This is a genomic window from Pseudalkalibacillus hwajinpoensis (assembly GCF_015234585.1).
Lineage (GTDB): Bacteria > Bacillota > Bacilli > Bacillales > Guptibacillaceae > Guptibacillus > Guptibacillus hwajinpoensis_B.
Genome location: NZ_JADFCM010000008.1, coordinates 1,611,624 through 1,669,294 on the forward strand (window position 1 = coordinate 1,611,624; position 57,671 = coordinate 1,669,294).

At 39.6% G+C, this 57,671-nt stretch carries 55 protein-coding genes and 1 other RNA gene (2 of these 56 cut by a window edge); 8 read left to right on the forward strand and 48 right to left on the reverse strand.

The window, feature by feature from the left end; genetic code table 11:
• From IQ283_RS19870 to IQ283_RS19950, 17 genes are all read right to left on the reverse strand, one after another.
• On the reverse strand, positions 1-698 hold the 5' portion of the coding sequence (locus tag IQ283_RS19870) for a branched-chain amino acid ABC transporter permease (protein ID WP_194221794.1). Its footprint begins 166 nt before the window's first position; only the first 698 of its 864 coding nucleotides appear in the window; its start codon is at positions 696-698; its stop codon lies off the left edge, out of view.
• 116 nt (positions 699-814) lie between these two features.
• The gene (locus IQ283_RS19875) at positions 815-1,606 is read right to left on the reverse strand and encodes an enoyl-CoA hydratase/isomerase family protein (protein WP_194221795.1); all 792 of its coding nucleotides are present in this window, start codon (positions 1,604-1,606) and stop codon (positions 815-817) included.
• A gap of 22 nt (positions 1,607-1,628) precedes the next feature.
• Positions 1,629-2,399 carry an SDR family NAD(P)-dependent oxidoreductase gene (locus IQ283_RS19880; protein WP_194221796.1) on the reverse strand — a complete coding sequence of 257 codons (771 nt, stop codon included), beginning with the start codon at positions 2,397-2,399 and terminating at the stop codon, positions 1,629-1,631.
• A 15-nt stretch (positions 2,400-2,414) separates the two neighbouring features.
• The gene (locus tag IQ283_RS19885; RefSeq protein WP_194221797.1) at positions 2,415-4,163 is read right to left on the reverse strand and encodes an acyl-CoA dehydrogenase family protein; all 1,749 of its coding nucleotides are present in this window, start codon (positions 4,161-4,163) and stop codon (positions 2,415-2,417) included.
• Positions 4,144-4,896, reverse strand: coding sequence for a 2-phosphosulfolactate phosphatase (locus IQ283_RS19890; RefSeq protein WP_194221798.1), 753 nt, complete (start codon positions 4,894-4,896; stop codon positions 4,144-4,146). Before IQ283_RS19890 ends, IQ283_RS19885 begins: the two co-directional genes overlap by 20 nt.
• An 8-nt stretch (positions 4,897-4,904) precedes the next feature.
• Positions 4,905-5,969: a phosphotransferase family protein gene (locus tag IQ283_RS19895; protein ID WP_194221799.1), complete on the reverse strand. Its 1,065-nt coding sequence runs from the start codon at positions 5,967-5,969 to the stop codon at positions 4,905-4,907.
• Positions 5,970-6,025: 56 nt separating this feature from the next.
• Positions 6,026-6,430 (reverse strand): acyl-CoA thioesterase, encoded by a 405-nt coding sequence (locus tag IQ283_RS19900; protein WP_194221800.1) that lies wholly within the window; start codon positions 6,428-6,430, stop codon positions 6,026-6,028.
• Positions 6,431-6,448: 18 nt separating this feature from the next.
• Positions 6,449-7,225 (reverse strand): enoyl-CoA hydratase, encoded by a 777-nt coding sequence (locus tag IQ283_RS19905; protein WP_194221801.1) that lies wholly within the window; start codon positions 7,223-7,225, stop codon positions 6,449-6,451.
• On the reverse strand, positions 7,225-8,109 hold the full coding sequence (locus IQ283_RS19910; protein ID WP_194221802.1) for a 3-hydroxyacyl-CoA dehydrogenase family protein: 885 nt from the start codon (positions 8,107-8,109) through the stop codon (positions 7,225-7,227). Before IQ283_RS19910 ends, IQ283_RS19905 begins: the two co-directional genes overlap by 1 nt.
• Positions 8,110-8,191: 82 nt before the next feature.
• Positions 8,192-8,761 carry a TetR/AcrR family transcriptional regulator gene (locus IQ283_RS19915; RefSeq protein WP_194221803.1) on the reverse strand — a complete coding sequence of 190 codons (570 nt, stop codon included), beginning with the start codon at positions 8,759-8,761 and terminating at the stop codon, positions 8,192-8,194.
• 76 nt (positions 8,762-8,837) lie between these two features.
• Positions 8,838-10,454: a long-chain-fatty-acid--CoA ligase gene (locus IQ283_RS19920; RefSeq protein ID WP_194221804.1), complete on the reverse strand. Its 1,617-nt coding sequence runs from the start codon at positions 10,452-10,454 to the stop codon at positions 8,838-8,840.
• An 18-nt stretch (positions 10,455-10,472) separates the two neighbouring features.
• Complete coding sequence (locus tag IQ283_RS19925) at positions 10,473-11,225, reverse strand: SDR family NAD(P)-dependent oxidoreductase (protein WP_194221805.1); 753 nt, start codon at positions 11,223-11,225, stop codon at positions 10,473-10,475.
• 12 nt (positions 11,226-11,237) lie between these two features.
• Positions 11,238-12,407 carry a thiolase family protein gene (locus IQ283_RS19930; RefSeq protein ID WP_194221806.1) on the reverse strand — a complete coding sequence of 390 codons (1,170 nt, stop codon included), beginning with the start codon at positions 12,405-12,407 and terminating at the stop codon, positions 11,238-11,240.
• A 17-nt stretch (positions 12,408-12,424) separates the two neighbouring features.
• The gene (locus IQ283_RS19935) at positions 12,425-13,198 is read right to left on the reverse strand and encodes an SDR family oxidoreductase (RefSeq protein WP_194221807.1); all 774 of its coding nucleotides are present in this window, start codon (positions 13,196-13,198) and stop codon (positions 12,425-12,427) included.
• Positions 13,199-13,213: 15 nt separating this feature from the next.
• Positions 13,214-14,422, reverse strand: coding sequence for an acyl-CoA dehydrogenase (locus IQ283_RS19940; RefSeq protein ID WP_194221808.1), 1,209 nt, complete (start codon positions 14,420-14,422; stop codon positions 13,214-13,216).
• Between the two features lie 102 nt (positions 14,423-14,524).
• Positions 14,525-16,063, reverse strand: a complete 1,539-nt coding sequence (locus IQ283_RS19945; RefSeq protein ID WP_194221809.1) for an acyl-CoA carboxylase subunit beta — start codon at positions 16,061-16,063, stop codon at positions 14,525-14,527.
• Positions 16,064-16,076: 13 nt separating this feature from the next.
• The gene (locus IQ283_RS19950) at positions 16,077-17,708 is read right to left on the reverse strand and encodes a class I adenylate-forming enzyme family protein (RefSeq protein WP_194221810.1); all 1,632 of its coding nucleotides are present in this window, start codon (positions 17,706-17,708) and stop codon (positions 16,077-16,079) included.
• 142 nt (positions 17,709-17,850) lie between these two features.
• On the opposite strand from IQ283_RS19950, the gene IQ283_RS19955 reads away from it, so the two are divergent.
• Positions 17,851-18,297 carry a hypothetical protein gene (locus IQ283_RS19955; protein WP_194221811.1) on the forward strand — a complete coding sequence of 149 codons (447 nt, stop codon included), beginning with the start codon at positions 17,851-17,853 and terminating at the stop codon, positions 18,295-18,297.
• Between the two features lie 40 nt (positions 18,298-18,337).
• On the opposite strand, the gene IQ283_RS19960 is transcribed toward IQ283_RS19955, so the two are convergent.
• The gene (locus tag IQ283_RS19960; protein ID WP_194221812.1) at positions 18,338-19,861 is read right to left on the reverse strand and encodes a carboxypeptidase M32; all 1,524 of its coding nucleotides are present in this window, start codon (positions 19,859-19,861) and stop codon (positions 18,338-18,340) included.
• A 164-nt stretch (positions 19,862-20,025) separates the two neighbouring features.
• On the opposite strand from IQ283_RS19960, the gene yppF reads away from it, so the two are divergent.
• On the forward strand, positions 20,026-20,232 hold the full coding sequence (yppF, locus tag IQ283_RS19965) for a YppF family protein (protein WP_194221813.1): 207 nt from the start codon (positions 20,026-20,028) through the stop codon (positions 20,230-20,232).
• A 95-nt stretch (positions 20,233-20,327) separates the two neighbouring features.
• Here yppF and IQ283_RS19970 read toward each other — a convergent pair whose 3' ends face one another.
• Both IQ283_RS19970 and IQ283_RS19975 read right to left on the reverse strand, forming a co-directional pair.
• Positions 20,328-20,603 (reverse strand): hypothetical protein, encoded by a 276-nt coding sequence (locus IQ283_RS19970; RefSeq protein WP_194221814.1) that lies wholly within the window; start codon positions 20,601-20,603, stop codon positions 20,328-20,330.
• A 28-nt stretch (positions 20,604-20,631) separates the two neighbouring features.
• The gene (locus tag IQ283_RS19975; protein WP_206759495.1) at positions 20,632-20,940 is read right to left on the reverse strand and encodes a DUF4359 domain-containing protein; all 309 of its coding nucleotides are present in this window, start codon (positions 20,938-20,940) and stop codon (positions 20,632-20,634) included.
• Positions 20,941-21,062: 122 nt separating this feature from the next.
• Here IQ283_RS19975 and IQ283_RS19980 point away from each other — a divergent pair, with 122 nt between their 5' ends.
• Positions 21,063-21,302 carry a hypothetical protein gene (locus tag IQ283_RS19980; RefSeq protein WP_194221816.1) on the forward strand — a complete coding sequence of 80 codons (240 nt, stop codon included), beginning with the start codon at positions 21,063-21,065 and terminating at the stop codon, positions 21,300-21,302.
• 89 nt (positions 21,303-21,391) lie between these two features.
• On the opposite strand, the gene IQ283_RS19985 is transcribed toward IQ283_RS19980, so the two are convergent.
• The 17 genes from IQ283_RS19985 to hutU all read right to left on the reverse strand — a co-directional run bounded on the left by IQ283_RS19985 (position 21,392) and on the right by hutU (position 41,174).
• Entirely contained in the window at positions 21,392-22,534 is a 1,143-nt protein-coding gene (locus IQ283_RS19985; RefSeq protein ID WP_194221817.1) for a THUMP domain-containing class I SAM-dependent RNA methyltransferase, read from the reverse strand.
• 208 nt (positions 22,535-22,742) lie between these two features.
• An RNA gene (gene rnpB / locus IQ283_RS19990) (RNase P RNA component class B) lies at positions 22,743-23,138 on the reverse strand.
• Between the two features lie 147 nt (positions 23,139-23,285).
• Positions 23,286-23,606 carry a cell division regulator GpsB gene (gene gpsB, locus IQ283_RS19995; RefSeq protein ID WP_048309322.1) on the reverse strand — a complete coding sequence of 107 codons (321 nt, stop codon included), beginning with the start codon at positions 23,604-23,606 and terminating at the stop codon, positions 23,286-23,288.
• Between the two features lie 90 nt (positions 23,607-23,696).
• Positions 23,697-24,272: an SLOG family protein gene (locus IQ283_RS20000; protein WP_194221818.1), complete on the reverse strand. Its 576-nt coding sequence runs from the start codon at positions 24,270-24,272 to the stop codon at positions 23,697-23,699.
• A gap of 55 nt (positions 24,273-24,327) precedes the next feature.
• A complete protein-coding gene (locus tag IQ283_RS20005) occupies positions 24,328-24,858 on the reverse strand; it encodes a CotD family spore coat protein (protein ID WP_194221819.1) in 531 nt (176 codons plus the stop codon).
• 417 nt (positions 24,859-25,275) lie between these two features.
• The gene (locus IQ283_RS20010) at positions 25,276-25,998 is read right to left on the reverse strand and encodes a 3'-5' exonuclease (protein ID WP_194221820.1); all 723 of its coding nucleotides are present in this window, start codon (positions 25,996-25,998) and stop codon (positions 25,276-25,278) included.
• Positions 25,999-26,000: 2 nt separating this feature from the next.
• Positions 26,001-27,905, reverse strand: a complete 1,905-nt coding sequence (locus IQ283_RS20015) for a DUF294 nucleotidyltransferase-like domain-containing protein (protein WP_194221821.1) — start codon at positions 27,903-27,905, stop codon at positions 26,001-26,003.
• A 15-nt stretch (positions 27,906-27,920) separates the two neighbouring features.
• Complete coding sequence (locus tag IQ283_RS20020) at positions 27,921-29,162, reverse strand: ribonuclease H-like domain-containing protein (RefSeq protein ID WP_194221822.1); 1,242 nt, start codon at positions 29,160-29,162, stop codon at positions 27,921-27,923.
• Positions 29,146-31,443 carry a DEAD/DEAH box helicase gene (locus IQ283_RS20025; protein ID WP_194221823.1) on the reverse strand — a complete coding sequence of 766 codons (2,298 nt, stop codon included), beginning with the start codon at positions 31,441-31,443 and terminating at the stop codon, positions 29,146-29,148. Before IQ283_RS20025 ends, IQ283_RS20020 begins: the two co-directional genes overlap by 17 nt.
• A 334-nt stretch (positions 31,444-31,777) precedes the next feature.
• The gene (locus tag IQ283_RS20030) at positions 31,778-33,841 is read right to left on the reverse strand and encodes a thioredoxin domain-containing protein (RefSeq protein WP_194221824.1); all 2,064 of its coding nucleotides are present in this window, start codon (positions 33,839-33,841) and stop codon (positions 31,778-31,780) included.
• Positions 33,842-33,924: 83 nt separating this feature from the next.
• Positions 33,925-34,464 (reverse strand): DUF6241 domain-containing protein, encoded by a 540-nt coding sequence (locus IQ283_RS20035; protein ID WP_194221825.1) that lies wholly within the window; start codon positions 34,462-34,464, stop codon positions 33,925-33,927.
• A 187-nt stretch (positions 34,465-34,651) separates the two neighbouring features.
• Positions 34,652-34,918, reverse strand: coding sequence for a hypothetical protein (locus IQ283_RS20040; protein ID WP_194221826.1), 267 nt, complete (start codon positions 34,916-34,918; stop codon positions 34,652-34,654).
• Positions 34,919-35,069: 151 nt separating this feature from the next.
• Positions 35,070-36,587 carry a histidine ammonia-lyase gene (gene hutH, locus IQ283_RS20045; RefSeq protein ID WP_194221827.1) on the reverse strand — a complete coding sequence of 506 codons (1,518 nt, stop codon included), beginning with the start codon at positions 36,585-36,587 and terminating at the stop codon, positions 35,070-35,072.
• Positions 36,588-36,693: 106 nt separating this feature from the next.
• The gene (gene hutP, locus IQ283_RS20050) at positions 36,694-37,134 is read right to left on the reverse strand and encodes a hut operon transcriptional regulator HutP (protein WP_194221828.1); all 441 of its coding nucleotides are present in this window, start codon (positions 37,132-37,134) and stop codon (positions 36,694-36,696) included.
• Between the two features lie 101 nt (positions 37,135-37,235).
• Entirely contained in the window at positions 37,236-38,222 is a 987-nt protein-coding gene (locus tag IQ283_RS20055; protein WP_194221829.1) for an agmatinase family protein, read from the reverse strand.
• A complete protein-coding gene (gene hutI / locus IQ283_RS20060; RefSeq protein WP_194221830.1) occupies positions 38,219-39,493 on the reverse strand; it encodes an imidazolonepropionase in 1,275 nt (424 codons plus the stop codon). Before hutI ends, IQ283_RS20055 begins: the two co-directional genes overlap by 4 nt.
• A 13-nt stretch (positions 39,494-39,506) precedes the next feature.
• The gene (gene hutU / locus IQ283_RS20065) at positions 39,507-41,174 is read right to left on the reverse strand and encodes a urocanate hydratase (protein ID WP_194221831.1); all 1,668 of its coding nucleotides are present in this window, start codon (positions 41,172-41,174) and stop codon (positions 39,507-39,509) included.
• 387 nt (positions 41,175-41,561) lie between these two features.
• Here hutU and IQ283_RS20070 point away from each other — a divergent pair, with 387 nt between their 5' ends.
• A complete protein-coding gene (locus IQ283_RS20070; RefSeq protein ID WP_194221832.1) occupies positions 41,562-42,452 on the forward strand; it encodes a fructose bisphosphate aldolase in 891 nt (296 codons plus the stop codon).
• 79 nt (positions 42,453-42,531) lie between these two features.
• Here the strand turns inward: IQ283_RS20070 and IQ283_RS20075 are convergent, their stop codons facing one another.
• The 5 genes from IQ283_RS20075 to IQ283_RS20095 all read right to left on the reverse strand — a co-directional run bounded on the left by IQ283_RS20075 (position 42,532) and on the right by IQ283_RS20095 (position 48,961).
• Positions 42,532-44,022 carry a helix-turn-helix domain-containing protein gene (locus tag IQ283_RS20075; protein ID WP_194221833.1) on the reverse strand — a complete coding sequence of 497 codons (1,491 nt, stop codon included), beginning with the start codon at positions 44,020-44,022 and terminating at the stop codon, positions 42,532-42,534.
• 241 nt (positions 44,023-44,263) lie between these two features.
• Positions 44,264-44,800, reverse strand: coding sequence for a hypothetical protein (locus tag IQ283_RS20080; protein WP_194221834.1), 537 nt, complete (start codon positions 44,798-44,800; stop codon positions 44,264-44,266).
• A 114-nt stretch (positions 44,801-44,914) separates the two neighbouring features.
• A complete protein-coding gene (locus IQ283_RS20085; RefSeq protein ID WP_194221835.1) occupies positions 44,915-45,403 on the reverse strand; it encodes a hypothetical protein in 489 nt (162 codons plus the stop codon).
• 45 nt (positions 45,404-45,448) lie between these two features.
• Positions 45,449-46,141, reverse strand: coding sequence for a MerR family transcriptional regulator (locus IQ283_RS20090; protein ID WP_194221836.1), 693 nt, complete (start codon positions 46,139-46,141; stop codon positions 45,449-45,451).
• Positions 46,142-47,467: 1,326 nt separating this feature from the next.
• A complete protein-coding gene (locus IQ283_RS20095) occupies positions 47,468-48,961 on the reverse strand; it encodes a peptide MFS transporter (protein WP_194221837.1) in 1,494 nt (497 codons plus the stop codon).
• 560 nt (positions 48,962-49,521) lie between these two features.
• Between IQ283_RS20095 and istA the strand changes: the two genes are divergently transcribed.
• The 3 genes from istA to istB all read left to right on the forward strand — a co-directional run bounded on the left by istA (position 49,522) and on the right by istB (position 51,853).
• On the forward strand, positions 49,522-50,430 hold the full coding sequence (istA, locus tag IQ283_RS24225; RefSeq protein WP_242057399.1) for an IS21 family transposase: 909 nt from the start codon (positions 49,522-49,524) through the stop codon (positions 50,428-50,430).
• A gap of 110 nt (positions 50,431-50,540) precedes the next feature.
• Complete coding sequence (locus tag IQ283_RS24230) at positions 50,541-51,092, forward strand: hypothetical protein (RefSeq protein ID WP_242057400.1); 552 nt, start codon at positions 50,541-50,543, stop codon at positions 51,090-51,092.
• The gene (gene istB, locus IQ283_RS20105) at positions 51,089-51,853 is read left to right on the forward strand and encodes an IS21-like element helper ATPase IstB (protein WP_194221838.1); all 765 of its coding nucleotides are present in this window, start codon (positions 51,089-51,091) and stop codon (positions 51,851-51,853) included. The genes IQ283_RS24230 and istB overlap by 4 nt, the downstream gene beginning before the upstream one ends.
• Positions 51,854-51,995: 142 nt before the next feature.
• Here the strand turns inward: istB and IQ283_RS20110 are convergent, their stop codons facing one another.
• The 6 genes from IQ283_RS20110 to IQ283_RS20140 form a co-directional block, all read right to left on the reverse strand.
• Positions 51,996-52,433, reverse strand: coding sequence for a GNAT family N-acetyltransferase (locus IQ283_RS20110; RefSeq protein ID WP_194221839.1), 438 nt, complete (start codon positions 52,431-52,433; stop codon positions 51,996-51,998).
• A gap of 142 nt (positions 52,434-52,575) precedes the next feature.
• A complete protein-coding gene (locus IQ283_RS20115; protein WP_194221840.1) occupies positions 52,576-53,295 on the reverse strand; it encodes an alpha/beta fold hydrolase in 720 nt (239 codons plus the stop codon).
• 77 nt (positions 53,296-53,372) lie between these two features.
• Complete coding sequence (locus tag IQ283_RS20120; RefSeq protein ID WP_194221841.1) at positions 53,373-53,651, reverse strand: hypothetical protein; 279 nt, start codon at positions 53,649-53,651, stop codon at positions 53,373-53,375.
• Positions 53,652-54,132: 481 nt separating this feature from the next.
• Positions 54,133-54,315 carry a hypothetical protein gene (locus IQ283_RS20130; RefSeq protein WP_194221843.1) on the reverse strand — a complete coding sequence of 61 codons (183 nt, stop codon included), beginning with the start codon at positions 54,313-54,315 and terminating at the stop codon, positions 54,133-54,135.
• On the reverse strand, positions 54,315-55,943 hold the full coding sequence (locus tag IQ283_RS20135) for an ABC1 kinase family protein (protein WP_194221844.1): 1,629 nt from the start codon (positions 55,941-55,943) through the stop codon (positions 54,315-54,317). Before IQ283_RS20135 ends, IQ283_RS20130 begins: the two co-directional genes overlap by 1 nt.
• Before the next feature lie 29 nt (positions 55,944-55,972).
• Positions 55,973-56,512, reverse strand: coding sequence for a PadR family transcriptional regulator (locus tag IQ283_RS20140; RefSeq protein WP_194221845.1), 540 nt, complete (start codon positions 56,510-56,512; stop codon positions 55,973-55,975).
• 129 nt (positions 56,513-56,641) lie between these two features.
• On the opposite strand from IQ283_RS20140, the gene IQ283_RS20145 reads away from it, so the two are divergent.
• Positions 56,642-57,671: the 5' portion of an MFS transporter gene (locus tag IQ283_RS20145; RefSeq protein WP_194221846.1), read on the forward strand. Its footprint extends 119 nt past the window's final position; the window shows 1,030 of its 1,149 coding nt (coding positions 1-1,030); the start codon lies at positions 56,642-56,644; the stop codon falls past the right edge of the window.

Sequence of the window (57,671 nt, forward strand, 5' to 3'; positions counted from 1 at the left end):
ATTCCGCCAATGATGATGATGACAAATGCTTTCATGATGACGAGGTTTCCCATCGTAGGGAATACGAGATTAATTGGCGAAGCAAGTGAAGCTGCTGCAGCCGCTAAACCACCAGCAATCGCGAACGTGAGCCATGCTACCTGATTTGCATTAATTCCTACTAGAAAGGCCCCTTCTCTATTTTGAGCCATGGCAATAATAGCTGCCCCAATCATTGTTTTGGTTAAGAAAAAATGAAGCGCAAGCATAAGGATCACGGCTGCCACGATAATTAAGAGTCTTTGCAGAGTTACCGTTAAACCGAATAAGTTAACTACAGAACCATATGGGGTGTCCATTCTGTGGTATTCTGTTCCCCACATAAATTGACCAAATGCTTCTAGAAAAAGAAGGATACCAATGGCCGCAACCATCATTCTCATCCCATCAGCGCCTTCTAACTTTTTGAAAATAAGCTGTTGCGTCACTACTCCAAGAAGAGCAACGACAGTAATCGATGCAATGATAGCGATCCAATAGTGAAAACCAAAACCTACCATCATCATTAAGGTAACGTAAGCACCCACCATATAAAAAGCACCATGAGCAAAATTGGGAACATGTAAAATACCGAAAACCAGTGTTAAACCAAGGGCGACAAGCGTGTAAACGCTTCCAATTGTAAGTCCGTTAAAAATCTGCTGGAAAAGGAGCTCCATGTTATTCCTCCTCTATTAGATAGGATCCAGACTAAGGGGACGGCGGACTTATGAAGAGAATTCAAGATGTGGGAATTAATCTGGATTGAAGAAATCATCAATCCAGATTAACAAGTTTATTTACCTTTAAATTGAGGAGCACGTTTTTCTTTAAACGCATTTGCGCCTTCTTTGTGATCTTCTGTCGTTACCATTAAAGCCTGAGTAATACGTTCTTGTTCAAGCACTTCAGATAAAGATGAAGTGAGTGAAGCATCGGCAATCTTTTTAATAAAACCATATGCTTTACCAGGGCCTCTAGAAAGCTTATCAGCATATGCCATTGCTTCTTCCTCTAAGCTAGCTAAAGGATAAGTTTGATTTACAATATTTAATTGTTTCGCTTCTTTTGCAGTAATAGGCTGGGCAGAGAAGAAAAGCTCTTTCGCCTTATAAGGACCGATTAAACGCGGAAGGAAAGATAGTCCCCCACCATCTGAAATTAATCCGACCTGAGAGAAACTTAATACGAAACTACTATCTTCTGCTGCTAGAATAATGTCACTAGCGAGCGCTAGATTAAATCCTGCTCCAGCAGCAAAACCATGAATAACTGAAATAATCGGCTTCTCAAGGTCCCTCATCGTAAGAACCAGTTCATTTAACTTACCAATATGTTCATAAACTTCTGTTGAAGAAGTATCCCCCATCGTTTTTACATCACCACCGGCACTGAAAGAACGGCCGGCACCTGAAAGCATAACAACTCGAATGTCGTCGTTTTCTTTCGCATCTTGAATCGCTTTTGTTAGTCCTAAGATCATTTCGGGACTAAACGCATTTAGCGCTTCAGGTCGATTAAGTGTAAGATGAAGCACAGCACCATGTACATTTACTTTAAGATGATCCGTTTTTACTGTTGTTTCCATTTTTAAACACTCTCCTTATTTTTTATACGATGAGCCAGCCACCGTCGACTAATAGATCAGATCCAGTCATATAACTCGCTTCAGGTGAAGCAGCAAATGAAATAACGTTTGCAATTTCTTCAGCCTGTCCCACTCGATTCAAAGCGGTATTTCGCTTAATTGACGCCTCAAACCTTTCATTCTTCAAACCGTCTTCTGTTAACGGAGTTTCAACAAATCCAGGGGAAACTGAATTCACTCGAATGTATGGGGAAAGTTCTACCGCCAGTGCTCTTGTAAAATTAATAACGGCTGCTTTCGCTGCACTATAATGAGGAATTTGTGCACCAGCCTTATGCCCTGATAACGAGGCTACGTTCACGATAGAGAAATCTACCATTTCTTCCTCTTTCTTTGCGGTTTCTAGCATTAATTTCCCCAGCGCCTTCGAAACGAGAAAAACACTTTTTAAATTCACATTTTGTGCATGATCCCAATTTTCTTCCGTCATTTCAAGAATGGGGGAACCTTGAGACCCTCCAGCATTATTAATTAATACATGAAGAGTTTCAGTACTTTCTTTAACGAATGTTGTTAGGTGATCAATTTGTTCCTGCTTTGTTACGTCAGCTACAAAAGTAAGAACTTTTCCTTCAAGTTCTTTAAGCTCGTTAGCCGTTTGCAACAGCTTAGCCTCTGTACGGCCAACAAGAATAACCGTTCCTCCTTCACTCGCTATCCGCTTTGCAGTCATGGCACCGATTCCGCTGCCACCCCCGGTTATCACTGCCGTTCGTCCTGAAAATCTTCCCATTTCTTTCACCGCTTTCTAAACTTCGTACTTTAATTTATTGTAGCTTTGTTTTGCAATTAGTCGATTTCGTTCTAGCGAACTTCCAAAGTCATATTTCGAAAGTTCTTGAATAATTAATCCTAATGTTTGTTCCTTTTCATCTTGAGAGAGTACGCTCATAACCAGTTTGCGAGCTGACGTTTCTACTTGCAAAAGAGCTTCTTCAAGGAAAGTTCTAGCTAGCATCTGCTTCAAATCACCGGCTGATCCATCCTTCTTAAATGCTCGGAGAACTGCAGCTTCACTTGCATAAAGCATAATCGCTATATTCGCAAGCTTCATAAGGGATTCTTGATGCTCCATCAGTTCTTTACCATGCTCTTTGTAGGCTACACCTGCACATACAAGAAATACATTTCGTATGCTTTGAATAGCCGCTTCTTCATTTAATAAACGATTGTTCGGCTGCATTAATGCCTGCTTCGCTTTTTCAATGTGCTCTTCAAGAAGAATTTCGCCTTTCATCGCTTTCTTAAATAAATTTCCTGGTATTAACAAACGATTTACTTCATTCGTTCCTTCAAAAATTCGGTTGATTCTGGAATCGCGGTACATCTGCTCAATTGGGTATTCCTGAATAAATCCTGCCCCGCCATGAAGTTGTAATGACTCATCAACAACTTGATCGAGCGTTTCAGATCCAAATACTTTACAAATAGCGCACTCCACGGCATACTCCATCATTTGCTTTCCAACAATCCTGTGGTCTTCTTCGTCATATAAACCTTCCATCGCACCTTCAAGTAGAGAGGCTGTCCGATATTGTAGTGATTCTGAAGCATAAATTTTAGCCATCATCATCGCTACTTTTTCTTGAGTAGCTGAAAAACCGGCAATGGTTCGACCAAATTGTTTACGCTCACTTGTATGTTGTAACGCCAGTCCTAGAGCATGTTTTGCTCCTCCAGTACAAGCAGATCCCAGATTAAACCTTCCCAAATTCAAGACATTAAGAGCAATAACGTGACCTTTCCCTTTATCACCAAGAAGGTTATCAATTGGAACTAGGCAATCTTCTAAAATAACCGATCTTGTCGATGATCCTTTTATACCCATCTTCTTTTCTTCTGGCCCAAGAGAAATACCTGGAAAATTCTTTTCTACGATAAATGCCGAGAAGTGCTTTCCGTCTATTTTGGCATAAATAATAAAAGTATCTGAAAAGACCGCATTCGTGATATAAAGCTTTGTCCCATTTAAAATATAATGAGTGCCTTCCTCATTTAAAATAGCCGTGGTTTGGGATGCAAGGGCATCAGAGCCTGCGTTAGGTTCAGTTAAACAGTAAGCACCAATGTATTCGCCTGAAGCGAGTTTCGGTAAATAATGATTCTTTTGTTCCTTCGTTCCAAAATGTGTAATTGGAAGCGTAGCGATGCAAGTGTGGTTGGATTGAGCAACGCCATAACTACCTGTCCGGCCAACCACTTCTCCTACAATCCCTTTTGAAACTTTATCTAGTCCAAGACCACCATATTTCTCAGGAATGCTATGACCGAGAAGACCAAGATCACCAGCTTTTTTTATCAAAGTTACAACCTTGTCAAACTGTTGATTTTCAATCGATTCTCTATGCGGTTCAACCTCTTTAGTAATAAACTGGTGAGCTGTTTTTGCAATCATTTTATGTTCATCGGTAAAATCTTCTGGTGTGAATATTTCTTCTGAACTAGAATGTTGAAACATAAAATCCGCACCAGAACGACTAGACTTGGTTTGTGTCATGATGAACCTCCTCTCGAACCACCATTTTTTGCGCCTTCACATAAGGGACGATTGAGAAAATCCCTTCGGAAGCAACAAAACTTACTTCTTCTTCAAATCCGTACCTCTTAATCATTTCACCGACTCGCGAGGAAAGTAACACGTCCTCACCGCTTTTCGAACTACCTTCATAAAATGAAACAGCAGCACGTGAGGAATCAGTAAGCTCCCAATCGTGAGTAGTAAGCATTTGATGTATAAGATATCCAGCACCGTAGAAGTCCTCCAAGGCAAATTCGCCGGATGAACCCGAGCAAACAATCACAATCGTTTCCTCTCGGTGACTATCATTGAGCTTTTTTGCGATGGCATGACCGTTCAGTAACGAAGCCACATACACTCGTTTAGCTTCTCTCGTTCGTTTAATTGCTACGGTTCCATTTGTAGTTGATAAAATTAACGTTTTTCCTTTAACAGCTTTCTTTAATTGCAATGGATTAGGATCTAGAAACCCTTCAATTGTTCGCCCTTCATACTCACCTGAAAGCAAATAACTTCCTTCAGGTAACGTTTTCGCTTCTTGCAATGCTTCGTGTTGATCTAGAACAGGAATAACCCGTTCTGCACCAAATTCAAGTGCTGAGGTTATGGTTGATGTTGCTAGAAGAATATCAAGCACAACCGCAATTTTTTCTTCACTAATTTTTGCCTGATCAATATCTTCCTTTTTTAAAACGACATGTATTTTTCCCATATGAACTCCTAACGCTTTACTTTGGCATTGTCACGAGCATGTGCAATTAAACTCGCTACAAACTGATTAAGATGACGAAAGCGTTCATCCGATGTTTGACCCATTTTCCAGCGATAATAGATTTGCTGACAAATGACAGCAAGTTTGAAATAAGCAAATGTTAAATAGAAGTTCATTTGCGAGACATCACGCCCTGATTTAGTAGCATAAGACGCAATAAATTCTTCTCTCGTCATAAATCCATTCATAACAGTTACCGGTGCTTTACCCATGCCCTTTTTTAAGATTTCTGGGTCATCTTGTTGCAACCAGTACCCCATTGCGGCACCAAGATCAGCCAGAGGATCACCAACAGTTGTCATTTCCCAATCGAATAAACCTACCATTTTGCTATAGTCTTCCTGATCAAACATCGCATTGTTTAATTTATAGTCGTAGTGAATCACAGTAGGGCTTTGTGATTTAGGGATATTCGAAGCCATCCATGTCGTCAATTCATCAATACCAGGAATATCATCTGTTTTCGAGCGGTTATATCGTTTGATCCAGCCGTGCACCTGACGTTCCATGAAACCATCAGGGTGAGTAACTTTAATTAAATTTGTCTTCTGATAATCAACACTGTGCAAATCAACTAGCGTATCTACCATCGTTTCTGAGATCCTTCTGCACAACTCTTCAGTAGGTTGAACGCCATCAGGAAACGAGGTGTCAAGCACAATTCCCCTTCTTCTTTCCATAAGAAAGAATGGGGCATCAAGTAAAGTTTCATTATAGATGTATGGTTTTGGTGCTAGTGGGAAAACGGGATGTAATTCTCTTAAAATCGTATACTCTCGTTCCATGTCATGCGCTTTTGGAGCAACTGGACCAAGAGGCGGTCTTCTGAGAACTGCTTCCCACTCACCAACCGATAGTTGATACGTCAAATTTGAGTGACCTGTTCCAAACTGTTCAACTATGAGAGGATCATCACTCAGATGTTCAATGTTTTCCTTAATAAACCTCTCTAGTTTATTTAGATCGAGCTGTTCTCCATCTCGGACAGGTATCGTATCGTGTGAATAGGTCATACGCCACTCTCCTGATTACGTAATATTCAGTCATTTACCCTTAAAAAACACCACGCTTATAGCAGTTGATAAGATTCCTCAAGCTTACTTCGCAATTCATCCGGTATAACTTCGCTTACTTGTTTCTTAAAATCATAATAGACGACAGTCGCTTCACCTTCAGCTACTACACCATCACTCTCCGTATCCTTTATATAGTGCATGAGTGTAAAGCTTTTTGTGCCAATTCGCTTAACAGTCGTTTCTACATGAAGTGACTGTTTAAAATAAGCTTGTTTTAGAAAATCACATTTCGTAGAAACGAGAATAAATGGCCAATCATCTGTTCCAGAACGTTTACCTAGATAATCAAAAAATTGTACACGTGCTTCCTCGAGGTATATAAAGTAGCTTGTGTTATTAACATGGCCAAGCGCATCCGTTTCACAAAATCTTACTCTCACACTTGTATGAACGCTCATATCGATTCCTCTTTTCTATTACTTATGAGTAAAAGCAGGCTTTCTCTTTTCGATAAATGCTTGAACGCCTTCTTTAATGTCATCTGTTTGGAAAACTTCCTCGAACAATTCCGCCTCAAGCTCAACAGCTGATTCAATTGGAAGATGAGCTCCTTTATTCACAGCGTGCTTAATTCGTGATAAAGCCTGTAGAGATTGTCCGGTTATTTTGGCAGCTAGGCCCTGCGCATAAGCCATTCCCTGGCCCGACGGTACAACGTGATTTACTAGGCCATATCGATCGGCTTCTTCTGCAGAAATCGGTTCTCCTGTAAACATCATTTCTTTTGCTTTTGCTTCTCCAATCAGTCTAGGGAGCCGCTGAGTTCCCCCACCACCTGGGAAAAGACCTAGCTTTATTTCAGGAAGTCCGAGTTGAGCATGCTCTTCAGCAATACGCATATCGCATGTCATCGCAAGTTCACATCCACCGCCGAATGTTAAACCATTAAGAACCGCAATTGTTGGCTTAGGAAAGTGATCAAGATAGTTTAATACCTGATGAGTTTCCATCACGATATCTTTAAACCCTGTATGTCCAATCCACTCAGGAAATTCCTTAATATCTGCACCAGCCATGAATGCTTTATTACCAGCACCTGTTAAAATCACTGCAACAGCATCTTGATTGGCTTCTAACTCTGTAAATACTTCAAAAAGTTCTGTAGATACTTGCTTACTCATCACATTTAAAGGGGGATTATTAATCGTCACAACCGCTGTTTTCTCATGAATTTCATACGTTACCATTTTCATTAATTCTTCACTCCTTCTTTTGTATAGTCATACCAGCCTTTACCTGTTTTTCTTCCTAATGTTCCAGCTTTCACTTTATCTTCTATCGCCTTTGAAGGTTTATCCTCTGGATTACCTGTTTCATTATAGCGTTGCTGCATCACGTAATAACCTACATCAATTCCTGATAAATCCATCAATTCAAACGGACCGATCGGATGATTTAAGGCTTTTCTACAGATGAGGTCAATATCTTCAAAATCAGCGATGCCTTCCTCATATAAATACATCGCTTCTTTTTGTAAGGCACCAAGAATGCGATTCGCAACAAAACCGGAAATCTCTTTCTTTAACAATAAACCTGTTCGATTAATTTGCTCACAAACAGCCATTGTAAGCTTAGCTGTTTCTTCCGACGTTGCATCGCTCATAACAACTTCCACACAATCCATCACTAGTGGTGGGAAGAAAAAGTGCATATTGACAACTTTATCTTTACGATTCGTTGCGGACGCAATTAACGAGTTCACAATCGTTGAACTATTCGTAGCAAGAATTGTATTCGGATCAGCTAGTTGATCGAGCTTTTCAAATACCTCTCGTTTCACGTCTAACTTCTCTACAATTGCTTCAATGATAAAATCAGCTCGAACAGTAGCTTCTTCAAGACTAGTCGTGAATTGCAGGCGTTCAAATGCTGCTGATTTTTGTTCTTCGCTTATCTTCCCTTTTGAAACCCACTTTGACATAATTCCTTCAAGCTTTTCTCCAGCTTCTTTTAGTGCTTTTTCATTGATATCTTGAATGGTTGTTTCATAGCCACCAAGTGCGCAAAGCATCCCAATTTGGTGACCCATTGAACCTGCTCCCAATACTGTAATGTTCTTGACTTCATCGATTTTCATACCTTTTCCTCCTTAATTAACTAACCGGTTAGAATGTTTTGATCGAAAGCGTTTACATTATAGTGAAATGAGAAAGGAAAGCTTATTCGCTTTCCTCTATTCCGTTTAGTACCATATCCACAAAAATGCTAGCTACTTCCTTATCTGAAACTGGACCGTTTGGTTTATACCACTGATACGTCCAGTTTGTAATGCCAAGAATGGCAAACGTCACAATCCCAATATTGAGATCACTTTTGAATTCTCCGTTTTCAACACCTTGTTTTAATAGATCCTGAAAGTAATAGCGAATTTGATCACGCTTTGGAAGAATTTCGGCTAAGTTTTCTTCTTTCAAGTTTTTCATCTCACGGAAGAAAACTCGTGCACTATGACCTTCTAATTCGACGTTGTGAATTAACATGTACACCATATCGTATAGCTTAGTTTTACAATCTTTCGACACATCTTCTAAAATTTCCTTTTGTTGCTTAATCATTCCGTCGATATAAGAAGAGTGAATATCCATCAGCAGTTCTTCTTTACTCTTAAAATAGTAATAAAATGTGCCCTTCGTTACGCCAATGGCATCGACAATATCTTGAATTGACGTTTCACTAAAGCCTTGCTTCTCAAAAAGCTCAATACTTTTGACAGTCAGTTTGTGTTTCATGCTAGTACCCTCTCAATCTATCAATGTTCATTGATTAAGATTATATCATATGGAGGCTACTCAGAAGCATCCTTAGCTATACTTGACGTGCTTCATCGCGAATGGATCTTCTTAAAATTTTCCCTACGCTAGTTTTAGGGAGCTCGCTACGGAATTCGACGATCTTTGGCACTTTGTATGGAGCCATTTCATCCTGACAATAAGAAACAACTTCTTGCTCTGTTAATTCAGCTCCTGGCTTCTTAACGATAACCGCTTTGACAGTTTCACCACGATAAGGATCCGGAACACCTACTATGACAGCTTCCATAACAGCAGGATGTTCATATAGAACCTCCTCAATATCACGCGGATAAATATTATACCCACTAGCAATAATAAGGTCCTTTTTGCGATCAATAATGGAAATATACCCATCGCTGTCCATCTTTGCAATATCGCCTGTATATAGCCAACCATCTCGCAATGTATTAGCCGTTTCTTCTGGCATGTTCCAGTACCCTTTCATAATTTGTGGTCCTTTAATCACCAGCTCCCCTGACTCACCAAACGGAAGCTCTGTTTTCCCTTCACCTAGATCGACAACCTTATAATCCGTTGAAGGAAAACCAATTCCAACACTACCAGGCTTACGTTCACCGAATGGGGGATTTACATGAGTCGTCGGTGAAGCTTCACTCAATCCATATCCTTCGAGTATTTTGGCCCCAGTTTTCCTCTCAAATTCCTTCATTAATCCAACGGGCATTGGGGCGCTTCCGCTATTACAGGTCCGAATGCTACCGAGATTATACTTTTCTGCATCAGGATGATTTGTAAGTCCTTCATACATCGTTGGGACGCCTGGAAACATTGTTGGTTTTTCGGTTTCGATCGTCTTCAATACTTCATCAACATCGAATCTTGGTAAAATCACGCTCTCTGCACCAATTCGAATTGATAAATTCATACAAGACGTCATTCCAAAAACGTGAAATAACGGAATGACCGTTAGGCACTTCTCTTCACCAAAGATAAACTCTCCTTTAAAGAATTCAAGGCTTTGCTCTACATTTGCAATTAGATTACGATGAGTGAGCATTGCTCCTTTTGATCTCCCAGTTGTCCCGCCAGTATATTGAAGAACGGCGATTTCTTCCTTTGGATCGACAGAAATTTCGTTTAGTTGCTGAGTTGAGCTTTGAATAAATTGGTCGAAGGTCATATCTGGAGCGAAAGATGCCTCAGTAGGCTGAAGGGAAACAACAATAACGTTTTTCACATTCGTTTCATTCTGTATCGCTTTTAATCTTGGATAAAGGGCATCATAGATCACAATCGTTTCCGCACCTGAATCCGCTAATATGTACTGAAGTTCGCGTTCAACGAGCATTGGATTAATTTGTGTAATGGTTCCTCCTGCTCTTAATACACCATAGTAGCTAATAGCAAACTGTGGACAGTTAGGCAGCATGAGGGCGACACGATCTTTTGGTTTCATTTGTGAGGTATTCTGAAGCGCAGAACCAAATGCTGAAGAAAAGTGCCCAAGCTCACGGTACGTTATTTTTTTCTGATAGAAAGATAGCGCAACATGATCTGGATAATCGTTCACTGTTTTCATTAACATATCTTGAAGTGAAATGTTCGGGATATCAATCGTACTGGAAATCGATTCAGGGTAATGCTTAAACCAACTCTTTTGCTCGTTCATGCTTACACCTCCGAATAATTAAAACGTTAATCCTCCTCCGTCAACAAGAAGGCTAGTTCCTGTTACGTATGAAGCCTCATCCGAGACTAGAAACAGCACGGCGTTTGCAATTTCTTCTGGTTGTCCTACCCTTTTTAGCGCATTGGCTTTTGAGATAATGGGCCATTTACGATCGTCTTCCTTCCATGGTGTAACAATATTCGTATCGATAACACCTGGACACACAGCATTCACTCGAATATTCTTACCTCCGTATTCAAGTGCAGCATTTTTCGTTAATGTAATCACCCCACCTTTAGAGGCATTGTAAGGGGCCATGAATTTTTTCCCCTTTAGTCCTAGAAGGCTAGATGTATTAACAATGGAACCACCATTTCTTTTTTCCATTAACGGAATACTGAATTTCATTCCTAGAAAAACGCCTCGTAAATTAATCGACACGACACGGTCCCATTCATCAACGGACATATCAGCTAACTTTACTTCTTCATTACTAACACCAGCATTATTAAAAAGAATGTCGAGTCCACCATAATGCTTTCCACATTCTTCTACAAGCGCTTTCATATCTCCTTCATTTGCTGTGTCTGTTTTTACAAAAATGGCATCACCTCCCATTTTCTTCACTTGTTCGACAGTTTCCTCTCCAGTTTCAGAGTGAATATCTGAGATAACTACTTTCGCCCCTTCATTTGCAAAGCGAATGGCAGTCGCTCTTCCAATTCCTCCTCCGCCTCCAGTAACAATCGCGATTTTATCCTGCAGCCTCATTTTACGCCTCCCTTATTCTCTTTCAAGTATTGTAGCGATCCCCTGACCTCCACCAATACAAGCTGTAATCAGCGCATATTTTCCATCTCTACGATCAAGCTCATAAACTGCCTTTGTGGCTAAAATCGCTCCTGTTGCACCTAATGGGTGACCATGAGCAATAGCGCCTCCATTGACGTTCAGCACATCATGGTTCATGTTAAGTTCTCGATCACATGCAAGTACCTGTGCAGCGAACGCTTCATTAATTTCAATTAAATCCATTTCCTCAAGAGATAATCCAGTTTGCTGCATAACTTTATTTGTAGCAGGAACAGGTCCAATTCCCATAATATTAGGATCTACTCCGCTTACAGCATATCCTTTAACTACGGCAAGTGGTTTCAAACCGAGCTGCCCTGCTTTTTCACGCGACATGACAATGAGAGCGGATGCCGCATCATTTAAGCCTGAGCTAGATCCAGCTGTCACCGATCCTCCCTTCTTAAAGACAGGTGCCAAGGAAGAAAGCCGTTCCAAAGTAGTTTCAGGTCTAGGATGTTCATCCTTTGTCACTTCAATTGGGTCACCCTTACGAACAGGAACATGAACAGAAGCAATCTGCGAGTCAAAATATCCCTCTACCATAGCTTTACCCATTCGTTCCTGACTTCTTAGTGCAAACTCATCTTGTTCTTCTCTAGAAATTTGATATTTCTCTGCCAAATTCTCGGCTGTAATTCCCATTGGAGGATCTCCAATTTCATCAGGGGAAAGCCTGGATTTCATAAAGCGTGGTGGCATTGTACTATATGGTTTTGAAGGCTTTTCCATTAAATAAGGCGCTTGACTCATACTTTCTGCCCCTCCGACAATATAAACGTCTCCGTCTCCCGATTTAATCGCCTGTGCAGCAAGATTAATCGCATTCAGTCCGGATCCGCACTGTCGATCGATTGTTAAACCTGGTATAGAAAGCGGAAGACCAGCCTGCAATGCTGTCAGTCTAGCGATATTTCCGCCACCGCCAATAACATTTCCAAAGATCACATCATCGATTGATTCAACCTCCAAATTGATTCGAGCAACGGCTTCCTTAAGAGCTATTGCCCCAAGCTCGTGTGCTTGAATCCCAGCAAACGCTCCTCCTTGCCTACCAATAGGTGTTCTTACGCTTGAGACAATAACTGCATCACGTTTCATATTAGTTTCCTCCCCCATTACATTGCATGTTGTCCACCATCAACAATTAAAATATCTCCTGTTACATAATTAGAAGCATTTGATGCTAGAAATAATGCTGCACCTTTTAGATCATCATCTGAACCAAAGCGATTAAGTGGAGTCGTTTCTAACATTTTTTCGCCACCTGCATCAATCAATCCCTTCGACATTTTTGTAGGGAAGAATCCTGGTGCAATCGCATTAACATTTATGTTATAGCCACCCCACTTTACAGCAAGATCTTTTGTAAATGTGATAACGGCTCCTTTACTCGTGTTATAACCAATCGCGTCCATATAGCGTGGATCAGCACCACCAAGACCTGCGACAGAAGCAATGTTAATGATTTTTCCACTTTTTTGGTTAATCATTTCTTTTCCTACGGCCTGTGCAAAGAGAAATGTCCCAGTTACATTAACTTCCATAACTTTATGCCATGCTTGAAGTGGCATTTCAACGACTGGCGCACCCCATGATGCACCGCTGTTATTGACAAGAATATCAATGCGACCAAATTCTTTCATCGTTTCATCTACAACATGCTGAACTTGCTCTTGATTCGTTACATCACATTCAAAAGCTAGAGACTTTACTCCGGCTTTCTGTAGCTCCTCACTAACAGCTTCACAAGCCTCTCGTTTCCTTGAACAAATAACTACATTAGCTCCAGCTTCTGCAAATCCTTCTGCGATTTGCTTACCAAGTCCTCTTCCACCTCCTGTAACAATCGCAGTCTTACCAGTTAAGTCAAACAGTTGCATAACGTTCATCCTATATCCCCCTCGTTATCTATACTTCTTCAATTCTTGTCTTGCTACTGCGCTACGATGCACTTCATCCGGACCATCAGCCAGTCTTAGCGTTCTCGCATTAGCCCAGTGAGCAGCTAGCGTATAATCATCACTAACTCCAGCACCGCCAAAAGCTTGGATGGCGCGATCAATAACACGAAGCGCCATATTAGGAGCCACTACTTTGATCATCGCAATTTCTGCTTTCGCTTCTTTGTTCCCAACTGTATCCATCATATATGCCGCTTTTAAGGTAAGAAGTCTTGCCTGTTCAATTTCAATACGAGAATCAGCGATCCATTCTCGAACAACACCTTGCTCAGATATTTTCTTCCCGAACGCTTCTCGTTCTTGTACGCGCTTACATAAATCTTCAAGTGCGCGCTCTGCCGTACCGATTAATCTCATACAGTGATGAATTCGACCAGGACCAAGTCGCCCTTGTGCAATTGCAAAACCTTTTCCTTCTTCCCATAGCATGTTTGTAGCAGGTACTCGAACATCTTTATATTCAATCTCAGCATGTCCGTGCGGTGCGTGGTCATACCCAAAGACAGGAAGAACACGTTTTATTGTAACGCCTTTCGTATCAAGAGGAACAAGAATCATCGACTGCTGTTCGTGCTTTGATGCGTTCGGATCGTTTTTGCCCATTACAATAGCAATTTTGCACCTAGGGTCACCTGCACCTGACGACCACCACTTTGTTCCGTTGATAACGTACTCATCACCATCACGTTCGATTCGTGCTTGAATATTTGTAGCATCAGATGACGCAACATCAGGTTCTGTCATTGAGAAGCAGGAGCGGATGTCCCCAGAAAGAAGAGGTTCAAGCCATTGTTTCTTTTGCTCCGCTGATCCGTAACGGACTAATACTTCCATATTTCCAGTGTCAGGTGCCGCACAGTTAAATACTTCAGGCCCAATCATAGAACGCCCCATTACTTCACAAAGAGGAGCATATTCAGCATTGGTAAGACCTGCGCCATACTCACTATCTGGAAGAAAAAGATTCCATAATCCAGCATCTTTCGCTTTCTGTTTTAACTCTTCCATAATTGGTGGAATGGCAGACCACCTACTATCTTGCGCTGAAAGCTGTTCTTCATAGACTTTTTCATTAGGGTATACATTCTCATCCATAAATGCGGTTAATTTTTCAAGATACGATAAGCAACGCTCTGAATAGTCAAAATTCATCATTTGTTGGCTCCTTTTACCAGTTATCTAACTAACCGGTTGGTATGTTCTTGTAATAAGTATAAATTTATTATTCAAAATATTCAATACAAATGTTAGAATTTAAAATCCTGTTGGCCAATTAGCTAAATTTCTATTGCTTTTTGAACCGTTTTTATAACACGCCAGTTCAAGGGTTCTGGCAAGAAACACCCGCGTTTCACCTGGATCAATGACATCATCGATTAAATGCTTTGCGGCTGCTTTATAAGGAGAACTATCAAAGCTCCATTTCTCTAAAAGCTTCTCTCGATCCTGTTTCGGATTTTCAGATTGCATTAATTCTCTGCCATAAACGACATTCACACCAACTTCTGGTCCAGTAAAATTAATTTCTGCTGATGGCCAGGCGACGACAAAATCCGCTCCCATTGTTGGGCCACACATATTCCCGTAAGCTGCCCCTACACTTTTCCTGATGACTACGGAAAGTTTCGGAACCGTGGACTGCGCTAGAGCCTGATTCCACATCATAATTTTCGTCGGGATTTTTTTCTTTTCTGCTTCGGAACTTACTCGGAACCCTGGAATGTCGTGAAGGAAAATCAAAGGTATATGAAATGAATCACACATACAGATAAAATCAGTCGCCTTTTCACATTCCTGTACACCAGCAGCACCTGCATATTTCATCGGTTGATTTGCAATAATCCCTACTGTCCTTCCTCCTATTCTTGATAGAACAGTTAAGAGAGCAGGTCCAAATTCGGGTTTAAGTTCAAAGAACTCCCCGTTATCGACTAATTCTTTCAACACCTTTTTCATGTTATACGCACGATTCTGTTTCTCTGGAACAATTGAAAGTAGCTGATCAACTCGCCTTTCGAGCGAATCCTCATTGTGACATAATGGTGGTTCCTCTTCACTATGCGAGGGAAGATAGCTTAAGAATAACTTCAATTGATCAATGCATTCCTCTTCCGAGTCTGCAGATTGATCAATCTGACCTGTGTGCTTATGATGAATTTCAACACCTCCTAGCTGATTCTCTGTTATTTTCTCTCCAGTTGCAATCTCAAGCATTCTTGGACCAGCTACCCCCATGCACGTCCCATTCAGCTGTGTCACAAAATCCGAAGACACCGCTAGCCATGTTGGTCCTCCGAAACTATCACCTAAAATCGCTGTGACCATCGGAACTTCACGATGATGCATTAACATTTCTTGAGGGAAAAGCTTATCACTAATACCATCAGAGCCCATTCCATCTGGCATTCGGAGACCTCCCCCTTCACTTAAATTAACTATTGGTAAACCTCTCTTTAATGCATACGCATGAGCAGCTTTTGTTTTTCGAATATGGACAGCACCTTCTGTACCTGCAAATACTGTTTTATCACCAGCTTGAACTACTACCGGGCGTCCATCTACCCGAGCAACTCCACAGATCACACCGTCACCTGGACTTTTTTCCTCGAGTCCTGGAATATCAGACGACGTTAATTTACCAAGTTCAAGAAAGGTTCCTTCATCAACTAGTAGGGCAATTCGCTCCCTAGCTGTCTTTTTACCTTTTGCATGAAGCGCGTCGATTTTATGTTGTCCCCCCATACGCTCTGCAAAAACTCTACGATTCTTTAACTCTTCTACAATATTCTCCATAATCTCACTCTCCTTATCTATCTTTTAACAGTCTTCTCAATACTTTACCTGAAGATGTTGCGGGTAAGCTCTTTCGAATTTCAATCACTTTTGGTGCTTTATAAGCTGCCATATGAGCTTTCGCCCATGCTAATAATTCTTCTATAGATCGATTTGAATCGTTAGGGTCAAGGACAATAACAGCTTTAATGATTTCTCCTTTTTGCTGATCAGGTATTCCGATAACAGCTGTTTGCATAATGGCTGGATGTTCATTCATTAGTGCTTCTACATCTTCTGGAAAAACGCTATATCCCGAGCTCTTTATCATTTCTTTTACTCGACCTTTAAAATACAAATATCCTTCTTCATCAAGGTGACCAATGTCGCCTGTATGAACCCATCCGTTTTTAAGCGTAGCCGCAGTCTCTTCGGGTCGATTGTAGTACCCTTTAAACACACCAGGGCTTTGAATAATAATTTCTCCTTCTTCATAAGGTGGTAGCTCATCCCCACTCTCAAGACCGACGATTTTAATGGTAGTATGATGAATCGGAATGCCACAACTCCCATACTTAATGTTTTCTTTTGGCATAAAAGTGTCACATGTATGTGTCTCACTCAATCCATAAGAAGCTTCATAAAGCAAACCGCCCGTTATTTCTTTCCATTGATTTGCTAGTTTTTCAGTTACTTGGAGCCCGAAACTCGTCGCTAGGTTTAGTCGAAGGGAAGTAAAATCACGCTGTTCAATATTTGGTATTTGCATGATCGCTCCATTCATTGGAGCAATGCTATACCACATTGTAATACGATGATCCTCAATTGTACGAACTACGGTTTCTGGGTCAAATCGACTTAGTAACACCGTTTCATTGCCACTATAAACTGGAAGATTGACGCCCATAACCATTCCAGCAATATGACATAACGGGGCATTGGCCAGTAGCTTTTCACCTTCCCCTACTTGATTACATGTCATTGTTGCAGCGGTTTTATATAAAGCGTTTTCATAAGTTAACATAGCTGCTTTCGGTCTTCCTGTTGTGCCAGATGTAAACACCATCAGAGAAACGTCATCTAATTGAACATTAGCAGACTGAAATAGATTCGATTCTGTTTCAAAAAGTGATTCAAGAGTCGTAAACCTTGAGACTTCCTCGGAGTTAAGTAATTCTTGCGGTACGAGAGAGAGATTGTCCTGCTGAATAAGCGATTGATAAGAAACCGTAACAATAAAGAAGAGACTATCTTCCATTTCGTGAAGCATTGGCAACAGTTCTAGGCCAGATACGATACCTTTGATATCTCCTTCGCTTATTAAATATGAAAGCTCTGATGATTTATACATTGGGTTTAATGGTACAACAACTGCCCCGAGCTTTTGGATCGCATAATGGGAAATAAGATATTGCGGACAGTTTTGCATAAATACTGCCACGTGATCGCCTTTCGTTACCCCTATCCTTGCCAAATAATTAGCCAATTGATTTGATCGCTCATTCCATTCCTCCCATGTCAATTCGTAACCATAGTAATGGATTGCTGTTTGATTTGGTGAAACTTCGGCATTTAATGCAAGATATTCATGAAGCGGCTTTTTCCCATTTAAGTATTCTAACGTTTCTGAAACACCTTCTGGCCAACTCGTTTTCATTTTCTTCATAATAGCCTCCTTCATACTGACCGTATGGTATGTCTTTCGTTTATCATACATGTAGCCGTTCTCACTATTCAATATAAAATTCATGTTTTACATAGATAAAATTGGGAAATAGTGTTTTATCACTTTGAAAGGAAGAATGAAGATGAATAAAAACTTATACCAGCTCACACAAGAATATGAAAAATTCACAGATGACTGCAAAGGGGAAACTGTTCCAGAATTTGTAGAGAATTTCATATATGGCTCAATGGACTACAACGAACAGAACCTTCCTAAACTAACGGAAGAAATGGGGAAACAAGCTCAGAATCAAGAACCAGAAGAATTTAAAAGAGCTTTTGACGAAATGCTCCTATATTTAAGAGATCGGTTTATGGCGCTCGATCCTGACAAAGAATATTGGCCACTTCACTACCGTGAAGGCGTTAGCGCATTTGTAGCGATGATTGATGGGTTAATCGTTCAATATTTCTCAGGACTATATACAGTAGAAGAATTGAAAGAGCGTACTCCGCTATTTGCAGCGGTCATACTTAATGGATTCGTTGGTGTTAACGAGAACGATTATGATGCTCTATCGACAGATTAATTGAAAAAAATCCTGCCTTGCCGGCAGGATTTTTCATCTATTATTTTTGCAGGCGATAAACTTGTGAATACTTCTCTTCAAGATATTGAATTAAATATTCAGCATTTAGCCCTTCGCCAGTAATGTCTTTAATAATATCAATTGGTTGCTTTAGCTTACCGTACTGATGGATATTTTCTGTTAACCATTCTTTAATAGGCATCAAGTCACCCTGTTCTAATAGCTCATCAAATTGTGGGATGTCTTTTAACATAGCATTCTTAATTTGAGCCGCATAAATGTAACCTAGCGCATAGGAAGGGAAATAACCAAATGAGCCACCTGACCAGTGGACATCCTGAAGAACGCCGACCGCATCGTTATCTGGAGTAATACCTAAATACTCCTCCATTTTTTCGTTCCAGATCGTTGGCAAATCCTTCACTTCAATTTCTCCATTAATCAATCCTTTTTCAATTTCGTAGCGAACCATGATATGCAGCGCATACGTCATTTCATCTGCTTCAATCCGAATCAAAGAAGGACCCGCAACGTTAATGGCACGGTAATAATCTTCTAATGAAACATCATCAAACTGTCCAGTTGAATAGCTTTTAAGCTTGTCGTAATTGTTTTTCCAAAATGATTGATGACGACCCACGAAGTTTTCCCAGAAAAGAGACTGTGATTCGTGAATCCCCATAGACGTACCCGTACATAAAGGCGTGCCAATCAATTTGGGTGATAAATTCTGTTCGTATAAAGCATGACCACCCTCATGAATCGTACCAAATACTGCTGTGCGGAAATCACCTTCATCATACTTCGTCGTAACACGCACATCACCAGGATTCAGTCCTGTTGCAAATGGATGAACCGTCGTATCAAGACGACCAGCGTCAAAGTCATACCCCATTTTCCTCAGTACTTCCATACTGAAGGCTTGTTGCTTATCTTGTGGGAAATGTTCAAACAAAAAGTCAGTTTTGGGCTGATCACTCGCATTAACAACTTGTTGTACAAGTGGCACAATATGTTCTCTAAGTTGGTTAAATACGCGATCAATCATTTTCACTGTTACACCTGGTTCAAATAGGTCAAGCAGCGTATCATATTTATTTTCATCGTATCCCCAATATTCGACAAATTTCTGATTGAATGCCACAAGCTTTTCGAGATACGGTCTAAACAATTCGAAGTCAGCTTTTTCCTTCGCTTCTTCCCAGATCGTCTCTGCTTTCGAACTTAAAATGACATATTCAGAGTACTCTTCTGCAGGAATTTTTATGTTCCGATCGTAGTCTTTACGGCACTCTTCTACCGTTTTACGAGTGATTTCACTTAATTCAGTTTGCTGGTCTTCCTTTGTAAGCACATCAAGATACCCCTTCATTTCAGGAGATACCGACATTTCAAAAACTTCAGAAGACATCATTCCAATAACCTCAGAGCGCTGTTCAGCACCTTTTTTTGGTGCGCCAGTGCGGAGATCCCAATACATAACCCCAATCGCTTCATTAAAACTCGTCATTTTCTTTACATAATTTAAAAATTCCTGCTCGGTTTGTTTGATTTCTGTTGCCAAATCGTTCAACTCCTTAAAAAGTAATTTCCTTCATAACAATAAATTCGACATATCTCGTTTAACTATGTAAGGATTTGTCGGAAGTTAAAAAATTCTAAAATAATGGATATGAACTATCTCATGTTATCCTTTGGATAAGCTCAATAGTTCAAGGAGGGATTCAGGTGTCAATTCAAAATCTGATAAACACATTTGATCAAGTAAAAGGAAGAAAGCCTGCTAGTGCAGACGAACTACTCGACTTTATCCAGGTGAATTATTTACAAGGTTCGATTTCTTTATATGAGTATCAAACCTATTTTAAAGAGCTCCACTCACAAGGTGCAAAGAAACCAGAGTACTTCACGCATGAAGAAATGAAAGCCTTTTAATCCCTCTTGTTCTATCCTACCATAAGTTTCTAGTGATACGTACATGAAAAGCCATGGGCAATGCTGCCCATGGCTTTTCTACATTTCCAACTCCTTTATACAGCATTCATAATAATTGCAATCACCACACCAATAAGGGCAATTGTTGCAATAATTGATAATATAGAAAGCGCTATAAAAATCCATCCAGCTACTTTACGTCCCGTTTTAAGTAGATAAATTCCAAGTGTAAGAAATGTAAATAGGAATCCTAATACTCCCCATAACCAGGGATTCTTATCATGCTTTGGGGCGTCCATTATTAGAAATATGGCGACTACAATAGGTACAATAAGACCAATAAACTCGATTGTAAACCCTCCTTCCGTCATTCCCGACCCGGAAAGAATACACGATATTTTATGATTCGTCTATAATAATTTCTAATTTTTCTTTATTTATGTAAAAATGATTAAATAATCCATAAGCTACTATTTCTTTATCATTCCATAACTTTGTTCGATATACAGAAAACACGTACAAATTCGTTCTAGTGGTATGTGCTTCAACATATGGAATGACAGCCAAATCGACGCCTATTTCCATAAGCGCATTTTGGTCTTTTTTAAGTTGATCCCCTACCCACCTACTATAATCAGTCTGATTAGGATTTGTATGAAACATTACGAACCCCAATACGACGATGATAATAGACATAGTTTTTTTCATTCATTTCACCCCTCTCTTGTTTCTTTAGCTCTTTTATACCATATACATATTATTCCGTTTAAATGTCTATTAGACGTGGGAACAAATAAGTACATCATAAGTTAAGGGGAGGAAAAATGAAAATGAGACAACATCGAATCAATACGCTAAAACCAGGTGAACACTATACCGCCAAAGAACTGGATAGCTTTGTATCAACGACGGATGTTCTTTTACTTTCAAGTAATGCTTCACAACTTTTTTCTGATCCGGAACGTGAGTATAAGGTGACCCATGAAGTGGAAGGTTTTTTTGAACATTCTTCTGATGAAGGTGAGAAGTACTTTCGGGATAAACGTGCTTATGTTGTTGAAAAAGTATAATGACCTGTTATAAAAGATAATTACTATCAAAAAATCCAAATTAAAACACCTCTCGTCACTAGAGAGGTGTTTTTTACAGTCTTATTATATTAATCTTTCTTTGGCGGTCTCGGTCCAAAGTATTGATAGTAATGCGTTTTGATATCACCATTGTAGAGTTTGCGGTTCTTTGTTGATCTCTTTCCATAAACTTCTTGGAAGCGAGGATGTGACGTTAGAATATAAACAGACCATGTATCAAGACGCTCACGGAAGGCTTTCCCCATCTTTCGATACATGTCTTCCACTTCTTCTCTTTCACCAAGACGCTCACCATACGGTGGGTTTCCGATGAGAGTTCCATACTCAAACTTAGAGCTAACATCCGTGACTTGCATCTGCTTAAATTGAATCATATCTCCGAATCCAGCTTCAAGAGCATTATTCTTAGAAAGGTCGACCATTTTAGGGTCAAGGTCGCTACCAAAAATGTGAAGAGGTTGATCGTAATTTGCAAGGTCCTCCGCTTCAATCATAGCTTCTTCCCAGCGCTTCTTCCCGATCCACTCCCAATCTTCAGAAGCAAATTCTCGATTAAAACCGGGTGCGATGTTTTGGCCGATCATAGCTGCTTCAATTGGAAGGGTTCCTGATCCACAGAATGGATCCATGAATGGTTTATCTGCATTCCAATTTGTTAGCATCACCATTGCTGCTGCCATAGTTTCCTTAAGTGGAGCTGCACTATGGAGGTACCTGTACCCTCTACGGTGCAAGCCTTTGCCACTCGTATCAATTGTAAGAATAGCCGTATCCTTGTGAATCGCAACTTCGATTTTAAATAGTGGTCCATCTTCATCAAACCACGAAACGTTATATTTTTCCTTCATGCTCTCTACGATCGCTTTTTTGACAATCGCCTGGCAGTCCGGAACACTATATAATGTCGACTTTACAGATCGACCACTTACGGGAAACTCAGCATTTTCGGGTAGTAAATCTCCCCACGGGAGTGCTTTCGTTGCTTCGAAAAGCTCATCAAATGTCGTTACTTTGAATTCCCCAACTTTAAGCTTAACCCTGTCAGCTGTTCTTAACCAGTAGTTCGATCGACAGATTCCAATTTCATCACTTTCATAAGTGACTTTTCCGTTATCGACACGTACATTTTCAAAACCAAGATCCTTTACTTCACGAGCAACCAATGATTCGAGCCCCATGGTGGCCGTTGCAATTAGTTCCATTTTCGCCATTTTACCCACTCCAATCTTTTGCTCTTTTATGTAACGTAGGTTTACCCTATTATCATACAAAAATTAATCGTTTCATGTTAGACCTATTTCGCGTGGAGGAGAGAATGTATTCTTTTAAGTCTTTTTATTATGCTTTCCAATCCATGCGCATTCATAGCCTTAACGTACAAAAAAGCCCCTTAAGGGCTTTTCATCAAAGATGATAACGTTCTGTAAGCCATGTTCTGTTCCATCGTACTGCGAACGGGTCTCCCCTCGTACTCAGGTGGTAATCATCTATCTCCAGACGCGTCCTCACCGCCTGGCTTTCTCTCCGTTCAATTCCTTCAAGAAAGCTCCCCTACCATAATTTGGGTTTCTCGCTCGTGGGGTTTACCTCGTTCCACTCTTAATGTTTCCATTAAGACTTCGTCACTGTGGCACTTTCAGAGTATTCGGGCCTTATCCGTGAAGAACTTAGGCCGTTTCCCCGCCGTTAGCCCAATTGGACTACCCTGACTTATTGTTTCATCAGGCACGAACACTACGATCATCTCAGATCGTGCGAGCATGGACTTTCCTCTACATGCCGCTTAATTGCGACATACAGCGACTACCCGAACGTTATCATTGTTAGGACAGCAAAAGCAATTATATCTTATATTCTACAATGATGCAAGGTTGCTTAAAGAATTGTTATGTTTATTTTTATTAATATAGTACGGTAATTGAAATTTTTAAAACTGCAAAAAATAAACCGCCGTTTGGTGGTTTATTCGTACAACTTACTCCCGAAAACGTGTTTCTCTAGGTTTGATAGTCGTTTTAGGATATCATAATTGGTATTTCCAGGCTGCGTTTGAGAACGCGTCTGCTGTCTCTTTTGTTGCTCAGACATACGATCCATCTCTCTTCTAAGACGCGTATTCTCTTGTCTCAGCTGTTCAATGTCATTTTCAAAACGCTCATAATCTTTAATTACTACGTCCAAAAACTTGTCGACATCATCCTGATCATAACCGCGAAATCCGCTTTTAAAATCTTTTTCAAGAATATCTTTAGCTGTTAATTGAGTCGGTTGTTGCTCTGCCATTTTATCACCTCTGTATGTATGCAGTTATTGTCTTTATTTTATTCTTCCAAAAGAGCTTCCTCTTGTCAATCGGAATCTCTTCTATTCTCCTTATTGACTGTAGAAATCGGGATTACTTTCACGTAAATCCTGCTCTAATAAATCAAGGTCAATAGGTGTGATGGTAAAAACTTCGTAACCTTCATCAGTTCTCTGTCTGTTCTTTGCTTCTTTCAAGTAATAATCAGGAGAACCAGGCGTATCTTCGTCATATAATACGAGCATAGCATGACTCTTACGAACGAGAAATTCATTCTTTGCTTTCAATTGCCCTGGATTTTCGTAAGGTCGACTTGTGATTGATTCAACAAAGTCAGCTTCTCCCATGATCATATGATAAAATTCTTGAGTAGGTTCTTTCCATTTACTTTCTTGATCTAGGAATGGCGTTAAAACGGCTAGCTTCAATTCGGGATAGAGTTCTCTTAGATCAAGTGCGACTTCAGCAGCCCAGAGCTCAACACCAGTTTGCCCACTGATTAGTATCCACTCAAAATCTCTCTCTTCGATAAGCTGAGACATGCGACTCTGAAGGGCTGCCTTTATAATTGGAAGTCCAGGATGATCGTCGTTAAAAATTCCTAGTTCGTGTGCCTTATAGCCAGTAACAAGTAAAACGTTTGCCACTTAGACACCTCCTATGTAAAAACGAACTGGAAGACCAGTTCGTTTCATTATTTCGTTATTTTCTTCTCTTTTGAGCAGGACTTACTTGACCTGGCATACCATTGCCATTTGGTCCTTGCATAGCTCCTGCTACTTGGGAAGGATTAGTAGGTGCGTATCCAGCCGGCATTGCGCCTGTCGGGCGTGGTGGCGGATAATTGTTCATGTGTGAAGCTAGCACTTCCTCTGACTCTGTTAAAGGATAACTATGATTGTGCTCATACATGTGATGATGGACGTTTTTAATATGCGTAGGATGAATATGATCTACGTTGTGCTTATAATAGTGATTCTTGACACAACATTTTGTCGGATAAACAACAGGACTTGTGGGACATGGACCTCCAGGACCTTGCATTGCTGGACTTACCTGACCTGGCATGCCGCCTTTCATGGCCGGACTCACCTGATTTGGCATATTCGCATTTGGACCCTGCATTGCTGGACTTACTTGATTTGGCATATTCGCATTAGGTCCCTGCATTGCTGGACTTACCTGGTTTGGCATATTTCCATTCGGGCCCATGCGGTGATGTCTATGAAACATAGTGTAGGTTCCCCCTTCTTAAATTGGTGAATTCCCTACTAGCCTATGTTGATCACGATGTACATGTACTGTGTATTCGTCCTTATTTCCTCAATACAAACGCAATTTCCACGCCTATTTTTGTACGACTACTTCATTGTCACTATAAATCTGGGCCGACTCACTAATTTGACTCATAACGACCACTGTTAACGCAATTACCATAAAAAACATTACCATAATGACCTGCTTCAATTACCATCTCTCCATTACATCAAATCTGAATCCTTTTCTAAAAAAAACAGAAACTTCAATATACTACTCAAAGTTACAACAAGAGACGACAATTGTAAACGGTGTTTCTACATGTTTTCTAAAAGAAATCGTCGAATATCATCTCTTTGTGCGCTTGCCCGGGGAATAATTAGGAAAATGAAGCTATTTCCTACCAAATACGAGATTATCTCTGGCAATTCGCCGTCTTATTTCTTGTTCATGACCGTCTTTCATGTCCAATTTGTGAAACATTTTCAAACAGAGTTCCGCTGTCATTCTTGCGTCGTTTAGGGCATGATGACGTTCATGACGTTCAATATTCAACTTCCTTATCAACGAATCAAGCTGCGGATTACTGCGAGGAAATAATTCCTTCGCCAGTGCTTCCGAATCCAAATAAGGTGGTAAATAATCTGGTAATCCCCATTTTTGAACGAGTGTTTGTAGAAAATAAACATCAAATTTAACGGGATGAGCAATAAGAGTCGTCCCTTTACTAAACGCCATAAATTCTTCAAACGCTTCAATAAATGTCCATCCCGCTCTTATTTCATCAATGGATAGACCCGTTAGCTGTCTAACAACTCGCGGTACTTTATGAATAGGGCGAACAATTCGATAGAAAGTTTCTTCGAGGATCCTTCCTTCCACAAGATCGATTTTCACCGCACCGATCGAGATTACTTCATCCCCGATAGCTGGATAAAAACCCGTCGTTTCGAGATCGTAAACGGTAAAATATCGACTGCTTGATTCTTGATATAATAACAGTGACTCCTGTAATCGATCATAAACTGGTAAAGCCTTGTCCCTTTTGATCTTTTTCTGCCATTTCACACGATCATATAGAAAATAGCGCAATAATTTCAAACCTATTGACGACATTGTTAAATACTCCGATTCCTTCGAAAGCTTAATTCACTTACCTGCTGCATCCGTTTTGCTACAAGCAACGCTTCCCTCATTTTCCTTCTCTCTTCTTTTTCCCATTCGATTGGCCTTACTTGATTCGAAATCTCTACCCCTTTTTCTAGTTGATAAAGGTTTTGTCTAACACGGAACGTATAAAGGTAATGAAGAGATGTTTCGATATTGATCACATCACGATGATGAAAAATTTCTTTTTTCTTTAACTCATGAAGCCTTTTAATTGTATTAACTTCTTCCACTCCATATTTCATTGCAAAAATTCGAATACCGTTCACGATTTGCATAATAGCAGCTTTTTTCAAATCAAGCGTTTTTTCTTTCCCACGAAGTTGAAGCTTTCCAAGAGGATTTAACGGCACGCGAAAACGAATCGTATCCTTCATTAACAGCATTTGAAGCGTTTGAGCTTTCTTAATTCGCGCAGTAATGCGACTTCTTAATGTTCGTGCGAGATCAAAATCTCCGTAAACTGGACGAAAATCCATAAAAATTGTAAAATTCCGGATCTCTTCAGCATCTGTTTCAGTAATCCAACGATTTACTTCTGTTTGCCAATTAGAAAGGGAGCGTCTCCATTTCTCATTTTTCGCCATTATGCCACCCTCACACTCAGGAAGACCACATGTCGTAAGCATCGTATTGATTTTCTTTGCAAATATCGAGAAATACGTTTCAATTTCCTGTTTATGCTCGAGGTGTTCATAATCATCAATAATAAGTCCGTTGTCTTGATCTGTACTAAAAGCCTGTTCTTTGCGCCCTTCGCTCCCCATAACGATGAAGCAAAAGTTCACTGGCGCCCGTCCATATCCCTCACTGATCATTTCCTTCTCTGCAAGTAAAATAATGCGTCGATGCATTTCATCATTATAATTGGACATCATCTCACATATTTCATAACCCAACGTATTTGCGTCAAGTAACTCTTGAATAAATGAACGGAATTCTTCATGTATTGGTGGTGAAAGATTCATTATTTCATTAAGCTCTTTAGCTCGTGATAGTCGATAGGACAGATCTAAATAGGCCGATTCCTGAATCCCTAAGAAAGATTTTGCTGAAACCATACCGACAATACGATCTCGCTTTACAACAGGTAGCAAAGAGACTTTGTGAAATTTTAAGTACGCCAATGCTTCATAACTAAAGGCATCCTCTTCTACCATATTAGGTTTTTGATACATCCACTTATGGATAGGATCTTGAAATTGTCCCATTGTAAGTGCATTTATGACCTCTAGCGGTGTTATTGTACCAAGAACACTTTCACGATCTTCACTTACTATCACACCGTCATAATTTTTCGTTCGAAAGAGCTCAGCTGTTTCTAATACCGTATAAGTTGGTGGGATCGTCACCTTCGTATCCATAATCGCGCTCACTCGTGTTCTATACAAGGCGATGTTTTCACCATCAGCCTCCCGATCTCGCTCTTGCTTAATTTCATCATAGAGGCTTCTCATACGTTCACCAATGGTATCGAGAACATTATGTGAAAAGGCAGGGTTTTCTGTCATGATCTTTAGCATGACTTCTTTTTTGATTCGAATAACCTGGCAATCTTCATTAGCTTGAACAGAAAACGTCATAGACGCATCTGTAAGCATAATCATGAGCCCAACTAGATCTCCGGGATAGTAGAAACGCATTGTCGTTTGTTGCCCATTCGCTTTGTGTACGATGTTTTTAGCAATACCTGAGACGAGGAGATAAAGCGTATTCGTATCTTCATCTTCGTGATATAAAAATTCACCCTTCTGATAAGTTGCGAAATGTGCTGATTCCATTAGACTTTCGATTTCAGCATCGCTCAAAGAATGAAATGGTTCCTTTTTCTTCAACACTTCATAGAAATCCTGCATAACAACCTCCTATCGTTAGCGAGCTGCTTTTTGCTCAATTCTCTCGATTCGCTTCATATATTGCAGCCGCTCGTTCTCTTCTTTATCTTTAAGAATTCGTTTTTTCTCTTTCCACTTTTCGTATGCAGACAGAGCATAGTGAAGGGCTTTCTCATAGTCTTTCGCTTTATGCTCATAATATTTAGCTAATTCAATGTCGCACTCTTCATCATTTGTGGATTGTGACAGCGATAGCCAAATCTCGATGGCTTCTTGAATGTTATCCTGCTTCTTGTATATCCGTGCAAGCGCCTTTTTTGCGTCCTGTTCATGACGACCAGTTGTCTTTTCATATAGTAAAGCCGCATGATCCTCTTCACCAACAGCTTCCCACCATCGAGCAGACTGGTATTGTTCACCAGCTGTTAAGGACTTTCCTTCCACATCAAGAAGGAGATGAGACAAACGAGTATATAGCGTGATTAAAGATAAGATATCTTCTTCATTGTGTTTCATCACGCCTCCGATCAGCTCTGGATCTGGATCTTTTACAAACTCGAAATAAAGCATAGGAGCTAAATAGCCTGGAATATCTTCTTTCCGTTCAAAATCTAGCTGCTGTTCTTCTACGTTCGCGAGTCTAACAGACTCCATATCATTTTTCCAGAATCGCCTCGCTCCGTGCAACAGATCGAAATGACCAAATTGCGGTAACTTAGGGACTTGTTCACGAATAAGCGTATGACGTGTTTTCACCTGTGGCCAATCAAACGCTTTGCCATTGTAGGTAACTAGGTTCTTCAATTCTTTTACATCTTCTAGAAAAGCTTGATACATCGGAACTTCTGCACCTGGGCCAGGCAAAAAATACTGATTTACAGAAATTCCCTCCTCTGTATACTGGCTATATCCAAGTAGAAAGATAGTATTTCCAACCCCACCTCCTAAACCAGTTGTTTCTGTATCAAAAAACAATAAATCGGAGGGCTGAAGGTGTTTTGAGGAGAGTGGATGTGCACGATAGTGTCGATTCCAGCGTTCGACAACTTGCTCAAGTTCTTGGAAAGTGTAACGTCCATGCTTATAGGAAGTTGGATACTGTTTTTTTCTCACTAGCGCATATTCTCCGTCAAAGAAAAACGGATGAGCATCTAGATCACGCCACTTATTCAAATGAGGAACTTCGTGAATCGGCTGCTCTACTTTCGCTTCCACTTCTTCTCCTTCGTTCAAGTTCATATGCTTTTTCATTCGATTTAATTTAGCTTTCAGTGACATCAGAATGTTCACCTCTTAAATATTCAAGTAAATAGATGGCTGTTTGCTTACTATTTTCACCCGTTTCACCGGAAACGCCCACACACGAAGGACAGCCACTTTCACATTCACAATTAACAACAATGGATTCGGCTTGTTTTAATATAACCTCTAGCTCTTTGTAAACTCGCTCCGATAGACCAATGCCACCAGGGTAGCGATCATAGAAGAAAACGGTAGGCTTGTTTGAATGGACAGCTTTGATTTGTGGTGTCACATGGAGATCCGATACATCGCACATGACAAACAGCGGAGCAACGTTACGAAGAACGTTACCAAGTCCTAACAATCCTTCCTCTAAGCGATTTTCTCCCATTGTTTGAACGAAACTTTCAGGAAAGTCAAACCAACAAGCATTCGTGTGAAGCTCTTCCTCGGGTAAGTGAATCGGACCTGATCCAATATTTTCGTGAGTTTCAAATTTAATTTTCTTGAAAATAGTTGCCATAGCATTTACCATAACTTCTCCATACGTTGCGGTTGTGTGTGGGAGCGGTTCATGCTTGTCTTCTTCTAGAACTTTCAGTTGAACAGCAAGATTAGCATCCGTATAGTAATCTACATCAACTTCCCTTACCCAAGCTTTTTTCTCGTCATAGTCAAGAAGCTCCACTTGATATTGCACACCCTGGTGAAGATAAATCGCTTCTTCATGAAGAAGAGTCATGGCACTAAATCTGTCCATTTCTCCAATGACTTTTACATTAGCAGCCGTTGTTTGATCAATAATAACGACATTTTCCTGCGAGGCAGAACGAAGGCTTACGTTGTGAGCCGGGAATGCATCGTTCATCCAGAACCAGCGATTTGCCCGATGATGAAGCAGCTGTTCGTCTGTTAAAAACTCAAGAACATCATCGATGTCTTCCCCACCAAACGTATCCCCTTGTTGAAATGGAAGCTCATACGCTGCACATTTAACATGATCCACAAGAATAATTAAGTTATTGGGGTTCACTCGCGCCTCTTCTGGGTTCCGTTCAAAAAAGTAATCCGGATGTGTAATCATATATTGATCAAGCGGACTAGAACTAGCGACAACAAATACAACAGACTCATCTTGACGGCGACCTGCACGTCCAGCCTGCTGCCACGTGCTCGCAATAGTGCCTGGATAGCCTGTCAGCACGCACGCTTGAAGCTGTCCAATGTCCACACCAAGTTCGAGGGCGTTCGTGCTTACCACGCCTTTAATGTCTCCATTTCGAAGTCCTCTTTCAATTTCCCTTCGCTGCTTCGGTAAATAACCACCCCGATATCCCATAATGGAACGCGGTCCTAATTCACGCTGTTCTAGCTGCTGTAAGTATGTGAGAAGGATCTCAACCCGAACACGACTACGTGCGAAAACAATTGTTTGAATGTTGTTTTTTAATAGTTCCGCCGCTAAGTTTCGTGCTTCAAGCGTAGCCGATCGTCTAATGTTCAAGGCTTGATTTACAACAGGGGGATTATAAAGAACAAAATGCTTTCGTCCAGTAGGAGCCCCATTGTTATTAATTAACGTAATTCCTTCACCAGTAAGCTCCTCTGCAAGCTCTTTTGGATTCGCAATCGTAGCCGAAGTACAAATAAATATGGGATTACTTCCGTAGAATTGACAAATCCTTTTCAATCTTCGAATTACATTGGCTACGTGACTCCCGAAAACACCACGATACGTATGTAGCTCATCGATGACAATCACTTTAAGGTTCTCAAAAAGAGAAACCCACTTCGTATGGTGTGGGAGAATAGCAGAATGCAGCATATCTGGATTCGTCATCACAATGTGGCCTGCTTTTCGAACGATTTGTCTAATGGTTGGAGAAGTGTCCCCATCATACGTATACCCTTTTAAATCCACTTCCATTTCATCAATCAATTCATTAATTTCACTTTTTTGATCTTGCGCAAGGGCTTTTGTTGGAAATAAATACAGTGCCCGACTTGACGGATCCTTCAAGATCGTATCCAAAACAGGCAAGTTATAGCACAAAGTTTTCCCAGAGGCGGTTGGTGTAACAGCGACAAAACTGTTCCCCTTTGAAGCTTCTTCATATGCTGTAGCCTGATGAGTATATAGCTGTTGCACTCCTCTATCTTCAAGTGCTTTCTTTAACTCAGGCTGCAATTCTGCAGGATATGGCGCTGTTTTAGCTTCTTTCGGTTCAATCGTTTTCCAATTAACAATATTGGATCGATACTTTTCCTCCTGCTGAAACATCTCCAGTAGCTGGGGCAGTTTCTTTTTTCTTTCCATCCGATCACCTCAAAAATTATTCTATTTCTATTGTAGCGAATATGCGTTCGAATGGATACCGTTTTGATTTGAAAGTAAAGCTTTTCCATTACCTACTAACTAATAATCGAAAACCTTCGTCAATGCTATTAGAATCGAGCTCATTTCTTTCTTTAAGAGAACACACTTTTCTCTTAAGGTACACGTATTTATCTTCAAAATATAAACATATCAATTCAGGGTGCAATAGAGGCTTTCTATCGAGAATTTTTCATCACCATACTTTTTCTCATCCGACAACTTTATTAGTGACAAAGAAGCTACCATGGTCTCACAACCTGGGTAGCTTCTTTGTTTAATTATCCAATTCTTTTATTACCTTCTCTACATTCGTCTCAGGAAGCGAACAACTAAAATTCTCACAAACATAGATCGTTGTGGTATCTGTCTTTTCAAATTCAGCTGCAAACGGAGCTGCTTCTTTTAACAAGGTAGGATCTTCAGTACTAATCACTGTAAGTTCAGGGAAAAAGTTCTGCTGTAAAAACTCTTCTATCTTTTCTTTGCTTGTATCACCATTTCCCCCAACAATAACAACTTCTTTTAGAGAGGATAAAGTATAAAGCTTGCTCATTAAGAAATAAGCATGTCCACTGGAATACGAAGATACATCACCTGAAAAAGCGGTAAACATCTTGTTAGCCCACAAATCATACTTTGCCTCCCCCGTTAACTTCGACAAACGAAGCAGTTGAAGAACAGCTACACTATTTCCAGACGGTAGCGCCCCATCATGCACATCCTTAGGTCGTGCAATTAATTCATCTGCATCATGGCCGTAAAGATAGAAACCTCCAGCGCTATCGTCCCAGAATAAATCGTGCATCTCATCTGACAGTTTTTTCGCTTTGACGAGGTACTCTGACTTAAACGTAGCTTCATACAATTCGTTTAATGCCCATAATCCATAAGCATAATCATCATGGTATGCTTTAAATTTCACTTCACCATCGCGATAACGAGCCATTAATCTACCGTCTATGACGAGATTTTCTTCGATGAATCTGAATGATTCCTCAGCAGTTTGTGTGTAGGTATGTTCAGCGAACACCCTTCCTGCCTTAGCGAAAGCTGCAATCATAAGCATATTCCAGCTTGTAAGGATCTTATCATCCTTATAGGGGTGAATCCGTTTTTCACGAACCTCATACAGCTTCTTTCTAGCCTCTTCTAACTGCTTATTAACATCTTTTTCTGTCATGCTAAATGATTTAGCAACCTTTGAAAGATCGGTTTGAATCAAGTTCGGAATGTTTTTCCCTTCAAAGTTCCCTTTTGACGTGATGTCATAAGCTTTGCAATATAGGGAGCCTAGCTTATCGCCAAGGATGTCGTGGACCTCACTCTCTGTCCAAACATAAAACTTCCCCTCTTCTCCTTCTGAGTCAGCGTCTTCAGCGGAATAAAAGCCACCTTGCTCACTAGTCATATCTCGCGTCACATACTCGAGAACATCACAAGCGACTTTCTTATAGTGTTCTTCTCCCGTTACTTGATAAGCTTCCGTGTAGGTAAGGGCAAGCATGGCGTTATCATACAACATCTTCTCAAAGTGAGGCACTAGCCATTCCTGATCTACCGCATATCTTGCGAAGCCATAGCCAACATGATCATATATCCCGCCCTTTGCCATCGCGTCAAGCGTTCGTGTAACCATTGTTAATGCGAGATCATTATCGTATTGTCGATAATATCTAAGTAAATACATCAGCATATGAGGTGAGGGGAATTTAGGAGACTGACCAAAACCTCCAAAGATGGTATCAAAGGAATTTTGCATCTGCTCAAAAGCTTTATGTAAAGGTTCCTCTGTTAATTCCCCACCTTCTGCATTCATCCGTTCTTGCAAGGAGGCTGTAATTTTCTCCCCGATTCCTGTAATTCGATCAGGGTTTTCCTTATATTGCTGATAAAGCTGCATAATAGCATCTTTGAACCCAGGAATATTGTATCTGCTTTCTTTCGGGAAGTACGTTCCTGCGTAGAATGGTTTTTGATCAGAAGTTAGAAAAACGTTCAATGGCCACCCACCCTGACCCGTTAATCCCTGACAAACTTTCATATATATTGAATCAATATCTGGACGCTCTTCGCGATCGACCTTAATCGCTACAAATCGATCGTTTAAAAGCTTTGCTGTTTCCTCATCCTCAAAGCTTTCTCTTTCCATTACATGACACCAATGACAAGTCGAATACCCGATCGAAACAAGAACAGGCTTATCCTCCCGCTTCGCTTTTTCAAACGCTTCCTCTCCCCATGGATACCAGTCTACTGGATTGTGAGCATGCTGAAGCAAATAGGGCGATTTTTCATGAATTAACTTATTTTCGTATGGCTGATTGGCTTGATTTTTCACGTTACACCCTCCGTCTCTTGATTTATCTATCTTCAGTGTATCAAAATGTGCTCCATAATCCTAAAAAACAAAAATAAGCGGGATTACCGCTTATCATATGTCTTATCAATATATTTTTGCTCTTCTTCGGTTGTCATTAATCTTTTTGCTTTTCCAATTGTTCCTCCATTTAAATCCCATATGTAATTATGAACTTCTACCGCATTAGAAAAATCTCCCTCGTCCCATTCTTCTAATGTTTCAACGTAAAAATCTTGATATTTGTATTCTTCATTCGTACCCTGTACTTTCTCTAATACTTCTAACATATTATCGATGCGTTCTTCTGAAATTTGATAGATTCCCCATTTATCTTTAGCAACCACTTTTTGATGAGTCATGCCGTGAATGTAATCCTGAAATTTGCTTTCCTTTGGTATGCCTTCAGCGCTAATCGGTTCTTCATTGTCACTTACATAGCGCGCAGGGTCAACAGATGATCCAGTCGCTTCATCAACGGTATCCGCTTCATTCGTTGTTTCTTTTAAATCCCAACCTAAATCAGAAATAAACCAGTAAGTGAATCCAAATATGAAGACCAAAATAGTAGAAATGGAAATGATTAATGTTTTTGTAGATGGCATTGACTGTTCCAACTCCTTAAACAAATCGATCCCTCTCAAATCGGGAAGGGATTGTTTAGATTTAACGTTCCGCAAGTCCAAAAAGGACATTTATACCTATTTTTACATACATTTCTAAAAATACAAGGTTAATAAACTATTTTCTGAAAATTTATTCGAAACTTGAATATTTGCATGTTTTATTAGGCTAATGGATAAGCATGTCCAGCTCTTTCGACATAAAGTATTGAGAGACAGGAGGTGTTAAAATGGGAAATCGCCGTAATGCAAGTAACCCTAGAACATATGTTAAACGAAACAACCAAACAGAAGGTGAAGCAACTGGTCGTAGATCTAGAGGATGTGGTTCAAGAGATAGTGACACAAGAGGTCGCCAAACAGGTCCGAGCTGTTCTAGATACTGCTCTAACGTTTGTCGTCGTTTATTTCCTTTAGACTTCACACGATGCTTCAATGACTGTGTATCCTGTCAGGAAGAAGTTCTCTTTGAAACGGACCACGAATTTTACGAAGATTAAGAGATGACGTTGAAAAGGACAATCCTAATTAATAGGCATTGTCCTTTTTAGCTTATTTCACTATTTTCTCCTCTGATTAGCTACGCCTTATCCTGGAATTAACTGACGATTAATGGACCAATCAAACTGATCTGTCTTTAACCATTTTGTAAGAGCTTCGATATCCTCGGAGAAAACACGATCTTCCTTGATGGAAGGGACAACTAATCGACCTTCTTCATAAAGCTTCTGAGCTGATATAGAAGCTAACGAGATTCCGCGAATTTCTAATGCTTGCATCCCGCAAATCATTTCAATGCCGACTACCTTTTGGGCATTCAATATAATTTGATAAGCATGACGAGCCCCTATTGTCCCCATACTTACGTGGTCTTCCTGATTTGCTGAAGATGGAATGCTATCAACACTTGCTGGGTGTGCTAACGTTTTATTTTCTGATACAAGAGAAGCAGCCGCATATTGCATGATCATGGCGCCAGACTGCAAACCAGGGTCCGGACTTAGAAATGCTGGGAGATCATTTAGCTGAGGATTAACGAGTCTCTCCACTCGTCGTTCCGAAATATTAGCCATTTCGGCTACAGCTATTTTTAAGAAGTCCATCGCAATTGCAATGGGCTGACCGTGAAAATTCCCTCCGGACACAACCGTTTGTCCATCCTCTAAGATGAGTGGATTATCTGTTGCGGCATTCATTTCGATTTCAAGTTTTTCTTTAATATACGCTAAACTTTGTCTAGAAGCTCCATGTACTTGCGGGATACAGCGCAGCGAGTAAGCATCCTGTACTCGTTTCTCTCCTTGATGTGTCACGAGTTTGCTATCGTTCGTGAGCGTTCGTATTCGCTCTGCAACTTCCATTTGTTCTGGATAACCACGCGCTTCATGTATCGCTGGATGGAAGGCATCTACTATACCTTCAAGCGCTTCAAACGTCATTGCTCCAATCCAATCACACTGATTTATTAAGCGCTCTGCTTCAATATAGTTAATGACTCCCATCGCCGTCATCGCCTGTGTACCGTTAATTAGTGCAAGCCCCTCTTTTGCCTTTAAGGTAAGAGCAGGAAAAGAGAGATCATCATACACACTTTTTGTAGGAACGATGCTGCCCTTATAGTGCACTTTTCCTTCCCCTACCAGAACTAGCGCAAGGTGAGATAGGGGTGCTAGATCCCCGGAAGCACCAAGAGAACCTTGACTTGGTATAACTGGAATGATATTTTCATTCGCAAGATGGCAAAGGCGCTCCACAATACAAGGACGCACGCCAGAATATCCTTTGAGTAAAGCGTTCAATCTTAGTACAACCATTGCTTTACTCACTGATTCTGGGAAGTATTCACCTATCCCGCACGCATGAGAACGAATGAGATGGAGCTGAAGTGTATCAACATCTTTATCCTGTATACGAACATCGCTAAATTTACCAAAGCCTGTATTGATCCCATATACAGTCTTTCCACTAGCAACAATCCTTTCTACAGCCTCTCTGCTCCGCTTCACTTTATTCATGCTGACTGGATCAATCGTTATCTGTTCTCCATCATAAATAAGTTGTTTCATTTCGATTAATGTTAAATTAGATCCGTTTAATTGAATCATGTCGATCCCCTTCTTTCAGTAATTTGATCGCCATAAAAAAAAGAGACGACAATGGAACAGACTGTTCCATTGCCGCCTCCTCATCGCTAATGACTTTAGGCAGCTTTTAACCTATATGATTTATACCTAGTCCAAACGTTTCATGTTCAAGACCTTTCACCGGAGCACCAATTGTTCCATAGAAAGCTACCGCTAGCCACTCACCTTCGTCATAATGCTCATAAGGGGAGCCGCGTACTATTGCAAAACGCAAGCCTAAAGTCCTCATCATGTCACCTGCTCCAATTTGACCCCGCATGACCCCTTCTAATGCCTCTAAGATGGCATGATACAACGCATGCGTTTCTCGATAGAGGTCTTCCGAAATAATATTATTCCTTTTTGCGGATGTTTCGACAGCTGATATTACTTTTTGCATGCTCATAGATCCCGACTTTCCCTGACAGTAATCAACATCTTTTAGCTGAGCTAAAAATGGTTCTAACTCTTCAGGAGTTAAAGAAGCCACAAGCATCGCTAATTTTCCAATCAAAATTTTTTGTGCCAATACTCTCACCTGTCTATCATTCTACTATTCACTAATATCTCACTTAATTGTAAGCGCTACCAACACGTGCGGTCAAGATGATTTAGTATGGATCATATTCCTTATCTTCTGCAAACGCCTGTTAAAAATGAGAGCATCGTATGAACGGCGCTTTTCACCCCCATCTCCCCTACATCTTTTCTAGGATCAAGGCACACAATGTCCATTGCTTTTACTTTCGAATGCTCACCAGCTAACTGAACAGCCTCAAACAGCTCTTCCGTACTCATACCACCAGGCGTTGCTGCTGGTGCTGCCGGGTTATAAGCGATATCAAGGACGTCCATATCAACCGTTAAATAAATCGTATCAACCACTTTTTCTAATTGAGCTAAGGCATCCGTCACAATGTGGCGAATCCCGTTTTTTCTTACCTTCTTCATCGTAGTGTAGTGAACGCCGTGTTGATCAGCATAATTCTTCAACTCGTTACTATTAAAAAAACCATGCAATCCGATCGTATGAACATGCTTTCCTTCAACTGTGTGACTTTCTACTAATTGACGAATCGGCGTTCCATTTGCTGGACCGATATGTGCTAAATCACGTAAATCAAAGTGCGTATCCAATTGTAAAATGCCAATCGTTTCGTTGTTATGAACTTGCTTCCAGCCTTTAATTAACATAGCAGTAATCGAATGATCCCCACCCATCATTAACGGTATAGTATGTGGATGGTGTTCTCTCATGGCTACCATCGCTTGCTGAATTTGCTGGTGTGTGTACCTGATATCCGTCACATGCTGCTTGACATCTCCGAGGTCTATTGCTTTTAAACGAGCTAGATCAACCTCTTCGTCAAGGTTATAAGTGCCAAATGCTCGCCAAGCTCTTCGCATGGCATCAGGATTTTCACTAGCAGCAGACGTACTAATAGACGATTTAGATAAAGGTACCCCGAGAATGGTAACGTCATATTCCTCCCAGTGTGGTTTCATCTCCCCTATTGTCTCAATCCATTCATGGACTTTTAGATCAACTCGTTTATCTGTTTGCTTAGACCAAATCATACTAGGGCGATTTAACATTGGGTATGGATAATCGTTCATTGCAGGTGGCCTCCTACTACGAGTGGCACTCCCCCTTTAATGACGGTATCGACATGATTCATTCCATATTGATAGGAGAGAGTTAGATAATTCGGAACATCAAATATTGTGAAATCTGCTTTTTTTCCAGACTCAAGACTTCCAGCCACATCTGCACAACCAATTGCATGGGCTGCATTGATTGTAGTCGCAGTCAACACTTCTTCAGGTGTCAATCCCATTTTCAAACAGCCTAAGTTCATAATAAATGGGAGAGAAAGTGTGGGAGATGACCCTGGATTCGCATCAGTAGATAACGCAATGGCTATTCCTGCATCAATCATTTTTCTCCCCTCTGCAAAATCAGCCATTAAGAAAAATGCTGTTCCTGGAAGTAATACGCCAATAACTCCAGCGTCTGTCATGTCCTTTATCCCCTGATCCGATGCTCTGAGAAGGTGATCTGCTGAAATGGCCCCAACGGATGCAGCTAGTTCCGCTCCGCCATAAGGTTCAATTTCATCTGCATGAATTTTGGGAGTTAGTCCATGAGCTTTACCTGCTTCAAGAATTCGCTTTGATTGATCCGGTGTGAAGACACCCCGTTCACAAAAAACATCATTAAAAGTAGCCAACTTCCGCTTTGCTATTTCAGGGATCATTTCAGTGATCACTTTCGAGACGAATTTTTCAGGATCGCTTTTCTCTGATAAAGGAACAGCATGAGCACCCATAAAGGTTGAAACGATATCTATAGGGTGCGACTCATTTAATAGTTTAGCTACCTCTAATTGCTTTATTTCATGATCTAGCGTTAGCCCGTAACCACTTTTGGCCTCAAGTGTTGTCACACCGTGTAACAAAAATTTGTTCAAGCGTTTTTTAGACTGTTCGAAAAGTTCTTCATGACTCGCTTCTTGGGTCGCGCGAGTTGTTGCATGAATCCCCCCGCCTGCTTCCATGATTTCCATATACGTCTTCCCTTGTAATCGCATCGAATATTCATTTTCTCTCGTCCCTGCATGAACTAAATGCGTATGAGGGTCTATCAGCCCTGGAGTTACCACTTTCCCTGTTGCATCGATGATCTCTGACGCATGAATAGAATCTTGATACTTATTAACTATGTCTGCGCTTGGTCCTACTTCAATAATAATTCCATTTTCCATATAAACCGCACCATCTTCAATCATTCCAATTTGCGACATTTCATCTTTTCTAGCAGGATGATTGGAATAACCTTCCATCGTGATTAGCTGGGCCGCATTCTTTATTAATAGTCGCTTTGTCATTACCATCCACCTCCTATTTCTTTCGTAGCATCGGGACTTGAATACCTTTCTCTTCTGCTGTTTTCCTTGCTAGTTCATACCCCGCGTCAACGTGTCGAATGACACCCATACCAGGATCAGTTGTTAATACACGTTCAAGACGTTTTTCCGCTTCTTTTGTGCCATCTGCTACAATGACCATCCCTGCATGGAGAGAATATCCCATTCCAACACCGCCACCGTGGTGAACGCTGACCCAGCTTGCTCCACCTACACTATTAATCATGGCATTCAAAATGGGCCAGTCGGCTACAGCATCGCTTCCATCTTTCATGGCTTCTGTTTCTCGATTTGGTGAAGCTACAGATCCAGAGTCAAGATGATCACGTCCAATCACTATTGGTGCACTCAATTCTCCGCTCGCTACCATATCATTTATAATTTTTCCGAATTTAGCTCGTTCCCCATAGCCGAGCCAACAAATACGTGAGGGTAGTCCCTGGAAACTAATTTTCTTCCTTGCCATTCGAATCCAATTGCACAAATGTTCATTATGACTAAACTCTTTTAAAATCACTTCATCTGTTTTATAAATATCTTCTGGATTTCCCGACAAAGCTACCCAGCGAAATGGACCCTTTCCTTCACAAAATTGCGGGCGAATATAAGCCGGTACAAAACCTGGAAAATCGAATGCATTTTGAATCCCTTCGTCTTTTGCCACTTGACGAATGTTATTTCCATAATCAAAGGTGATGGCTCCGAGTTTTTGCATTTCAAGCATAGCTTGAACGTGTGTAGCGATACTTTTCTTTGCCAACTTGTTATATTGGACTGGATTTTCTATCCTTAATTTATTCGCTTCTATTAGATCTAATTTCACTGGAATATATCCATTAAGGGGATCGTGTGCCGAAGTCTGATCTGTTAGAATATCTGGAATAAAATCCATTTCGATCATTTTAGGTAACATCTCTGCTGCATTACCAAGTAAACCAATCGAAAGCGCTTCTCCTTTGTCACTTGCATTCTTCGCCATTTCAATCGCTTTAGCAAGACTATTAGTAGAAGTATCAAGATAGTTTGTTTCAATTCTCCGCTCCATTCGCTTTGGATCCATTTCTATCGCAATACAAACGCCACCATTAAGAGTTACAGCTAGCGGTTGAGCAGCCCCCATCCCGCCTAAGCCAGCTGTTAGGGTAATCGTATTCTTTAAAGTTCCATTGAAATGCTGTTTGGCGCATTCACCAAACGTCTCATATGTCCCCTGTACAATTCCCTGACTTCCAATGTAGATCCAGCTGCCAGCCGTCATCTGGCCATACATCATTAACCCTTTTCGATCAAGCTCATGAAAGTGCTCCCAATTGGCCCATGCCGGAACTAAATTAGAGTTAGCAATCAATACCTTCGGAGCATCTTTATGAGTTCTGAAAACAGCAACCGGCTTTCCAGACTGTATTAACAACGTTTCATCATTTTCCAACTCTTTTAACGAATTCACGATCGCCTCATAACACTCCCAGTTACGTGCCGCTTTTCCTATCCCTCCATATACAACAAGTTCATCTGGATTTTCTGCCACATCAGGATGTAGATTATTACTAAGCATCCGTAAAGCTGCCTCCTGAACCCAGCCTTTTGTATGAAGCTCTGTGCCTCTATACTGCGTCACTCTTTTTGATTTGATATCCGACATAATCCCCATCCTTTCGAAATGCGTTCATATTGAAATCGTAGCATGACAATCACTATGGAAATAGATGACCAATTTTCGAATAATAGTACATTATTTATAAAAAACGATATCAGTTTAAGCTGCTATCAAAACGAATAGTAATTATTTTATAAAGAGTAATTAAGCTATTTCCATCACATGATTAAAAGTAAGCCGAGTCGGGTAAGTTTCATGAATGTAGGGAACCATCTGTTTATGAACGTCTATGAAAATAGAAAAAGCGATATTTTATATCGGTTTTATTAGTATTCTGTTATCGAAGAAATTCCGTGTTATGTATGACGTAATAATGGGAAGAGTATAGGTGGTTGCTTTATTAAAGTTTAGAATCAAAAAGGAGTGGAGAACATGAATAACAGTCAATTTGACAAAATCAAGAACGGAAAAGGATTTATCGCAGCGTTAGACCAAAGTGGTGGTAGTACTCCTAAGGCGCTCGCAGAATATGGCGTTCCTGAAGATTCCTACTCTAACGAAGATGAAATGTTTGACCGAGTACATCAAATGCGTACAAGAATTATTACTTCACCCGCTTTTAGTGGAGATCAAATTCTAGGTGCTATCTTATTCGAACAAACAATGGATCGCGAAATCGAAGGAAAGTATACAGCAGACTTTCTTGCAGACAAAGGGATCGTTCCTTTCCTAAAAGTGGATAAAGGACTAGCAGATCAAGAGAATGGCGTACAGCTTATGAAACCAATTCATGATTTAGATGAAACGCTAGGTCGTGCATCTGAGCGAAAGATTTTCGGGACTAAAATGCGCTCTGTCATCCATGAGCCTAATCCAAGTGGCATTAAAGCAGTCGTAGATCAGCAGTTTGAAATCGCCAAACGAATTTTAGCGACTGATATTATGCCAATTATTGAACCAGAAGTTAATATTCATAGTGAAAACAAAGAGAAATCTGAAGAGATTTTGCGCGATGAAATTATGAAGCAACTCAATGATTTATCTGAAGATCAAAATGTCATGCTAAAGCTTTCAATTCCAACGCGAGCAAATGCTTACAAAGAATTGATTGAACATCCACGCGTTCTTCGCGTTGTAGCACTTTCAGGCGGCTATTCTCGTGATGAAGCCAATGAAAAACTGAAAGAAAATGATGGTCTGATTGCAAGCTTTTCGAGAGCATTAGCAGCTGATTTAAATGCGAATCAGTCTGATGCAGAATTTAATGAAGCGTTGCAAAATGCGGTGGATTCCATTTATGATGCATCAGTTAATAAAAAATAATCACAAGAAGATATAGTAGTGTATTTCTTTTATCAATATGAAACGGGTGCGAATACGAGAATGTATTCGCACCCGTTTTTTATGTGGAGAATTTCTTAAATTCAGGTTCATTCGACTGAAACCGTCGATACTCTCCTGGAGTTTGCCCTGCGACTTCTTTAAAAACTCGACTAAAATAGTTCGGGCTCTTAAATCCTGATTCACGCGCAATGAATTGAATAGTTTCTTGTGTAGTAATGAGCAACTCTTTTGCTTTTTGAATACGGGTATACGTTAATATTTCACGAAACGACCGCCCATATTTTTGTGTTAATGTATGGCTTAGGTAAGCTGGATTGCGAAGGACATGATTAGCTACTTCTTCTAATGATAGATTAGGATCATTGGAATGTTCATCAATGTAAGCGAGCGTTTCCTCAATGATATTTCTTTTTAAAGGCGGGTTATCGGCTAATTGATGAAGAAGTTGTGTGATGAATAATATTAAGTCCTGTACAATTCGGTAGAGAACAGAACTATATAATATCGATTCAAACACTTCTTTATACAAAGTTTCATTACGGACATCCGTCAGCCCTTTTCGAACCATAAATCTTCGAATTTGAGCAAGAATGCTTGTTAAACGTGTTCGAAGCAATCCTGGCTCTGGATATGGAGGTTCCATTCCATAAAATTGCTCATACATCCACTTTTTCATTTCATCTATTCGAAATTCATCTAGCATGAAAACCCACTTCCGCTGTTCTGTAATCGTCAAAAATGGATCTATCTCCTCCCAGGCTTCATCTTGATCAGCACGAAGAATTTGTTGATAACCAGTGAAGAACACCATTTCCATAACTTTTTTTAACTTCATATAAATTTGGTGTAGTGACAGATCTGACTTCCCAAGATGCACGGCTATTACGAGGGGCGATTCATTCAACTGCTCCCACTCCCGTAAGAAGCGCTGTGCCTGACTATTTGAATCTGGAATGGTACTCTCAAACACAACAACGATTCGGTCACTCGTTGAAAAGAGAAGTGGTTTGTCATAAAAATCAAATTGATCAATAAACTGACGCAAATCCTCAAGATAATCGCTCTTCTCTAACTTCATTAAATATACTGGAAAGTGATAGTTTACTTGATCATCAATAAACAATGATTTATACCAAACTCTTTCATATGCCTCTTCTCCTGACAGTTTCCTATTTCCCGCTTTAGCATTACGAAAAGCTTTTTGCAGAGAAGTTTTCACCTCTAGAGGAGAAAGCGGTTTCACAATTAAGTCTATTGCACCGATTTCAATTGCTTCTTTTGCCCGTTCAAACGTTGGTTCTGCCGTCATCGCAATAACTTCACCTGCATACCGGTTAATAAAAGTTTTCATAAGACCCCACTTCCCCCGGGGAATCATATCTAATTCAATGAAAAACACGTCTGGTAATTCCCTTTCTAACATAGTCATCACTTCTGTTAGATGGTTCGCAGTTATGAATAAGGAAATAGGAAAGGAATACTTTGAAATCAACCATTCTAATCCGCTCAGTTCTTGTGAATCACGGTCTGAAATTAATAGTTTGTACATAGACCTTTCTCACCTACTTTTTACTTACCATTTCGTTTAATCAACCTTACATCATCAGCGGATCATCACTTGTTAAAAAATTCACTTATTTCAACTTTCTTTATCATTCATTTTGTCAAAATAATGCACATATCACAATGTTTTTTCATCATTCATATAAACTCTTTTATGACAAAACAAAAAAGGACATGCTAGTCACTTAGCAATCCTCCTTATCCCCCATTATAAGTCTAAGACTTCTTCATTCACCTTTACCAAGTACAGCAGTGACACCCCATACTTTGTCGTATGCTCCGTAGCCATTTAACCCAATATCGAGGTCATGGAAATAGCGATGTAGCATTTGCACATCCTTTTGACTTGCATTCTCAACGTAACGAAGCGCGATGGATTTGATCTCCTGAAGGTCTCTTTCAAGATCCTTCTCCTCATTGTTTGCATAAAAATTTATATAAGAAACGATTTCAATAGCTTTATCGGTTTGATCATTTGTATTCAAATTTGTTATTTCTCCAAATCCTGTTGTCTGATTGTAATAGGCATGATTCGCTGCAATAAATGCATTCACGTTTTCGAAATCTGTCTTTTCAGGAAGAAGAGAGGCAATATCCTTCATTTCTTCCTTCGAATAAACTTGTCTATCCTCCAAAACCGGCGATACAAGTTCCTTACTTGAAGTTTGCACATTTTCGTTTATGGAAAATAGGGCATAAATGGTAAGGGCCAAGCTACCTAGTGTAGCTAGACCAAGTATGATGAATCTTAGTCTGGTATTCATCACGACATAGCCTCCCTTATTATTATGAAACTGATCTTTAACGCAACAAAAGCGATATCTCATAAGCTAATCGATATCGCTTTTGGCTATACGGTATGAGTGGAATGGTTCATCTTATTGATCTCCTAAAGTAACGGTGACACCAAAGGTATCTTCGTGGTCGTAGTTGTTCAGCGCTTTATCAAGATCATGAAAATACCTATGAATTTCTCGAACCTCTGACGTCGTAATCTCTATACTAGCAAGAGCCTTAATCGCCATTAAGTCCTTCTTAAGATCGTCATGATCTACACCAATTTCTAAAAACACATTAATATAAGCTACAGCAGCATCCGCTTGAACTTGTTGGGCTTCTATGTCCATCGGACGATCAATCATGCCATAGCCTGTTGTTCGATTGTAAAAAGCATGAAAATCTCCGACAAACTCTTCCACTTGTTTATATTCCGCCGGGAATGATGCAGCAGATACCACTTGATCATTCGCTTTCACCTTTGTACCATTCACTTCGGTGTGCAGTGAGAAAATATAAATATAGAGAGCCGCGAATGTAGCAGCGACGAGGAGACTGAGTATGGAAAACATCACCTTAACCTGATCCATTTCATCTTCCCCCATTCGGATTTCTCTCTACTCTATTACAATTCCTTATTTCGCAAATCCGAATATATTTTTAATTTTCGTAACGCCCCATTTAGGATCATGTGATCTACTTTCATCACGGAAGCGATCCTGCACCACCGCCATCAGTCTTTCTTCTCGAGCTGACATATGATCTTCAGCGATCTTTCTTTCTTTTGTCACTTCAAATTGATAAAACTCACGCTCATCGACTGAAATATCAGCAAGGTTATCGATTTTTTTACCGATAGAATTGAGTTCCATTTGATTAATGGTGGCATGAGCATCTGATGCAGTCGCGATTTCTTCATGAACAATTTCATGAACCTGATGGACAATATCCTTCTCCAACCGTTTAACCGTTTCATCGATTTTCAATAGTTTCTTCACTTCATCAGATTCAACAAAGGAGACAATTTTTGAGAGAGATGATTGAATATCAGTCTGATCAGCAGGATTGTTAATCGGTTCAGGAGTATTTTCAATTCCTTTTCCTTGTTGATCCAATGCATTAATAATGACCTCATCTTCGGCATGGCTTTCTTTCATATTTTTAATTAATTGAAGCACTTCAATATCACCAATTGTATACGTCCGAGCGTTATTTTCATCACGTGGTATAGTTAAAAACGGAGCAAATTGCTCTTCCCATAATTTCAATGTATGACGAGACACGTTCAACATGGAAGCCACCCTGGAAATCATCAAAGTATTATTCATCTTCATCATTCCTCCCCGTTGATTTTATAATGAGTTATTCCATACCTCTACACCAGTTTTCCTGCCAGATGACAAAGGTTCTTATCAACAGACATAGACTCTCAAATATAGCGTTAATCTACCAAAGCCTCCCCGTTTGATGTAATGTTTTGAAACGGTTTAACAGCATTTCACGAATCATGCCATCGTTTTTTCATTCAGAGAAAGATATCGACATTTTGTGGTTCACAGATAGTTACTTAATTTCGTTGTATATGATGTAGCAGAAATGACTAATAATTTTTATACAAAATAAAGACGACACTTAACTCCGTAGTGGATTAGTAGGTGTCGTCTTTCATAAACATTAGGTTGATTTTATACTTATGTAAAAATGATGATGGTACTAGGAAACCCTTAGTGCACATTTTAGGCAGAATTCTGAAGAATATCTTTTATCTCATTCAAGTGTCCAATTAATGATATTGCTGGAACAAGAACGTATAGGAACCCTTGGAACAGAACTCTCTTCAATGATTTTTTTCTAAGGAGATCGAATCCTCCCCAGAATATCGCCACCATGATAGGGATGAAGAAGAAGAGGTATTGAGTCTACTGTTGATTGACCAGATCCTTAAGGAGTTCAACCTTCCATCCTCATAGAGTAAATCAATCTATATATCATAGGCACTGTTAATGTATATTGTGGATATTTATAGAAAAAACAGAACCTCTATAAAACGGAAGTTCTGTTTGGTTTTCTTATTTAACTAATTCCCCTGTTAGCTTAGTTACTTTTTATTTCCCTTTAGTATTACACTGTCGACACTTTTTTCTCTTTCCAATGGATTACAATAAGGCTTGCAGAAAAAATTAACAATAACAACATAAAAACTGAGGAGATTAGTGATACAATTCCTTCTTGATTACTAATGCCACTAAAGAGTGCGAACAAAAAGTAAGGCATTAAAAATACGCTTATTACAAATATAAGAAGCTCAACTTTCACTATTCATACCTCCATTACAAATTTTCACTTTTAATTGCATTAAATCTACGGATGGCAAAGTAAATTGTTTTACTAAACTGCCTAAATTTATAACACCAATTATTTCAAATAAATACCCATAACTCAATCTTTAATATTAGTTAAAAGGAGCCTAACTTCTTAAAGATAATCGTAGAAGAAGAGGTAAAGGAACATTTGATTGTAACTTTTTCAAATTGTTAAATTGGAACGCCATTGTAAATCGAAGTTCTTTTCTACTTTCCAGGCATTGAAGAAGTCATTCCACTCCCCTTCAAGTATATAAAAACCCTCTGAAAACATTCAGAGGGTTAAATCAATTATTTTACACCTTTCATCAATTTCTGAATCTTAGGTGACAGTAGGAATAGTGCAATACTCAATATGATTGCCATACCTCCGATTGCCCCGAAGTACAGCGTTTCTGTTTCTGGTGTATAGAAACGAACAAGTTGTGCATTCAATGCTTGTGCGGCAGCAGAAGCTAAGAACCATAGACTCATAGTTTGAGCAGAGAAAGCTTCTGGAGCTAATTTAGTTGTGGCAGAAAGACCTACAGGTGATAAGCATAGCTCACCAAGTACAACGATAAAATAGCTAAGCACGAGCCATAATGGACTTACTAGTGAATCTTCTCCTCCCAAATATACAGGCAGTAGTATCACTAAAAATGATAAACCGGCAAACAATAGACCAAATGAAAACTTCTTCGGAATCGACGGTTGACGATTGCCAAGTTTCACCCACATCCAAGCAAATACTGGAGCTAATAGAATGATAAATAAAGGGTTTAACGATTGGAACCACGCTGGGGATATACTGATTCCCATGAATTCCAGTTCAGTTCGCTTATCTGCGTAAACCGCAAGGATGGTTGAACCCTGTTCTTGAATTGCCCAGAACATAACAGCTGCAATAAATAATGGAATATAAGCGATGACTCTGGAACGTTCAGTTTGCGTTGTTTTCGGACTATAGTACATCACGATAAAGTAAATGGTTGGAACGACGATTCCGAAGATACCTACTAAATTAATAAATACGTTTAATGTAAATAAGCCCGCAGGAATCGTAATACCTAAAACGATAGTAAGACCAACAAAAACTAAACCTACGATTAATCCATATTTCTTTTTCTCAGATGGGGCAAGCGGGTTTGGAACATAAGTACCAGCAAGACCAAGATTCTTCTTCTTTGTAATCATAAATACAACAAGACCTACGAACATACCGACGGCTGCAACCGCAAATCCCCAATGGAATCCTTTTGTTTCCATAAGTTTACCAACGATTAGCGGAGCAATGAATGCACCAAGGTTGATACCCATATAGAAAATACTGAATGCTGCATCGCGGCGCGTATCACTTTCACTGTACATCTCTCCAACCACAGTTGAAACATTCGGTTTTAATAGTCCTGTTCCCACAACGATCAATACCATGGAAACAAAGAACATAGCTAAACTTCCTGGAAATGATAATGCAATATGACCAAACATGATGAATATTCCACCGTAGAAAACGGCTTTCGAAGTTCCGAATATCCTATCTGCCAACCAGCCTCCGATTACTCCGGACATATATACAAGTGAACCATAAATCGACATGATTGCTAAAGCTGTGTTTTGCTCTAGACCCAAACCGCCTTCTGAAACCTCATAGTACATGTAGAATACAAGGATGGCACGCATTCCGTAATAAGAAAAGCGCTCCCAAAATTCCGTGAAGAATAAAGTGAATAATCCCTTCGGGTGTCCAAAGAAACCTTTTTGAGGGACGCTATCCACAATTTTCTGTTTATTCATTGATGACATGTTACTACCTCCCTTATTCCTTTACTATAATATTTTAATATTTTAATAAAGTCAAAAAAAGTTTGAAATCCTTTAATATAAACAAAAACATTTTTTATATTTCAAATATTAAGTTATTTTAAGATAATTAAAAACTTATTAAGGTACTGTAATAAATATGAAAATGAAAATAAGCCCGCCATCCAATTTGAACGGCAGACTTATTTTCATTTTCATGACTTTATTATGTTTAAAAACACATGATAACATTTCAATCTCCGGATCTAGGTTTGTCACGTTAACATTTGACTTGTTTGAAATTTTTTAGGGATGGTGCAGTAACTTTCTCTCCAAATACCTTTGCTTTATCATTATGTGAATGAATTAACGCTGTTTTTCATGATTGCTCATCGAGCGATACAAGTATGAGTATGTGGATATGTGACTGCTAAACTAAAGTAGACAGTTTTCGCTATATAAGATGAAACACTTATTTACCCTAATATACCAGTTAAATAGAAAGCTCTACCATTGTATGATTAGATAGTTTATATCATAGTTCAATGGAGGGCCGAACAAAGGTGGATAAGTGGGAAATGTATATGGAAATTCAACAGCTAATCAAACAGGGGTTTAGTAAGTCTAAAGTGGCAAACAAGCTAGGAGTATCAAGATCGACTGTCTATCGACACCTTAAGAAATCTCCTTCGGATATGGCCGTATGGGTAGAATCCTTACAAACAAGAAAGAAGATTCTAGACCCTTATAAGGCGTTAATCTTATCTTGGTTGAATGAGCATCCTGATCTTACAGCAGCCCAGGTACAAGATTGGTTAATTGAGAGGCACAAAGATCTTAAAGTTGGTGAGAACACGGTTCGTGCTTTCGTAAGAGAGTTACGGAAAGACTATCAAATAACGAAAGAAACGTCACCAAGAGAATACGAAGCGATACCTGATTTACCCATGGGGCAGCAGATTCAAGTTGATTTTGGTCATACAAAACAAAAAACATCTGATAATAAAGAAATGAAGCTAAACTTTATTGCCTTTGTTTTGTCTAACTCAAGATATAAATATCAGGAATGGTTAGATCGACCATTTACCACTCAAGATGTCATTCAGGCACATGAAAATGCGTTTCAAGGGTTCAGTGGAATTCCAAAAGAATTAGTTTATGACCAGGATAGCCTTATAGTGGTGAGCGAAAATGGTGGCGATCTTATTTTGACGAAAGAGTTTCAGCAATATAGAGAAACGAGGAAATTAAACCTACGGGTTTGTCGTAAAGCTGATCCAGAAAGCAAAGGAAAGATCGAAAATGTGGTCGGGTTTATCAAGTACAATTTCGCCAAACATAGAGTGTTCCAGAATATTGAGGCGTGGAATGACCAAGGGTGGGAGTGGTTACATCGAACAGGTAACTATAAAATCCACAATACAACAAAAAAAGACCGGTCGAAGTGTTCTCCTTGGAAAAGCAACACTTAAGACCAGTCAAAGGAAATGTCCATTTCCTAAACAATTATGAAAACAGTATAACAAGAAGCGTGCGTAAGGACAATACCATACGGTATTTGTCTAACAGGTACTCTCTTCCATTGGGAACATTTCATAAATATGAAACTGTCTCCATCAAGGAAACAGATGATCGACATCTCTTAATCTATTACCGTGAGACAGGAGAACTTCTAGCCAAACATCAGATCCCGGATGGCAAAGGTCAGCTAATGAAAGATCGACAGCATACGAGAGATCGTACAAAAGGGATCGATGCCTTTATAGATAACGTAGCTAATCGGTTTGAAGAAACAACAATGGCATTTAATTACCTGGATAAACTTCGTGAGAAGTATCCACGATATATTCGCGATCAGTTACACATGATCCTAAGAGAAACAAAACAACAAAACGCACAGATTCTAACGGCAGCTCTACAAGAATGTATAAAAAGAAACTTATACAGTGCAACAGATTTCAGCGATATCATTTTATATCTTCAGCGACAACGACAGGATCACGAGACAACGAATGATAACGCTGAGATTGTTTCGCCATTAAACAGCTTATCTGGTTGGATGATGGAAACAGAAGCACAAAAAAGAAACGTAGATACCTATACGGTTTTATTGGAAGAAGGTGAGGCAAATTGAGTCAGTTCCAGCAAGTACAAGATTTACTAAGGTCTCTACGACTAGCTGAGACGGCAAATCAGTTGCCCGAATTGATCAGAGAAGCTGAGAAAAAGGACTTATCCTTTACTCAGTTTCTCCTAGATCTAGCCACCTATGAACAAAATCGCAGAGATGAGAAACAGCTGGAGAAACGTTTTAATTGGGCTACCTTCCCTTTCCATAATACGATCGATGATTATGACGTAAAAGAGCAAAAATCCTTAAGTAGTAAGAAGTTAAATCAATTAAAAGATTTAACATGGATTGAGCAGCTCTATAACATTATTTTTCTTGGACCGCCAGGTGTCGGAAAGACCCACCTTTCGATAGGTCTGGGTATTGAAGCATTAAATCAAGGTTATAAGGTGATTTTCACGACCATGGGAGATCTTATTCAAGCGTTAAAAACAGAAGAAATCACGAGGAAATCGAAAACAAGGATGAAGCGAATTAGAGAAGCAGATTTAGTTATCATAGATGACTTGATGTTTATGGCGATGAATAAGCAGGAAGCGAATATGTTTTTCCATCTGATTAACAACCTATACAATCAAACTTCGATCATATTAACGTCAAATAAGGGGCCAAAAGAATGGGGAGAACTATTGGGCGACCAAGCGATTACGACAGCTATCTTGGACCGAATCTTACATCGAGTAGAGATTATTCATTTAAATGAAGACAGTTGGAGAATGAAGCATAGAAAAACGATTTTTGGTGAACAAAGTGTTTCAAATTAATCAGCAGAACTTGTGTCATTCTACTTGACGGTCACAGCTTTCCGTATGTTTGGTAAAAGTGTCCGTTGGCTTAAGAACCTCAAGAGATATATTACTTACACACCTCTTCCAGAAACGCTCCGAGATAATGGAAGAGTATTATCTATAATGAAATACTCATAGAAATTGTTCTGTTCTTAAAGCCTAAACTTTCATATATCTTAATTGCTTGATTTCCATCAAATACGCTTAAACGAATTTCGGAGTATCCTTCTTGTTTCAATTGTTCAATACCAGTACTAATCAATTGTTTTGAAATACCTTTACCTCTGCATTCCTCTATCACAAATAATTCATAAATAAATCCTAGTTTCTTATCGGAAAACTGGTCTTTACTTCCTCCTATAAGAATCCAACCTGTTATTACATCATTTTCAGTTGATATTAAATAATTACTTCCCTTTTTCAAAAGAGATTCTACTAGTTGTTTTGCTTTTTCAATCGTTGGTTCAGCTTCACCTAAAGTTCCCTCAAATATAGCCTGTGGAGAAAGTGCTATTATCTTTTCAATTTCTACCTCATTTGGTTTTCTTATGTCCACTTATCAACTCAACCCTTCCAATATAGGAAGTTTTTTTCAAATTCGCTGCTCGATATACCAATTATTTCAAAATAACACTAATAAATCCATCCTTTTTCTAAAGAAAAGAGCCTACCTTATTACAGATAAGCTCCGAGATTGTTTAGTAAGATATCATATCTCTAATTGCATTTACTACCTGTACTGGTTTATCAATGTGGATAGCGTGTCCAGCTTCTTTGACAATCAGGTGTTTGCTTGTAGTTGAAAGATATGAAAGTTGTTTTTGAAACTCCATCCATTTAGCCATTGATTCCTTTGTATGATGTGGTTGTGTTCCCCCCGTCATTACTATAAGAGGGATATTTTGAAGATTAGTCCCTCGGACTTGTTCTAAACTTTCTTCAAATTCATTTAGCGAAGATTCTACAGTAAACTGTCCTAAATATTGGTCCTGAACTTCTTCTGTAAACAAAGGGACCATCTTATGGTTTTGGTCTTCGTGTACCGAATCTAACAGAATAACACCCTTCACTTCTTCTGGATATTGACTAGCATACAAACGGACATTAACCCCTCCAAATGAGTGACCTACTAATATGTAAGGAGGATTGACCTCTGCTTTTTGAAGTAAGAATCTTAGGTTATCGACAATTTGCAAACTATGTTTAGGTATATTACTCTTCTCACTTTTTCCAACACCATCACGATCATAAAAGAACATCCTTGCAAAACTCGAAACCTGCTCTCTAATCGGTTTCCAATTCTCAAGTGCCCAACCATAGCCAGAATCAAACACTACTGTTGGCACTGAATCATAATTTTCATCATACTCATAATAGAGATCTATGCCAGCTTCACCCAAGGTACAAAAATCGTCCATAGTCTTAAACCCTCCAAGCTACTTCTTTAGATTCAGTGTAACTACACTATCGCTCCGAGATTGTTGGAGTTCACAATTTAAGGTTGTTGGAAACCATACACCGCTATAAATACTAAAAAAGCAGATAATGATACGCCTATAACATTAAGCAGAACAAGACTACCTTTGACCTTGCCTTTAATACCAAACAAAGCAAATATGAATCCTAAAACGCCTAAAATCAAAGGTAAAAAGATGCTTACATTTAATACAGCAACATATAATTCATTACCCCAATTTGTTAAACCAGCTACTATTGGGAAAACAGCCATTATAAAGAAAACTCCAGACAAAATGGAGTAATACTTTTTTGTCATTTCAAGTCTCCTCCCTCTAAAATTCTTTCTTCATTAAACTTAGAGAGCTTACTTTCTATTACGCAAACGCTCCGAGATTGTTGAGCAAGGCGTACACTAAAGCAGCCTACCTAAAAGCCTCCGTTAGCATTCCGATATTTATTCTCATTCTGTCGGAGTTCCTCTATTGACTTAGTTCTTTCAAGTGGATTTTTGCCTTCCCATTGCTTTTTCGATTTTATTGATTTTTTGTACTTGTAAATAGTCACTATTGCAAACAAAACTAAAATTAATGAAATCCACATAAGCGTTTGAAACATAAAAACCTCCTTCAAATCCTCCCCAACATATTTCATAATATTGTCTAAAATTACTCCAATCTCCTGCCACCAGTTTTTAATACCAATTATTTCAAATCTGCAAACAGAACTCAATCTTTACTTCACATATAAAAGAGCTTATCTTATTACAGATAAGCTCCCCGTTTCTTGAACACTCGAGATCAAGATAAATTAATTGGAATCAATAATAAAACTACACCTAAATTAAGCTCTGGTACCATTAGCCCTTCATAGATCAAGCTTATATTTTTTTGAACCTCATTTTCGATTCCACCCACCACACTGACTTTCTGTTCATAACGAGTATTATGGAAACTTTTTTGTAGATGAGGTGCAGCAATCATTAATTTCTTCTCCACCACATGTTACCAATTACCACACAAAGTAAAGTGGTAACAACAACAGCCATAGAAATTCCTAACCGCTCTATATGAGTGGATGAGATGTTCCCACTTAAAGTAAGTCCAACGAAAACAGAACTAATCATCAAGGAAAAGGATAACATTATGACACTAAGGACCACGCGGTTTACCATCTTTTCAATTCTCTTCACAAGCTTTTCCTCTGGCTTTAAACCGAATTTTAATTGAAAGGATCCCTCATCGACCTTCTTCATGATTGAATGAATATGTTGTGGAGAACGTAGAAACAGGTGCTGCATATCTCCTCCCCAATTCCTTAGATGCTTGGATAGTGATGAATTTTCTACTTCAGCTTTAATTAATTCTTCTCCGATGGGTTGAATCACTTGTTCAAGATTCAGTTCAGGGTCTAAGGTTTGGATCGTATATTCAAGCTTCAATAACGATTGACCTACGACAAATAATGCCGAAGGAACCTCAAAGCGATGAGTGGACACTAGCTCAAATAAATCATAAAACATTTCTCCAAGAGAAAGTTTTTGAACAGGAAGGTCTATATATCGATTTAACCATCGATCCATATCTTTATGAAGCAGAGGGAAATTCATTTCCCCCTCCCTTGGAAGTTCACTTATGCCTTTTGCTAATCGATACGAATCCTGATCATATAAACTCATTAGTATCCTTTTTAAGAAATCATGTACAGATGGCGATAAATAGCCAATGTTACCAAAATCAATAATGAAAATTTTGTTCTTGTCCCGGTGGTACAGTAAGTTTCCGGGATGTAGGTCGGCATGAAAGCGCCCGTGTATGAATATCTGTTGGAAGTGATACGTTGTAAGAACTTGGGCCATATCTTTTTTGGTCTCTAGTCCTAAATGGTTTACGTAAACAGTAGATAGCTTCCGTCCCTCAACATATTCCATAGTAAGGCATTGTTCGGTCGTCCATTTCATAATTGGGGATGGAATGGATACCATTTCTTGAGTTAGATCACTATCTAACTTACGCATTGCCTCCCCTTCTTTTTTATAATCCAGTTCCTGTCGTAAGCTCTCGGAAAACTCTTGAAAAACATCTACCAAACGAAATGTTGCAGCGATTTGGGAACGCTTCTCTGCTTGTTTAGACAGAAATGATAAGACTTCAAGGTCTCTTTCAATGGTTTCATTTTTTACATGTTTTACTTTGATGGCCACCTTGCGCCCACCGGAAAGCTTAGCTAGGTGCACTTGCCCCAAAGAAGCTGTTCCTAAAGGAATTGGATCTAACTGACATAACCATTGCTGATAAGGTTGTTTGAATTCCTTTTCTAGGGTTTCAATAACGTCTTCCATTGGGTGAGGTTTAGACTGATCTTGCAAATCCATTAAGGGAAGGCGCCACGACTCAGATAATAAGTCTTTCCTCAAACTTAAAAATTGTCCTAATTTTATAAAAACAGGTCCTAATTCTTCCAAAGCTTCTTTCAATAGACGCCCTTCTTGGAATTCATCCAGGGATTGAGCCTGATCTTTTTGTGAACCACGAATGCCAAACCTGTTTAAAAGATGGGTTAAACCATACTTCGCAAACGTATTAAAAATTTCTCGCAATCGACTCCACATTTCCTATTTACCTCCATCTAGTTATACCTTTACTCGTCCACCTGTTTAATTACTTCCATGGCCCAATCGCACCAATCGACATACATTTTTGCGTAACGGATCCCGAATTCTGCTGTGATGTATTCCCCTGTTTTTTTATGAGAGGGAGCATTTGGAAATGTTTCTTCTTTCCATTTTTTCGTTTGGAGGTACACGTCGTACTCTCGCTGTTTTACTTCTTCCAATAATTGAATAGCCTCATTTTTAGAGATAACTGGAAAAGAAGCAGCTTTTATTAAGAATTGATCTTTCATTTTAAGTGGTCGATTCTGTTCATGAACAATCCATTCCGCCAGCTTTTTTTCACCTTCATATGAAATGGTGTATTGTTTCTTATTTGGACTTCCTTTCTGATAAATCCATTGATATGTGATCAACCCATGCTTTTCCATAAGGTTCAGTTCTTTATATATTTGTGAATGCGTTGAACTCCAAACATAAATGAGTTGTTGCTTAAATGTCTGATAAAGTTCATAACCAGTTTGTGATTTTCGAGTTAATAACCCTAATAAAGCATACCTTAATGTCATTCCATCATCTCCTTAAAAAGTTCACATTTCATTAATCTTCACTCTTGTATTCAAGCCCATAACGCTTTAACATGATATATGTTCATAATGACATATGTCTATTTTAACATCCAGGGGGGTGATTTGGATATGAAAAAAACTATAGGGTTATTAACGGTCATCCAATTTTTCGTTTACATCGGTTTTGGAATCATTATTCCCGTGATTCCAGAATTAATCAACAAAATGAATGGGAGCGCCATTCACATCGGGTGGTTGTTGGCGGTGTATTCTTTAGCTTCTTTTCTTACAGCTCGTCTGTGGGGATCGATTTCGGATCGAATAGGAAGGCGTAAAGTACTTTTAGTCGGTCTGTTAGGCTTTACCATTAGTTTTCTAATGTTTGCGATGTTTATCGACCAATTGACGGTACTCTATGTATCAAGGATTATTGGCGGCTTATTCGCTGGAGCTCTATATACAGGGAGTATGTCTTACGTGGCGGACATAACTACAAATGAAAATCGAAACCAATACATGGGATTTGTAGGCATGTCCATTGGTTTAGGATTTATTTTTGGACCAGCTATAGGTGGACTGCTGAGCAAAGTGAGTTTATCCTTCCCTTTTTACATTTCAGCACTATTAATGGCACTCACCGGAATTTTTACGTTCTTAATGCTTGAGGAATCAAAACCTGAGCAAGAATCAAAAGAACAATCCATGTCATTAAAAGAACAACTCACAGGGAATCTCCTTCCGTTATTCGTATTTTCCTTTGTGGCAACTCTTCTATTGGCCGGACTAGAGGGAACCTTTCAAGTCTATCAGATTAAAAGGATTGACATTACACCATTTCAGGTAGGCTTATTATTTATGATTAGTGGTTTGATAGATGCGGCTATTCAAGGTGGGGTTATGCAGAAGATTAAAGATGGAACCGAAACCCATTGGATTATCATGGGACAAGTCGTTAGTGCTGGGGGCTTGTTGCTTATGCCTTTGTCCTTCAATCTTTGGTATGCGTGTTTATTTCTAGTTATCTTTACCGCTGGGAATGCCCTAGTTAGGACTTGCACAATCTCCCTCATCACAAAAAAAACGCCGCAGCACGGAGCTGCCACGGGAACGAGCTTTTCACTAGACAGTTTAGGGAGAGTTCTTGGTCCTGTGATCTTCA

Coding starts and splice junctions, on each gene's coding strand:
- IQ283_RS20015 (WP_194221821.1), bottom strand. CDS start 27,905: ATGCAGGATTTCTATGAAGTGTTGAAGAAAAAGGAACCATTTCATTCT.
- IQ283_RS20070 (WP_194221832.1), top strand. CDS start 41,562: ATGAATAACAGTCAATTTGACAAAATCAAGAACGGAAAAGGATTTATC.
- hutH (WP_194221827.1), bottom strand. CDS start 36,587: ATGATTCAATTAAACGGATCTAATTTAACATTAATCGAAATGAAACAA.
- IQ283_RS20085 (WP_194221835.1), bottom strand. CDS start 45,403: ATGGATCAGGTTAAGGTGATGTTTTCCATACTCAGTCTCCTCGTCGCT.
- IQ283_RS19910 (WP_194221802.1), bottom strand. CDS start 8,109: ATGAAAATCGATGAAGTCAAGAACATTACAGTATTGGGAGCAGGTTCA.
- IQ283_RS19980 (WP_194221816.1), top strand. CDS start 21,063: ATGAGACAACATCGAATCAATACGCTAAAACCAGGTGAACACTATACC.
- IQ283_RS19900 (WP_194221800.1), bottom strand. CDS start 6,430: ATGAGCGTTCATACAAGTGTGAGAGTAAGATTTTGTGAAACGGATGCG.
- IQ283_RS19930 (WP_194221806.1), bottom strand. CDS start 12,407: ATGAAACGTGATGCAGTTATTGTCTCAAGCGTAAGAACACCTATTGGT.
- IQ283_RS19935 (WP_194221807.1), bottom strand. CDS start 13,198: ATGAACGTTATGCAACTGTTTGACTTAACTGGTAAGACTGCGATTGTT.
- IQ283_RS19920 (WP_194221804.1), bottom strand. CDS start 10,454: ATGAACGAGCAAAAGAGTTGGTTTAAGCATTACCCTGAATCGATTTCC.
- IQ283_RS19970 (WP_194221814.1), bottom strand. CDS start 20,603: ATGACGGAAGGAGGGTTTACAATCGAGTTTATTGGTCTTATTGTACCT.
- IQ283_RS20010 (WP_194221820.1), bottom strand. CDS start 25,998: ATGTCGTCAATAGGTTTGAAATTATTGCGCTATTTTCTATATGATCGT.
- IQ283_RS20055 (WP_194221829.1), bottom strand. CDS start 38,222: ATGAACGATTATCCATACCCAATGTTAAATCGCCCTAGTATGATTTGG.
- IQ283_RS20130 (WP_194221843.1), bottom strand. CDS start 54,315: ATGATTGCTGCACCTCATCTACAAAAAAGTTTCCATAATACTCGTTAT.
- IQ283_RS19915 (WP_194221803.1), bottom strand. CDS start 8,761: ATGAAACACAAACTGACTGTCAAAAGTATTGAGCTTTTTGAGAAGCAA.
- IQ283_RS20075 (WP_194221833.1), bottom strand. CDS start 44,022: ATGTACAAACTATTAATTTCAGACCGTGATTCACAAGAACTGAGCGGA.
- IQ283_RS19895 (WP_194221799.1), bottom strand. CDS start 5,969: ATGACCTATTCACACGATACGATACCTGTCCGAGATGGAGAACAGCTC.
- IQ283_RS19875 (WP_194221795.1), bottom strand. CDS start 1,606: ATGGAAACAACAGTAAAAACGGATCATCTTAAAGTAAATGTACATGGT.
- IQ283_RS19880 (WP_194221796.1), bottom strand. CDS start 2,399: ATGGGAAGATTTTCAGGACGAACGGCAGTGATAACCGGGGGTGGCAGC.
- IQ283_RS20140 (WP_194221845.1), bottom strand. CDS start 56,512: ATGACATTAAGGTATGCTTTATTAGGGTTATTAACTCGAAAATCACAA.
- IQ283_RS19940 (WP_194221808.1), bottom strand. CDS start 14,422: ATGAATTTTGACTATTCAGAGCGTTGCTTATCGTATCTTGAAAAATTA.
- IQ283_RS20020 (WP_194221822.1), bottom strand. CDS start 29,162: ATGTCACTGAAAGCTAAATTAAATCGAATGAAAAAGCATATGAACTTG.
- IQ283_RS19885 (WP_194221797.1), bottom strand. CDS start 4,163: ATGACACAAACCAAGTCTAGTCGTTCTGGTGCGGATTTTATGTTTCAA.
- IQ283_RS20115 (WP_194221840.1), bottom strand. CDS start 53,295: ATGGACGATTTTTGTACCTTGGGTGAAGCTGGCATAGATCTCTATTAT.
- IQ283_RS20025 (WP_194221823.1), bottom strand. CDS start 31,443: ATGGAAAGAAAAAAGAAACTGCCCCAGCTACTGGAGATGTTTCAGCAG.
- IQ283_RS19955 (WP_194221811.1), top strand. CDS start 17,851: ATGAATAAAAACTTATACCAGCTCACACAAGAATATGAAAAATTCACA.
- IQ283_RS19950 (WP_194221810.1), bottom strand. CDS start 17,708: ATGAAGAAAATGAAAACGAGTTGGCCAGAAGGTGTTTCAGAAACGTTA.
- IQ283_RS19890 (WP_194221798.1), bottom strand. CDS start 4,896: ATGGGAAAAATACATGTCGTTTTAAAAAAGGAAGATATTGATCAGGCA.
- IQ283_RS19905 (WP_194221801.1), bottom strand. CDS start 7,225: ATGAAAATGGTAACGTATGAAATTCATGAGAAAACAGCGGTTGTGACG.
- IQ283_RS20090 (WP_194221836.1), bottom strand. CDS start 46,141: ATGAATAATACTTTGATGATTTCCAGGGTGGCTTCCATGTTGAACGTG.
- IQ283_RS19985 (WP_194221817.1), bottom strand. CDS start 22,534: ATGGCGAAAATGGAACTAATTGCAACGGCCACCATGGGGCTCGAATCA.
- IQ283_RS20095 (WP_194221837.1), bottom strand. CDS start 48,961: ATGTCATCAATGAATAAACAGAAAATTGTGGATAGCGTCCCTCAAAAA.
- hutI (WP_194221830.1), bottom strand. CDS start 39,493: ATGACAAAGCGACTATTAATAAAGAATGCGGCCCAGCTAATCACGATG.
- IQ283_RS19975 (WP_206759495.1), bottom strand. CDS start 20,940: ATGAAAAAAACTATGTCTATTATCATCGTCGTATTGGGGTTCGTAATG.
- IQ283_RS20035 (WP_194221825.1), bottom strand. CDS start 34,464: ATGCCATCTACAAAAACATTAATCATTTCCATTTCTACTATTTTGGTC.
- hutU (WP_194221831.1), bottom strand. CDS start 41,174: ATGTCGGATATCAAATCAAAAAGAGTGACGCAGTATAGAGGCACAGAG.
- IQ283_RS20005 (WP_194221819.1), bottom strand. CDS start 24,858: ATGTTTCATAGACATCACCGCATGGGCCCGAATGGAAATATGCCAAAC.
- IQ283_RS20080 (WP_194221834.1), bottom strand. CDS start 44,800: ATGAATACCAGACTAAGATTCATCATACTTGGTCTAGCTACACTAGGT.
- IQ283_RS20135 (WP_194221844.1), bottom strand. CDS start 55,943: ATGTGGAGTCGATTGCGAGAAATTTTTAATACGTTTGCGAAGTATGGT.
- IQ283_RS19945 (WP_194221809.1), bottom strand. CDS start 16,063: ATGGAGAATATTGTAGAAGAGTTAAAGAATCGTAGAGTTTTTGCAGAG.
- IQ283_RS19925 (WP_194221805.1), bottom strand. CDS start 11,225: ATGAGGCTGCAGGATAAAATCGCGATTGTTACTGGAGGCGGAGGAGGA.
- gpsB (WP_048309322.1), bottom strand. CDS start 23,606: ATGGCAGAGCAACAACCGACTCAATTAACAGCTAAAGATATTCTTGAA.
- IQ283_RS20120 (WP_194221841.1), bottom strand. CDS start 53,651: ATGACAAAAAAGTATTACTCCATTTTGTCTGGAGTTTTCTTTATAATG.